The sequence below is a fragment of the Leptospira biflexa serovar Patoc strain 'Patoc 1 (Paris)' genome (genome assembly GCF_000017685.1).
Taxonomy (GTDB): domain Bacteria; phylum Spirochaetota; class Leptospiria; order Leptospirales; family Leptospiraceae; genus Leptospira_A; species Leptospira_A biflexa.
The window spans coordinates 286,648-344,318 of sequence record NC_010602.1; the positions used below are offsets into that span (position 1 = coordinate 286,648).

Consider the following 57,671-nt stretch of genomic DNA (forward strand, 5'->3'; position numbering starts at 1 on the left):
CTTGTTTGTATACACTTGTTGAGCGATGGACAAAATGTTTTGCATGGTCCAATACATCGTCACACCGGCAGGCATTGACCAGAAGAAGTATAACATGATGACAGGCATCATATACATCATCATCTTTTGGTTTGGATCTGTAGACACAGTCGTCATTTTCGATTGGACCACTTGTGTTGCGACCATGATGAGTGGCAGGATGTTGATCGCCAAAGTGCCAATGAAAGCTAACTTTGGAGTGGTGAAAACTGTATCTGGTTCACTCAAATCTTTGATCCAAAGGAAAGGTGAATTCCAAAGGTCTACTGTGTCAGAGAAGGCGGTATAAAGAGCGATAAAGATTGGAATTTGAATGAGCATCGGAAGACAACCCGCCATTGGGTTGGTGCCATTCTTTTTATAAAGTTCAATCGTCTTTTCTTGTTTGAGTTTTGGATCATCCGCATATTTTTCATTGATGAGTTTGATTTGCGGAGATAACTCTTGCATCTTCTTCATTGATTCCGCTTGTTTTTTGTTCAGCGGATAAAAAGCCAATTTGAAGAGAATTGCAAATATCACGATCGCCCAACCGTAGTTAGGTATGACCAAATAGATCTTTTTTAAGATCCAAACAATTCCATTGCGGAGTGGGGTGGTGATCCCTTGGTTGAAGGATTTGTCGAGTGATTCACTTAAGCCCGCAAAGACAGAGTCATTGTTGATTTTTGGATCAAGTTTGCTGTCACGAAATGCAGTGCCATCTAATTCTCTGACCCCTACATAGGCCGCATAATCTAATTTGATTTCTTCTCCAGGACCCAGTTTCCAATTGTCGTAAACAAGGAGAACTCCGGTTTCATTGCCCTTTCGGTTATCAAGTAAAACTCCAGCTGGTTTGTCATCCAGTGGATCGATCACTCCAATGAAATAACGACTTCCTGTTCCAACGAAGTCAACTTTGTCGTTCGAACCTTTTTTAATTTCATAACGAGTGTCTTTTCCTTCGTTTGATCCAAATAGGTTGTCAAAAAAACCTTGTGAGCTTGTTCCATCAACGTGGTCTTTAAAACTTCCATCCAAATAGTAATAACGGAAATAATGTGCATTGTCTCTATCGTTAAAGTCTTCTTTTTTCTTCAATATTGGACCAAGGGAACTAAAGGATCGAAAGTACACATCCGATTTTGTTGGGGATATATGAATGGTTTCGCCAGTTCTGTTTTTCAGTGTTAAGTGAAATTTAAAATAATTTTCAGATGGGAAAAACTGAAACCGTTTTTGGATGGTGAATTTCCCATCGAGCGATGGAGCTTCGAAGATAACAGTTTTGGTATCGGCATTGTAACTAGAGCTAAAGTTGACTAAGTTATACGCAGAAAAAGGAATCGTGTCTTTGTCTTCGATGATGTTGAAGTCAAACCCTTGGCCCCTTGTGAGTTCCACTGCCTTTTCGGTTTGTCCATCAAAATCAATTTGGAACTTGGGATCCTTTGCGATCACAAATTCAGAACCATCTGGTTCTTTATGGTCTTTGATATAATATTCTGTGATCCTTCCGCCTAAACTTGAAAATCGAACTAAGAATGAATCTGTTTTGAGTGAAAATGTTTTTACATCTTCAGTTTTGACTGGATTCAGTTTCGTAGATTCAGTAGTGGCTTTTTTAATTTCTGCCTTGGGATCAGCAGTTGTTGTTTTGTTTGTATCAGTATTTTCTGTTTTCGAAACCTCATCTACTGCTTTGGGTTTTGGCGGTTGCGGTGGAAAAAAAATATAATTGATCCCCATCCATACTGCTAAACTTAAAAATAAAGCGAGGAATAAGCGACCTTGTCTGTTTGTGGAATCGTTTTGCATAATTTAACTCTTGTTATAAGATTTCGGTAATGGGTCATGTCCACCTTCGTGATAAGGGTGGCATTTAGAAATTCGAACGACACTCAACACAAACGCTTTGTACCATGGATAAGTTTCAAACGCTTGTTTGGCGTATTCAGAACAGCTCGGAGTGAATCGACATGAGGGAGGTAAGAATGGAGAAAGCAGTTTTTTGTAGAGAAAAATGAGAACCAAAAACAGCCGATTCATGGGAATTGTTTTAGTGCCGAAAGGAACAAAACCTCTCGGTCTTCCTTAGATAATTTCGCAAAACCTATCTGTGCCAGCAGGGCACAATCGTATCCTACTGGGATCAGAGAAAGATGTTTCCGAACCAGTTCCCTTAGGATTCGTTTCGAACGGTTGCGAAGAACGGCAGTTTTGTGAGTTTTATCGGGGCAAAATAAAAAACTGGCAAAAGGAAGGCCGTTTTTCCGAACAAGCCAACGAAGTGGTGGCTTGCCCATTTTTCGATTCTGACGAAAGAGTTCCTGGATCCTGGTTTGGTCGCGAAGGGTCTCCGAAGGAAGCTCCTAAATTAGAACTTTCTCCCGATTTTTTCGTCGGAAACAGTCAACTTAGCGCGTCCTTTTCTTCTTCTGTTCGCTATCACATTTCTTCCGCCTGGGGTGGCCATTCTGGCTCGGAATCCGTGAGTTCTCACGCGTTTAATTTTACTCGGTTGGAATGTACGTTTCATGAAACACCTAATTTATCTATCTATGATCGCAAAAATATGAGGTCTTTTGAAAGGTTTTTGGTACCCCCATGGAAGTCAAGGGGAATTGGTAAAAATGATTGGACAGATGAGATCTTATGTGACATAAGACAGATTCTCCCCTCTCTCCAGGTGAATTCCTTTTGTCTCTACTGCTTTTCCTCTTCAAAAGGAATGGGAATGCACAAAGGAAGGTAAAACGTGGAATGGGAGTAACGTGATTCCCCTATGAAACGAGAACTTGCCAGATACCATTCCGATTCGATTCCTTGGAAAGAGTTAGGCTCGAGTTTCCAATGGCTTTTCCTTCTTTTTTTTCTCATTCCAACTCTTTCTATTTTCCACTTCGGCATCCATGCAAAGCCAATCCTTACCAAATCGAAAGCCCTTGATTCTAAGACAAAACACTCTGCTCTCCATCTTGCTCTGAATGAGTCCATCCAATACCTACAAAAACTCCCAGAAGAAACAAATTTTTTGGTGCTAGGGAAAACATATCATCGAAATGAAATTTTACACCCACTGCAAAAGATTCAAAAACAAATGTTGGTTGGAGACGCGAAGTATGATTTGCGTTTGGCGATGCGACCGTATTTCCATGAGGTAGAATTAAAAACAGGGAATGATCTCCCTCTGATCACTGGGTATTATGAAGTGCGGGTCCAAGGAAAAACCAAACCAGAGGGGCACTATGCTCACCCGGCACTTGTCCCACCCAAACGAGGAAAAGTAGACGCAAAAGTTGTCTCCTTTCCACGAGAGTATTGGAAAGAAGAATCCCATTGGAAATCCCATTCGCAAGCAATCGTTTTCCTTCGTTTGACGGATTTACACTTAGCGCAATTGGAAGGATCCGCGCTCGTACAAACCGAAACAAACGAAATCTTTCGTATAAATTATGCCGCCGATAATGGATTGGATTATATCAGCCCTTCGATTCATTTAACAGGAGTTTGTCCTAGCTTAAAGCCTTATCATCTTTCTAATTGTATCAAAACCAATCCAAAGGAAGTAAGCGATGCGATTTGGAAAAATCCAAGGTATATCTTTTTTGAAAAAGAAATGATTCCAAAAAAGCATGGTTTTGTTATGCGAGCAGGTCCATTGGGGAGTGGTGGTATACGACTCGTGGAAGGAAGATCAGTGGCGATGGACAAACAAATTCCCTTGGGATTTCCTGTCCTTTTGCATTTTAATTCCACTAAACAGACATATGACGACCATCTGGCATTTGTTCATGATCGGGGGAATGCCATCCAAGGTGAGGGACGCGTGGACTTTTATTTGGGAAATGGGGAAGGAGTGGAAGAGGTAGCAAACCAACTGTTCACCAAAGGAAAGGTGGTATTACTCGTTCCCAAAAAAAATAAACCTTCTATTTAAAATGGAGATGATCAAATTTCATCCGAACAATTATTTTTGATTCGAAATCCCTTGGTAAAAGATACTGATTATGGATTGAATTTCCAAATCAACATCGATTGGAAATTTGGGAGCTAATATAAATTTAGTAATTAAAAAACTTGCCCCCAAACTAAATGAGGCCCTCACGATTTGATTGGGATCTAAGTCGTTTCGAATCTCACCTTTTTTCTGAAAGTAACGAAATGCTTCCATCGAGGTATCATACAAATTAACTTTCCACATTTGCCCAAAAATCTCTGCAAATTCCTTTGAAAATAGAAGGGCGCCGAGTAGGAGTTTTAGTTTTTTTGGATCTTTTGCAACAGCTTCATAGCGTGCCTTCAATATCGAAGTATACCATTCTTTAAAATTTGGGTCCAAATTTTGGATTCTTTCTTTTAAGTCTGACATGTGACCAGGTAAAATGGTTTGCAGTAATAGACCTGATAACACTCGTTTGTATAGATCATGTTTGGTAGGAAAGTATTTAAAAAGAGTACGTTCCGTGACGCCAGCTTCTTTTGCCAGTTCTGCCGTTGTGGCCCCACTGAATCCAAATTCTGCAAAAACATCTTCTGCCGCCCGCACGATGTCCTTTTCCTTCTCAGTTTGAGGATTTAGGTAGGCTTCGAATTCATTTTGTAAGAGTTTTAAGGTAAGTTTCATCAGAATTTTTTTAGTCTATTTGGAATCATTTTTTCTCAGTGGGATATTTTTTCGATTGATTTTTTGTATAGTATTTACTTTACATAGGATAAAGCAAAGTATAGTATTTACTATACAGGAGAATTGGTATGAAATATGTCAAATTAGGTCTGTTACCCAAACTTGAAATTGAGTGGCTTCGTAAATCTGTGGATTCAGCCGAATCAGGAAGGGAAATTTTACCTGATGGGCGAGTGAAGTATTGGATCCGGCATGAGATTTTGGAAGGCGTTTCTCCCAAAATGTTGGTTTGGTGGTTTCAAAATTTAGAGGGTGAGATCGAATACAAAGGGAAAGTTTACAATCGATACCATGTTTGGCATCCTGAAGATCATGTACATGTGAGTTACGAAAAACGTAGAACAGACGGATCGGTTGGCCCAGGTGCAATATTACGGATCGTGGAATACTTAGGGAGACAAAAAAAATACATAGTCAATGTGACAAGTCCCATTGAGAAATTAGATGAAGAAGGATTCATCCATTGTCCTCGATTGTATGGATTATTCCCACTCGCAAGAATGGAATATCGTTTTAAAGAAATGCAAAATGGAACATTTTATGAAAATTCGCTCATCGTTGGTTGGAAAGGGATATCATTTCGAATCTTAAGACCAATTTTCGAATTTCTATTCTTTGACAAAAAACACGGATCTGCTTGGATCAAACATAATATTGAAGAAGTGGGTCAGTTTCAAAGTTTTTTACCTGATCTTTATAGGAAACTAAATGAAAATTTACGGTGATCACCAATCCGGTAATTGTTACAAACTACAGTTAGTTGCATCTTTCTTAGGAATCACATATGAATGGATTCAGTTGGATATTAAAAATGGAGATACCAAAACCGAATCATTTTTAAAATTAAATCCGAATGGGAAAATACCAATACTTGTTTTAGATGATGGAAAGGTATTATCGGAATCAAATGCAATCTTAAATTATTTGGCAGAGGGAAGTGAATTCCTACCGAAGGATCCTTACCTAAGAGCAAAAGTATTACAATGGCAGTTTTTTGAACAATATAGCCATGAACCGTATATAGCTGTGGCTAGGTTCATCCAACATTATTTAGGAATTCCTGAAGAGAGAAGAGTTGAATATGAATCAAAACAATCTGGAGGGCATAAAGCCCTCAAAGTGATGGAAATTCAATTGGAGAAAACTCCGTATTTAATCGGCGATTTTATGACGATAGCAGATATTAGTTTGTTTGCCTATACACATGTGGCAAACGAAGGTGGATTTGATTTGTCGCAATATCCAAAAATCAATCAATGGATTGAAAGAATTAAAAATCAAAAACAATTCATTCCAATGAAATCAATTGATATGTAGATTACATTTTTCTTCGTCAGTTTCTAATTCAATGGTTGTGTGAATGATCTCATATTGAAGCGCTATCTTTCGGATTTGTTCTTTGATTTTTTGAAATTGGTTTAATTTTATTTTTTGATCTAACAAGACATGAAGTGAAGCCACATGGTGATTTCCATCCAAACTCCAAATTTTGATATCGTGTATTGACTTCACACCTTTGATTTTATTCCAATCAGAAATTAAATCAGATCGATTGAGTGATACGGGAACGGCTTGTAAAAATACACGCATCACTTGTTTGGTGTTTCCATAAGCGTTGTACAAAATCCAAATCGCAATCGCTAGTGATAACATTGGATCAAACCATGGTACGTCCCAAAAGTACATAATCACACTTCCAACGAGGACGGCAATCCACCCGAGGATATCCTCCAAAAAATGTAAAAAGACTGCTTTTTCGGAAAAGCTTGATCCATGTTGCAATCGAAGCATGGCAATCCCATTTACTAGAACACCAACAATCGCTAATAGAAACATCACATCTGCTTTTGACTCAACGGGAGTGATGAACCGTTTGATGGATTCGATGATCATAAAGATGGATCCAACAGATAATAAAACTGAAATGATGAGGGCACCTAAGATAGAAAAACGTTTGTACCCATAATCAAAATGGCGATCAATGGGTCTTGCGGAAACTTTTTGTAGATACCAAACAAATGCAAGCGAGAGAGCATCTCCAAAATCATGAAAAGCATCAGAAATGATGGCGATACTATTGGAGTAAATCCCACCAACCAATTCAAAAATCGAAAAAAATAAATTTAAAACAAACGCCAAAGCTAAATTTTTGGAAGCAGAAGAATGATGGTGCGAATGGTCATGGTGTTTTGTTTTGTGATTCGTATGATCGTGGCCTTGTCCCATGTGGATAGAATTGAATTTATCTTGAAAGGTTGCAACTAGGAAAGAAAAGATTTGGTTCCAGAGTGAATTTGAAAATGATGCAACTCGATTTCAATCAAAACAAATTTGCGAAACAAGTTGTTATTCAATTTCATTCAAAAAGGATTATCGGTTTTGAATAAATATAACCTTGGACGATATGGCAGGATGTTTTTTTCAGTCGAATGATTTGTTCCTCTCTTTCGATTCCTTCGGCGATTGTTTTTAATCCAAGGGAGTCTGCTAAATGGCATATGGATTCCAATAGTAAAAAATTTCGATCAGAGATAGCGATATCATCTAAAAATGATTTATCGATTTTTAACTCATCAAATTGAATTTTTTGCATATAATGTAAGGAAGAATATCCTTTTCCAAAATCATCTAAGGATACGGATATTCCATTGGATCGAAGAGAAGATACAATCTTTTGAATGGTTTCGATCTCATCAATGAAGACATCCTCTGTGATTTCAAAAATAAGAATGTTTGGATCGACAGATTGTTTTTTTAAATATTCAATTACGTATTCATTAAAGTTTGGGTATAAAAAGAATATCGGAGAGATATTGATGGATATTTTAATTTGATGCCCATACGATTCCAATAGTTTTGGAATTTGACTGACAACTTTTTGGAAAATATTTTTACCGAATGGAACGATGAGATCCGATTTGGTGATGATTGGTATAAATTCTTCTGGAGATATATCACCAAACTCGAGTACATTCCATCGGGCCAGAGCTTCCAATCCAACAACTGTTTGTGTTTTGATATCAACCTTTTCTTGGTAAGCAATTCTGAATTCACTGTTTTCGATCGCCTTCTCCAATTGGTTTTTTAGTTTTTGTTCTCTTTCAATTTTTTTCTCCATTTCTGGTTCAAACCAAACTAAATGACGAATCGACTCTTCTCTAGCCACATTCATTGCAATTGATAATTTACGTATGACTTCATCCAAATCATTTGCTTCTGTTGGAAAGTGAATTCCAGAAACGCGGTATTGTAACCTGTGACCCAGTCTATCAGGTGTGAGGGTTTGGTTATTATTCAAATCAAATTTGACAATTGCATCTTCGATTCTTGTTCTGGATGAGTTTTGAATCCAGAGGATAAATTCATCTCCACCCAAACTGGCTACCATAATATCTGGTCTTTCCAATGTGTATTGTTTGAGGATATTTCCAATGAGAGTTAATATTTGATCACCGAAACCAATACCATGTAAGGCATTGATAACCTTAATCCCTTTGATGTTGATCAGTAAAACATAAGCTTCACTTTGACCTAATGAAATCCGATTCTGAATGGATCGTTCAAATAAATAACGATTGGGCAATTGTGTTAGAGAGTCAAAATACGCAAGTTTGTCGATCTGTTGGTTTGATTTTAAAATTTTGGCTCTTGATTCTTTCAGATAAACAATGTTTTTAATTAATTTGGCTCTGAGACGTTGGATCAAAAATCCAGAGAGAATGGAAAATATAAACAAACTGACTGATTTAAAAAACCATTCTGTTGGACTTTGGTTTCTCATCCCTAATTCTTCGGGAAAAAATAAAACAGAAAGGTAAACACAAATTCCAAATATAGCTGGAACTATTGAAATCAGGATTGCAGAAACTAAACTAGGGATAGGAGGTAAAAATACAAAAAAAGTTATGATGATGAAAGCAAGTGAGATCTCGCCGGTTCCGAGTAAACCACTTCTCAAAAAAGACAATACAGAAATAAAAATGGCAGTGCCGATCAAAGTGAGCACACGAATGATGAGGGGGACTTTGTTTTTTAAAATATACTCTAATAAAAATAGAACGGAGATTCCTAAATCAACGGTAAAGAATATAAAATCGATCTCACCTGACTTGGTTAAAAGTGGTGTTAGATGCAAACAAGCAGCCGCGAAAAAAAGTCCAGAGGCAGCGAACAAAAATCTCCGGAGAAGTGGTCCTGTATCCTTTCGGAATTTTAGCCAATAGACGTAGTTTCGTTTGTCAGTGATCATTTGCCCTTTACTTCCAAAATTTGTCTAATGTCGGCATGTTTAAAAAAGTCTTTTCGAAACAAAACGTCAAGACTAAGTTATCCTCATTGTGTCCTCTCCTAATGAATTATCACCCAAGTCACCGCAAGAATCAGCTGTAGAAACTAGACATATCGTTTTGCCTAACGATGCCAATCACTACGGAACCGCTTTTGGTGGTGCGATCATGAGTTGGATCGACTTAATAGCTGCCATGTCCGCTCAAAGGCATTCGGGAAGGGAAGCAGTTACGGTGAGTATCGATCGAATCAATTTTATCACTCCGATCCAGATTGGTGACCATGTGAATCTAAAGGCAATGGTCAATTATGTGGGAACAACTTCGATGGAGGTTGGCGTACAGGTGAACCGCGAAAATCCATATACGGGTGAGATGGTGAGGGCAACGACCGCTTATCTTTCGTTTGTTGCATTAGATGAAAATAAAAAACCAGCTCCAGTTCCACCTTTGAAGTTAGAGACGGATCTCGAAAAACGAAGGTTTGCCGAGGGAAAAATGCGAATCGAAATGGCAAAAGAATTTTCTGCAAAAATCAAAGCCAATCGGAAGATCCTTTAATCCACGAAACGTTCGTACTCTGCAATTTGTGTTGTACTTTCAACGGAAGGTACAAAGTATTTTTCTCGAACTTTTTTGTATTCGGGATCTGCAAAAAAGTTCAGTTTAGATTCTTTATTTTTGAAATAGATCAGGAACACTCGGTTGATTGGCTCTTTCGTTTCTGATTTTAACATTTCTTGGATTTTAAAATCATACCGAAACCCACCTTCGTATTGCTCTAAAATAGGTTTCATGGCCTTACGATACTCTGTATAAAGGACTTCATCTTTGACTTGTAACCCAACAATTGTTTCGAACGATAAAATTTCTTTTTCCATGTCTTTACTCACATAATATGGTTTAAATGTTTTTTTTGAATCTTCCGAAGACAAAATTTTGAACCGTTCCAAACGGTGTCTGGTGGTCTTCTCTTTGGAATTTAATAGGCAAAAATTCAGGAGAAAATGTTTCTGTTAGGGTCGCTTCTGTGTACTGTTTGATTTCGAGCCCACTACATTTTTTGGGACCATCGTTACTAAAAGTTCCGATGATGAGTTCTCCCTCTTGGTTCAAAGCATTCAATAAATTTCTTTTGTACGCGGAAATGGAGTCCTCGTCTGTTAAAAAATGGAAAACAGCACGGTCATGCCAAATGTCAAATTTGGTTCCGGTTTGGAATTTTGTGATATCAGACACAATCCATTGGACATCTTTTCCTTTTTCACCTAATCTTTGTTTGCATCTGCTAAGTGCGTTTTCGCTAATGTCTAATACGGATACATTTTGGTAACCAAGAGCAAGTAAATGGTCTACTAGATTTGATTCTCCACCACCCACATCAATGATTTGTGCTGATTTAGGTTTGTTTGTTCTCTGAATCAATTCTAAGGAGAGAGTTGGAATGTTTTGGGTCCAACTCACTTCATTGGGTTGTTTTTCTGTATAAATTGTTTCCCAGTGTTTTTTATTGTCCATGATTCAAAATCATTTTCCTTTTAGTCTGAATGAAGTACATCGTGATGATAGAAACAAAAACCAAAAAAGGTATACTCACCAAATTTAGGGACAACCATCCAATTTTATGTTCGAGATATCCTGCGCTATAGGTAGAAAGAATGGCTAACGAATACACGATGGTATCGTTGAGTGCTTGGATTGTGTTTTTTTCAGATGGATGGTATTGTTCGACAAGTAAGTTTGTCCCACCGACATACATAAAATTCCAACCGATTCCAAGTAGGATGAGTGCGACTGCAAATGGTAAAAACTCAGTTCCCTGTATAGCCGAAACACATTCGAGTCCCATCACAAATACACCTAACAAAATTAAGTAGGGTGCTGTCATCTTACGAACAAGGAATCCGGAGAAAAAGGAAGGGATGTACATTCCGAGTACGTGCCATTGTAAAACCATTGTTGAGGCATGCATTTGATGACCGTGTGACTTCATCGCTACAGGAACTGCTGTCATGAGCATTGCCATCAGACCGAAACTAAAGGCAGTGGCAAGTACCGAAACCCAAAGACCTAAATTTTTGAAATGAAAAGAAAGTGGCCGGGCGATTTCTCTTGGAGATAAGGAATTTGTGGATTCATCTTCTGTTATAAATCGTTTGTTAGGTGAAGGTAAAAAGGTTATGAACAAAAATTGTAGCGTGAGACTTGCAATGAGAATTAAATAACATCCCAAGTATAGTGTCGAAGGGAACAGTTCTTTTCCTTGTAATCCAGCAAGTGGACCAAGAAAGGCCGCAGGTATCCCCGCAAGTAGGATCCAAGACAATGCATTGGCACGGTCATGTGTGGGAACTGATTCCATGGCCACAAATCGAAGGTACTGGATAAAGGATTGGTGGAGACCAAATAACAAATGTGCGGCGGAAAAAAGGATAAAACTTTTTTCCGACATGGCATATGTCGCAAGAATGGCTCCAAAAATTCCTATGATGGTACCAAGGAGTAACCCATACTTACTCCCTTTCCATTTCATAAATTTTGAAGCAGGGACAAGTCCAAGCAGTGTCCCTAAAATCACAAAAGAAATGGGAAGGGACGCCGATTCAGGAGAAGGGGCGATGGACTGGCCCGCAAGAGCCGAGACAGCCATAATCATCACAGTCCCGATTTGGAAGACCGTTTGGGTGATGGAAAAAATTCCAAGGACTTTGACTTTATTTAAGAAATGATTCATAGTAGGAAATGTTGATTGGACCCGTTTATGGAAATTTGATTCTCATTTGTTTGGTTAGACAGATCGTATCATATCCACTGCATCTAAATTCCCAGTTTAAGCAAGATTTCTTTGGCTTGCGTGACAAAATGAACTTCTTCTTCTTTTTGAAACGGTAAAAATTGATTTTGTGCAAAACGTACGGATAGGTGAGCATACTCTATGCATCCAGCGACTGTGAGTTCTGGTTTGGCCTTCCTTTCGAAAATTTTGATATCAGAACCATCGGGAACCACAAGGGATCGTGGTGGGATTTTTTTTCCTCCGCGAATCATACAACCTGCTGCAATTTGAGAACCATCTCCGATTTCAGCATTGTCGAGAACAATAGAACCAATGCCAATCAGTACAGCCCTTCCAATTTTGCAACCGTGGATCATCACGTTATGACCAACTAATGTATACTCACCAATGGAAATTGGACTTGTAGAGTCTGTGTGTAGAGTGGAGTTATCTTGGATATTGACAAAATTTCCCAATTTAATTTGGTTCATATCTGCGCGGACGACAGCACCAGGCCAAATGGAAACGGAAGTTCCATATTCAATCATTCCGAATGCTGTAGCATTTGGATGGATGAATGGTTTAGTAAAATTAGGAATTTCAGTGTACGACATGGATCAAAGTCAACTGAGACTTTGAATTTCGCAACCGATAAATGTAATGTCGTCTTGTTTTGCTTGTCCATCAGTGAACAAAGAGAGTTCACTTAACACTTTTGCCATTGTATGGTCCAAACTCAGTTTTAAGTTTTCTTTTAAGATTTCATACAAACGATCTTCACCAAACAGTTCTTTTTCTTCGTTAAATTGTTCGAAGATACCATCTGTGAACAAAAAGATACGATCTCCTTCTTCAATTTGATGTTCAATGAGGCGATATTGAGTATGATCCATAAGACCAATGATTTTTCCTGTTCTTGGTAATAGTTTGATGTCATGAATTCTTTGGTGGATCTGGTCGGGGTGGCCCGCAGATGCGTAAAACAACTGTTTGTTTTTTAAATCAATATCGCAAACAGAACAAGTAAAAATGGTTTGGATGTTACTATATTTATTGATAAAAATTTGGTTCATATGAAAAACCAAATCATCTGGATGGTCATAAATCATTTTTAATGATTCATACTCTGCTTTGATTGCCATTGTGATCAGTGCAGCTTGGATTCCGTGACCCGTGGCATCAGCTACGAAAATTCGATAATAGTCTGCCTTGACTTGGGTGAGATCATAAAAGTCACCACCCACTTCCGACATGGATTGATAATAGGAATGAAAATGGATTCTTGGGTCGCTGGTTTTGATATCAGAGAATAATGTTTTTTGAATTTTTTTCGCAACATTCAGATCTTTTTTGATAAGGTTTAGCGATTCATCTAATGTTTTCGTGCGCTCTCTTACTTTTTCTTCTAAAGTGACGAGTGCTTCCGCTTGTGTGTTTGCTTTTTCTTCTTTCAGTTCATTGATTTTGTTGGCAAGTGCGAGAGATAAAATCCCTGCTTCTAAAGTAGATCCAATTTGGTTACCATAGATAGTGAATACGTTTACAGGTAAGATTCCATTTTGCATCAACGTATACATTAAAATTCCAAATAGAAGTGTTATCCAACCAAACAAAAACAAACGAGCTTGCTTATTTCCTGTGCTATAGTTGACAAGGGCAACAACAAGGACAGAGACAACAAACAACTGAGCAATAAAATTCCCGATCCGAACAGCGATGTCAATTGGTAAATAAGCATATGGAATCAATATATAAAACAATACGAGGTATTTTAAGGATTGGATGAGTCGATTGGACCAAGGATTAAACTCTCGTAAGTTCAATGTTTGTTGGGCAAACGTCCAACCTGTAATTGCCGAACAAGTTACAATGATACTTCCTATTCGATTGTGGATTTCTGGATGGTCTAATGTAAAAACTTGGTTTAGAATTCCATTCAGATACATCTGTAATAACAAATTGCAAAAAATGGAGATGGAATAGGTGATGTAGGCTTTTTCTTTTAAAATGAAATATATGAATAAATTGTAAATCACCATGATAAAGATGGTGCCATAAAAAAAACCAAGGATTGTGTTTTCTAAATTTTCTTTTAAATAAAAAGTTTCTTTGGAGTAAAATCGGATCAGATAACTAATATTTGATGATGATTTGGTTTCCAAAATCAATGTTTTGGTTTCACCACTAGGCCAATTCAACTCAAATGCAATAGACTTAGAAAATGCATCCCAGTGGGAATGGGCAATAAAATCACCACCTTCACTTATGGGTTCAGGATTTCCTTCTTCATACACACGGATAAAATCCAAATGAGGATTGCCCAAATCTAAAATCAGTTTGTTTACAGATGTTTGGTTTGTTGCTTTTATCTTAAGATAAACATGTTCCGTTTGAAATCCTAAACTCAAATTGTTTTTGAAGATAGGTGTCCATCTTAGTTTTTGAAAATTAACATCATCACCCGCATGGATCACATAATCAATTTTTTGTGGGACAAAACTTTCATCACTGATCGACTTTTGGATCTCCCAACGGGAACAGGAAAACAAACTTCCCGACAGAATGAAGAGATATAAAATCCGCATAAACTCGAATGATTTCCCAATAAAAAATGGGTTTTGTCAAAGCAAATTTATCGCAAAGAATATCCGTTTGATTTTGCCGTTTCCACCAAACGATCAGAAAGTTCTTTGAAACGATCCTGAGTAAAGGTTTTGTCATAAGACATAAGTATAAAACGATAGGTGACTGATTTTTTACCTTCACCAACCGATTCCCCTTGGAAGATCGTTTGCACAAAAACAGATTCCAGTTCCGGGATTCGTAATGTTTTTACCAAGTTAGCAAAGGATTCTGTTGGATCAGATTCGTTCATAATAAGGGATAAGTCAAGTTGGCCTTGTGGGAAATGGGAAGGTGGAACAAAATGAGAATTCCTACCATAGGTTTCCCAAATTTGAACTAAAACTTCCATATCGATTTTTGATAAGATGGCACGTCGTTTGAGATCATATAGATCTGCAAACCGAGTGTGGAGGATACCTAGTTCCACCACTTCTTTCCCATCGTATAAAAGAACCAAACTAGCGTTAGGATGGAAATGTGTTCGTGGTAGTTTTACCCATTCAAATTTTGGTAGGTTTAAAAACAAAAATAGCTCTGAGATAGTTTCCCGAACCGTTAGAAATTCATCCTCAATCGAAGAAAGGTCTGTTGGTTTGCACTTAGATAAAGAAAGGAGTGAGATCCAACGTTTTTCTTGTGCGAGAGTTGCATCATTTCCTTCTTTATGATAGGTTCTTCCCAATTCGAAGAGATTTACTTTTTCAAATCGATCTTGGTTTACCTTTGTTTGTTTGATAAGCCCAGGATACAAACTGTTGCGAAGTAGGGAATGTTCTTCTGGCATTTCGTTTGCGATCTTTAAAGAAGTGACTTCGAACTCTTTTTCTAGTTTTGCATCTGTTGGAGAAGCAAACGAATAATTGTAAACTTCATTGAAACCAACTTCTAAAGCCAAAAATTGTTTTACTCTTCGTTCTAACTCACGAAGTGGGTTACGGATAGGTGTCTCCACTGCCATGGAAAGTGCTTCGGTTCGGATCGAAGCATACCCAATGGTCCTTCCAATTTCTTCCACTAAATCTTCTGGAATGGTGACATCATAATTTTGACGGTATTTAGGAACTAAAACGGATAAAGATTCATCCTTGGTTGTAACTTCGAAACCTAATCGCTGTAAGATGTCTGTTACTTCATGTAAACTGATCTTTTTTCCCAATTTGTGACGTAAAAAACTTAAATTGGTTTCAATTGTCACTGTTTTGGATTCCGTATGGTTAAACCCCTGAGGTTCAAATACCTTTACGTTTGGGTTTCCATTTTCTTTTAATAATTGGACAGCCCGTTTCATCACCGGCAAACAAGTGTAAGAATCCAAACCTTTTTCGTATCGAACAGCTGATTCTGTTCGAATATTGGTTTTTCGAATGGTATAACGAACATCTTCTCGTTTGAAAACAGCAGATTCCATCACGATCTCTTTTGTGGATTCAGATACAGCCGAATCTTTTCCTCCCATCACACCTGCTAAGGCAACTGGTGTTTCTCCATTTTGGATGAGAAGGATATGATTGGGAAGTGTGGGAGAGGTATCATCGAGAAGCGATATACTTTCCCCTTCTTTCGATTTGGAAACGGTAAAGGAAGTGGATTGTAATTTGGAGCGATCAAAAAAATGGGTAGGTTGTCCAAGTTCTAACAATAAATAGTTGGATACATCCACCACATTATTGATGGATCGGATTCCACATTTTTCAAGACGTGATTTGATTTTGGGAATGGATTCGGTGATATTTACATTTTGAATCGAACAAACGTAATAGGCATGTGCATGTTCTGATTTTTCTACCGTTAAACCTTGGTTACCTGATTCCCATTTTGTATCTGCTTGGAGTGGAAAATGGTGGAGTGGGATTTGGAGTTGGCTTGCAAGCTCTCTGGCAAATCCAAAATGGTTCCAAAGGTCTGGTCTATGTGTGATGGATTTATTGTCGATGGTGAGAATTGTATCTTCCCATAAAAAGTACTTTCGCACGGAAATGCCAAGGGTTGTGTCTTTCGGCAAAATGAGAACCCCTGAAGATTCTAAAGCCATTCCCAATTCTTTTTCCGAACAATACATCCCTTGGGAACGAACCCCACGTAATTCAGAATCTAATATTTCTTTCCCATCTAACTTGGTACCAGGAAGTGCCAAGGGAACGATGTCACCAACCGCTACATTTGTGGCCGCTGTGACGATTTGGTATTCTTTGGAACCATCAGTCGCAATTGTAGTCTGTAATTTTTCCGCATTCGGGTGTTTTTCTAGGGATTTGATTTTGACTGTGATAACCGATGATAGGTGGGATTTAAATTCTTCCACATCATCAATTTCACAAATTGACGTATTAATTTTTTCCAGAACTTTTTCGAAGGGAATCTGGGAGAGCGGGGTAAATTCGTTTAACCAATCAACTGAAAGTTTCAAGTGAAATCCTTATTTGTTAAAAACGGCGGGAAAGCAAACGGGTCAATCGGAAATTCCAAGTTCTGTTTTCAGAAAATGCAGGCAGTCCTCGGATGTCATTGGTTTGGCAAAATAAAACCCCTGGATTTGGTCCACTCCACTTTCGGCAAGTAACCTGACTTGTTCCTCAGTTTCTGCTCCCTCCGCCACTACACTCAAACCAAGGTTATGTGCCAGGTTGGAGACGGCATGGATGATGGTTTTGGAATCTTTGTCGGTTGTGATCTCCGAAACAAAGGAACGGTCTATTTTTAAGGAGGAAATCGGGAGTTTTTTTAAGTATCCCAAACTACTATAACCCGTTCCAAAATCGTCGATGGCAATTTTGGCACCCAGTTTACGAATCTCTTGCATGGTGCGCACCGCCGCATCCGCGTTTTCCATCACAGAACTTTCTGTGAGTTCCACTTCCAAGTCATGTGGGTCCACTTTGTATAATTTTAGATTTTCGGCGATGGTTGAGATCAGCCTTTCGTGTTTGAATTGTTTGGTGGAGATATTTACGGCCATCGAGATATCTTTGACCCCATGATCTTTCCATTCACGCATGGTTTTGATAGCGGACTTAATCACCCATTCCCCAATCGCAAGGATCATCCCCGTTTCTTCCGAGATGGGGATGAAAACATTGGGAGAGATAAGCCCACGTTCCGGATGGCGCCAACGAATGAGAGCCTCTACCCCAACTGGTTTTCTTGTGTACAAATCAATTTTGGGTTGGTACATCAAAGTGAATTGGTTTTCGATGATGGCAATCCGCATCCGATTTTCAATTTCCAATCGTTCGGCAACTACGGTTTGTAATTCTTCTGTAAAGAACACATAACAGTTTTTCCCTTGTGACTTGGCAAGGTTCAGTGCACTGTCTGCATTTTTGAGAAGAGTATTGGAATCCTTTCCGTCTGTTGGATATAAGGCGATCCCTATCGAAATGTTCACAAATATTCTTTCACCATCGATGACAAAGGGGTGAGTCATCGCATCTAAAATGGATTCAGATATGACGGCGGCATCTCGTTCGTTTGATAAATCAGGTAAGACAACAGTGAACTCATCACCACCTTGTCTACTGATAAGATCATAGACTCGAATGCTTTCGCGAATGCGATAGGCAACCAGTTTGATGATTTTATCTCCAAAGTCGTGACCTCTTGAATCATTGATGATCTTAAAATTATCCAAATCAATGGCAAGGATCCCTACCAAGTTCCCATGCCGTCTCGCTTCTTCAAAAATTGGGAAGAGTTTGTCGATGAGTGAGTTTCTGTTCGGTAGGTTTGTGAGTTGGTCAAAAAAAGCCATGTAGGCAATTTTTTCTTCTGCATGCCTTCTTTGAGTGATGTCAAGGAAGGCTACTGCGAGTCCAAAGTTTTCAATGGGAATGGGTGTGGCGAGGATATCAAACCAAGTGATTTTGTTTTCCTTAATCATCCCAATTTCTAAATTCCGAATCACTTCTTTGTGCCGAAGCGCTCGCATCAAACTTGATTTACGTGGATAAATTTTGGTTCCATTGGGTTGGATGAGAGTGTACTTACGAATGTTTAATGTGCGATTGAGAAGTTCTCCATCTTGGATGTCAAAGTATGTCCTTGCGGTTTTGTTGGTTTCGACAATTTTTCCTTTTTCATCGGTGATGGCAATGCCCATGGGAAGGTTGTCAAAGATGGACTTATACTTTTGTTGTTGTAATAAAAATTCAAAGGAGATGTCTTTTTGGATGGTGACATCCCTGTCAAAACCCAAAATGATTTTGGAATCTGTTAATGGGATGAGTAACCAGATGATCCAAACCTCTTCTTTGGATTTGGTAACCAGTCGATTTTCGAAATTCACAATATTCGGATTTTCACCCAATCCCTCGAAAGTGTTTTGAGTGTTTTCTTTATCGTCTTCTTGTGTGAAGTTGAGGATGGATTTACCAACAATTTCTTTGGGTTCAAATTCTAAAAACCGGGCAAACCGATCTGTCACCGAAACAAAATTACCTTCCCAATCCAAAACTTGGAAGCTGTTTGGATATTCACTCAGGAGTGATTTAACTGTGAGTCCAGAGAGAATGTTTTTGCCTAAAGGCTCATTTCGCATGTATTTCTTTGCCTAAATAATAGACCGCTTCGATGGATCCTGGAAATTGGAACCCTTCGAATGGCGACCATCCGGACTTACTTTTAATCATGGATTTTTTAAATTCAACTGGTTTTTTTAAATTGAGGATAGAAAAATTTGCCGCATAACCTTCGTTAATAACACCTACACCTTTTCCAAACTGTTTTGGTAGATACGGTGCTACAAACTCACCAGGATTTTTAGAACAGATTTTGGCAATGAGAGTCATGGGAATGTTTAAATTCAGTATCATATATGTGACAAAAAGTCCATAGGTATCCAATTGGGAAATGCCACTTGTACCTTTTTGTTTTTCTTCGATGGAATGGGGGGCATGGTCGGTCGCTAAATAATCAATATGCCCATCCAGAATCCCTTTCACCATGGCTTCTCTATCCGCTCGTCCACGAAGGGGTGGGTTCATTTGGAACCATTTGTGATTGGTTTCTGTTAACATGTCCGTATCAAACATCAAATGAGTGGGAGTCACTTCGCATGTGACCTTCACACCTCGTTTTTTGGCCGCGATGATCTTAGAAAGACCGTCTTTTGTCGAATAATGGCAAAGTTTCCCTTTGAGGTTGTACTTCTCAATTAAATACAGCGCAAAATCGGTTGCCACTGTTTCGGCTTCTTTCGGTCGCCTGGTTTCATGCGTGGGTTGGTCTTTGTTTGCAATGAGAATTTCTGGGTCTTCACAATGGAAACTCACATCTTGGCCTTCGTAATGTTGGATCACTTCTTCGAGAGATGGATTGTCATGGAAAAACAATTCCCCAATGGAAGGACCCATAAACACTTTATAAGGAACTTTTTTGGAAAGAGGTTTTGTATGGGGACCGATTCCTGCATACAAAGTAATGTGGATAGGAGCTTTTTCGGTAAGCGCTTGTTTGGCGGCGTAAGTTGCATCATCAATCGGAGGGACTGGATTGTTTGGCATATCAGCCACATGGATCACACCACCGTTGATGGCTGCGGCACTTGCAGATAAAAAATCTTCCTTGTATGTATGTTTGCCTGTGACATCTTCTCTTGCATGGATATGGATGTCTCCAAAACCTGGAAAAATCACACAATCTTCTGAGAATTGGCGAGATTTAGGTTCGATCCCTTCTTTCACCTTTGTGATGAGTCCTGTCGTTGGATCAAATTCGATGCTACCCAAAAATTCTTTTTCGTGGGTGACGATCTTTCCTGCAATTGTTTCCATTTTATCCCTTTCCATCAGCAGATTCTGAGAGGGAAGGAAAGTTTCAAGGGAATTTACATTGATTTCTAATCTGATATCCGAATGGGACGCTAAAAATAAGGGAAGGAAATCTCAAATCGACATTTGTTGTTGGTCGAAGAAATCTTGTTTTGATCAGTCCCACTTCTCTAAAATTTGAATGATATCATTTCCAAATCGTTCCACTTTCGCAGGCCCCACACCTTTTGTGGCTTCGAGTTCTGATAGGGTTCTTGGTTTTCGTTCAGCGATGCGTTTTAGGACAGGATTTTGGAACACCATAAACTTTTTCCATTTGAGTTGCCTCGCCTTCCGATCTCGATAGTTCATGAGTTCTTTTAATATTTGAGAATGTAATGTTGGGATTTTTTTTGGTTTTGTGACTCCATCTTCCGAATCACCTTTGTTAGTTGACAAAGATAATTTGACTTTCGTTTTTGAAAAATTTGGTAAATATAATTTGGGATATTTGGCTCCAGCCACCAAAACCTTTTTTTCTTCTACCCAAGTTTCCAATTTAGCAACCACTGCTTCTTCTGGGATTCCTTCGAGCTTACCATGGAATGGATTTCGTTCCATTCGATACCGCAAAACATCTTTGGTTCGTTTGCCCACGAGGGTTTTGGCAATGATGTTTTTTCCAAAGACCGCTGGGTGTTCTTTTAGAAAATTTTGAATGGTTTCTTCTTCCCACTCCGAAAGTGGGTAATCCCTCTTCTCATTTTTTTTCTGGAGTTTAACTTTTTCCGATTCTAAAAACTTGGAACGATGGACACTCACACCAGTTTCAGAACAGATATCACATTTTCCGCAAGGAGGAATGGTTTCCCCAAAATAGGAACAGAGTTGAACTTGTCTGCAGACTTCATTATTGGCATACTCTTTGATGTATTTGAGTAATGTATCTCCTCCTTTGAAGTTTGTTTCCTTTGACAACATAAACACTTGCGTGGCAACATCGCCTGCTTTGTAAAACAAAACACATTCGGAAGGGAGGTTATCTCGCCCAGCTCGGCCTGCTTCTTGGTAATAGGCTTCGAGAGAGGCAGGAACCTGATAGTGAACCACCAAACGAACATCAGGTTGGTCCATACCCATTCCAAAGGCATTGGTTGCCACAAGGATGGGAACTTTTCCTGAAGTGTAGGCATTTTGAGTGCGTTCCCGAATTCCATCGGTTCGGCCAGCGTGGTATTTCCCCACAGAAAATCCGAAGTCTTTGAGTAAATCATACACTTCGTCTGTTTTTTTCCGAGTGGCGCAGTAAATGATGGCGCGACCTGGAAATTTCCTTCCATCTTTCCATGGTTCCAAAAGTTCCATCAATCGATCCGCTTTGTCTCGTTCTTGAGCAGGGTATTCTACGCTGAACTTAAGATTGGGTCGAAAAAAAGTAGATAAGACTACGTTCGGTGATCGCATGCCGAGGGCAGATTGGACATCGGTTTGCACTTTTTCTGTTGCCGTTGCTGTGAGTGCCAGTATAGGGAAAAAAGAATTGGGGTGTTTTTCTCGCAAAACGTGAATTTGGCGGTATTCAGGCCGAAAGTCATGCCCCCATTGGGAAACACAGTGTGCTTCATCTACCACAAGGGAAAATAAATCCATCTCACGAAAGATTCTTAAAAAACCATTGGACAATGCTCTCTCAGGAGAAACGAGTAAAACGCGAAGTTCTCCTCGGACCGCTTTGGAGAGGATGGTCATTTGTTCCACTTCGTCTTGAGTGGAATTACAAAAGGCAGCTGGGATCCCTTTTGCAAGTAAACTCTCCGTTTGGTCTTTCATGAGAGCAATCAGTGGCGATATAACCAGTGTTAGCTTGTCTTTCTGGATGGAGGCTGGCAGTTGGTAGATGAGGGATTTTCCAGCACCGGTTGGCAAAATGGCCAAGGTGTCTCTGCCATCTAAAACGGATTCAATGGCTTCCCTTTGTCCAAGGCGAAATTCTGAAAAACCGAATTTGGTTTTGAGTTCCGAGAGTAGATCCAAGGTAACTCTTAGATTTTTGGGAAATAGGAACGGGTCAACGATAAGATTCTCTCTTTTTTACGCATTTTTGAATTTTACAGAATCCCATGACCTTGAAATTGTAACGAAGACCGATGCTTTTTAACACTTTCGTCTTTTTATTATTCTTTCTCATCGTGTATTCGGTTTTTTTGGGTTTTGGATGGTTTGCCAAAAAACAGAAATGGGCCTACCGTGCTCAAAACCTTTGGTTACTCTTAGCCTCCTACTTTTTTTATGGGTGGTGGGAATGGTTTTTCCTTACCCTCATTTTAGTCAGTACCATCATTGATTACATCGCAGCAAGGCTCATTGAATCTTCTCAACATCAAATCCGTCGAAGGATCTATCTATCAGTTTCGATTATAGCCAATTTGGGCCTACTGTTCGTAATGAAGTATTATGATTTTTTTGCAGTGAATCTGATTGATTCTTGGAACCAAATGTCCATTTGGCTAGGTGGAACGGCTGCCACAGATTCGAGTACTTATCTTTTGAAAAACATCGTACTCCCTGTCGGGATTAGTTTTTATACCTTCCAAACTATGTCCTACACCATCGATGTGTACAGAAAACAAATCCAAGCAGAGCGTGATTTTTTTGACTTCGCTTTGTTTGTGAATTTTTTCCCTCAGCTCGTGGCGGGGCCCATAGAAAGGGCACAAGACCTACTCCCACAATTGAAACAACCTAAGTTCCCCACAATAGAAGGCGTACAAAAAGGTTTGTATGACATTTTACTTGGTTACTTTATGAAAGTGTATGTCGCTGATAATTTAGCTACGTATGTGGACCAAGTATTTTTTGCTGGGAAATCTTTTTATGTGCAAAATCCGGAAATCATACATTCGGTAGACGGCTCACAAGTGTTCGCTGGTGGTTTTTTATTTTTAACTCAGATATATTGTGACTTTGCTGGTTATTCTTTCATAGCGCTTGGAATCTCTCGTTTACTTGGTGTGACACTCACCGTGAATTTTGAAACACCAGAATTTTCCAAAACTCCAACGGAATTCTGGAATCGATGGCACGTAACATTGAATCGTTGGTTTCGCGATTATATTTATATCTCTCTTGGGGGAAGTAAATACGGTAAATTTGCGCAATACAGAAATTTATGTATCATCTTTTTCCTTTCAGGGCTTTGGCATGGTGCCAATTGGACCTTCATCACTTGGGGTTGTTTGCAAGGAGTGTATACCATTATCTATTTAGTGGGATTTTCCAAAAAGAAAGAAGACCTAGGTGAGAATCCAAACGAATCCACTCACTCCATTTCTTCCCAGTTTATCCGAATCCTTTCTGGGTCCTTCAGTCGCGTATTGGTGTATGCGTTGGTTGCCTTTAGTGCGGTTGCTTTTCGTTCCTATGATGCAAACATGATGTTAGTGTACTTCCAAAAATTCCTTTCGTTTTGGACTTGGGATTTGTCTCCAAATAATAACGTCAAAAATATGTTTGGACTTTGGGAAGAATATTTTAAAATCTTTCTACCACTCCTAATCATTGATGGGATCACCTATTTCAAAAAAGAAAGGTATTGGTTGTTTTTAACACATCCACTCATCCAAGCAGTTGTTTTATCTTTTATGGCATTTCTCATCCTCACCAGAGGAGTTTTTGGAAAAGAGGTAATTTACTTTGCGTTCTAAATTTTTAGGCATCGGACTCGCTCTTTTGTTTTTTTTGGTTTTGGAAATCACAGTCCGTGTGACAGGCATTCATTATTTGGAACAACCTGAAATCTTCTTTGTGAATCTCAAGAAAAACTATGTGGAATCGGGAACGGGAGATGCCGACATACTTGTATTAGGCGATTCACGTTCCATGGCTCTTTCTGGCTATTCTAAAGACGAGAACACAGAATACTCCGTTTACAATCATAGTTTGCCAGCGATGGGACCCAAATACTACCGTTTCTTTTTGGAGAAGTATCTAACAAAAGGAAACAAAAAACCAAAAATGGTTCTTTTTGCCGCATCACCCAAGTTATATGCAACGGGTTATGGTCCACCTTTGTATGATCCAGATGCCAAAGTTGTGAAAGAAAATGAATCCATTCCTACTTACATCAACCGTCGTTGGAACGAGGGATTCGAAAAAAATTTTTTTAGGACCCAAACGAAATCCAATGTGATTCGTTATAGTGGCAAACAAGAGGACGCCAACCAAATCCTTTGGGAATTTTTTGGCCATCGGTATCTCCACCAATTTACTTTCTCTGAATTATCCGAACAGTACACTGGTGTGGAACGATTGTTTATTTTATCTAAAGCAACTCCACTCTTGTATCATTCTTACCGATTCCACGGTGCCATACGGAATGCACTCAGCCAATCCAATTGGAAAGTGGACAAACAATACAAAGAAAAATCCATCTTCTGTGAATCTTGCGAAAACATTGAAGCAGGTTTGTGCAAACCATCCTCATCTCAACTCGAAGACAATCTCACGATCGAAGACCAAATCAATCGTCATTTTGGGAAATATAATATTTCCAATCGTTTGAAACCAGAGTTAGTCCTTTTTTCCAAACAGCTGATCCGAAAAGAATTGGATGAGGAATTAAAACATCCCAATTTGAATTTTGATCCAAATCCAGATTTTGTCGTATTAGAAGATTTGATCACCTACGCAAAAGAAAAAGGCATTCCCTTTGGGATGGTATACATGCCGTGGATGAAAGAACGCCAAGAATCCCCTGAGTCAAAGGCCTTACTTTCCAAGTTAATCATTTTTTTCCAAAACCACCCCGATACCAAACTCTTTTTCTTTCCCGATTCTTCCTACCCTGCAGAGCGTTTTGTAGATAATATCCATTACGATTGCCGAGGGGAAAAACGGGTAAACGAAGAATTCCGCCAATTTGTCCTTCCCCAGGTCTTTCGTTTTTTATCTTCTAAACAAAAATCCAATTGATTTCCGATTTCGAGTATTGGAGAATGAGGCACTCCATCCGGATAAGAGGAAACCCAATCATGTTTTCGTTACGAAACATATTTGTTTGTATTCTATCTGCCTATCTCATCGGATTACCGGTGTTTGCGCAGAACCGTTATGCGTTGTTCATAGGAACGAACTACAAAGGGAACACAGCGAAAATCCCTGAGTTGAATCTCTGTGAAGCAGATGCGAATTTTTTAAAAGAGAAAATCCAAAAAAAGGGAAACTTTAAGGATATCAAAGTCCTGTTAGGTTCCATGGTGACTCGAGAGAATGTCAAAAATGCAATCACCCAATTAGGAAAAGTAGTTGGGAAAGAGGATTCCGTATTTTTATACTTCTCTGGCCACGGGATGTACATGAAAGATGCGAAGGCCAAAAATGGCATGCGTAACTATTTGATTTGTTACGATCGCCCGCATATTTCCGACGAAGAACTCAATGAATTTTTAACCGAAATCAAATCTCCAAAAACAGTCCTTGTGATGGACTGTTGTTATTCGGGTGGGATTGCTAAAAAAGGGAAAAATACTCGCGGTGCCGCAGAAATCCCGATTGCCCAAGGTAATGATGGGGTTGTCCGACAAAACGCGGAAGATTATTTTTTCCAAGACAAAGCAGTGATCTCTTCCTCAGATGATGACCAAACTTCCATAGAAGTGGGGGGAACCATCAACCATGGAATCTTCACATATAATTTTGGAAATGCATTAGAGAAAGCGGACTTAAACAAAGACAGTGTGGTCACTGCCTTAGAAGCCTTCTTTGTCGCCAAAGAAGAAACAGTGAAAATGGCGCGCCAGTTCAACCACGAACAAACACCCCAAGTTTCAGGGAATGCCGCCGGGATTTTCCTCTCGGGAGCTCCGAAACCTCAAACGCCTCCACCAAAACCACCGAATGTGGTCGTGAACGTTCCCATCACTCCAGTGGAGACCACGACACCGACCAATACACAAACCACAACCCCTGTGGCCCCAGAGCCCGAGCCAACTCCTGCAAACGAAACAACGGTGGTCATCCCTCCGATCACAGAAGTGGAACCACCAGCACCACCTTCAGTGTCCACAGGGAATATCCTCATCCGAACTTCGATCATCAGAGACAAATCCTATGGGGGAGCGGCCACAAAATCTCCCTATGACCTTCTGAACAAACAGGGCAAACTCAAGTCTTCCAAACCAGAGGAAAAGATCCGTGCGATCAAAGTACTCGTGGATGACCAGGAATACAAGGCCCAAGTCACCACGGAAAAATCAAAAATTTGGGGATCGATTTCCAGAAATGGAACTTTGATCCCAGGTGATATCTACAATGTCAAAATAGACAATTTGCCAGCTGGGGTGCACCAAATTGAAATCCGAGCGGACAATTACCCGATCTACAAAACAGCCACTGCTGTGATCCCAAAACAAACAGTGACAGTGGATGCGATGAGTTCGATGGATGGATTTGGTGCCATTCGTGGTCGTGTGTTTTTCAAAACATTGGACAATCCGATCGAAAAACACCCCATTTACATGCCGACGGTTGTGTCCACAAACCAAATCTTTAAGGTCACAACGGATAAGGATGGATACTTTTGGTTTACCAACTTAAAACCTGGGAAGTACGAAATCCGAGCCAGTTTTATGGAAGAAATGAAACTGGAAAACTCAGAGATTGTGGTCAAACCCGGGGAAGTGACTACGGTAGAAATCATACTCAATAAAAAATTGAGTTATACCAAAACCAAATACCAACCCTAAACAAACAGAAAGGAAAGGATCGTTCGCTCCCAAGCGCCCGATTCAAGACCCAATAGAGACCCTCTTCGGAGGGTCTTTTTGTTTGTTTCCCAACCAATCCATCACATTTACCGCCGTTAGCCCATACAATGGTCCGAGTATTCCGGAACCAAACCTTGTGATTTGCCCATAGGGAAAGCCTGAGAAAGCTTGTAACTACGGATTGTTCCTAAATATTGATTAAAAATAATCCGGATATGATTAAAATTAATCTAAAATGGAAGAAATTTCCTCTTTTAGGCGGGAAATGAAGTTTTTTTCTAGTTTTTCCGATTGAATTTAATCCCAACTTTCAGAATTCTATAGTCATAAAAGAAAAAGGGAATCGGAAAAAGAGGTTCCCAGATCTAGAGAGGATCACATGAAAACAACAAAAATAATCGCAACAGGGATCTTGGTCATGGGACTTGCAACAGCAAATCTCCATGCTTTGGACACAAACGAAAGATTAGAGCTTTTGGAGTCTGCTATGATTGAACAAGCAACCACTCCAGCGCAAAAGTCTGCTGTTTCGGAATACCTTGCAAACGTTGCGAAAGAAAAAACAGAATTGGCCCAAGCCCTTCGTGAAAGAGCTGGATCAACTCGTGGTGGTAAAGCTCTTAGCCAAATGAACGAGAAGAAAGAACTCCTTCGTCGTGCAGAGGCTCTTGAAAAAGAAGCTAAAAAATACCAAACTGTCTCTATGGACATGAAAGCAGAGTCCAAGCAGGTAGCACAAAACTAAGCACTCAATTTTAAGTTGAGTCTCGCGAGAAAGGTCAGGTTCGCCTGGCCTTTTTTTATGCCCTTCTGATAAATGCTTTCCAAAGAACCTAACTATGTGACATAATCAATATATGGTTGACACCCCCCAAGAAATCAAAGAAAAACGATTTGGGCGTGTGATTCCGATCCTGCTCGTCCTATCAGGGCTTATCGCTCTGGGATTGGTATTTCGATGGGGAAGGCCTGTCAAACCAGTAGCTCGTTTAGAGTGGGAAGGATTACAGTATCTTTCCCCGCCCGATCTTTTGGTATATTTGGGAGCGGATTCAGAGTCACCAAACATGGGTGAGTGGAAGGATTGGGAGAAAAAACTCTCCAATCACCCTCGGATTCATAAAGTTCGAATCACAAGAGATCCTGATGGATATTTACTGATTCATATAGAGGAGAAAGTCGCAGAATTTGTCATACATGTAGGTAGTTCTCTTTATGAAGTGGATGAAAGTTTAGAAATTTTATCCCGAGACCAAGTCCTAAATACTCACTTAATTGTGGTGAGCGGACCATTTTCAGTAGGGGAACAAAAACTAGAAGGCCGACAGATTTTTGATATCACTAAAGAAATGCGATATGCCCTTTCTCTATACCCAGCACTTGCCACTCGAATCTCTGAACTTGTCGCTGAACGTGATGGTAATTATACCATGTACTTAAAATCACCCAAACCCATGAAGGTGTTTTTAGGCGATAAATTAGAACTCAATGTTTTTCGAAAATTATATGCATCCCTTGCTTATATGGAAGCTGAATCCATCAAAGCAGTCTCTATTGATTTAAGGGGAGAAGACGCAGTTTACCATTAATATGATAGAAGATGATTCCCCGATCATAACTGCATTGGACCTTGGTTCTTCTCTTGTGAAAGTTGTCATCGGGCGACTCGTGGGAGATCATGAAATTGAAATCATCGGTACCGGTGTTTATCCTTCCACAGGGATCAAAAATGGATCCATTGTTAATATAGAAACAACCACAAAGTCCATCATAGAGGCGTTTGGTGATGCAGAACTGATGGCAGGACAAGAGATCACTTCTGTCGTCGTGAATGTTTCTGGAAAATCAGTTCATGGATTTAATGAAAAAGGTATCATCGCTGTTACGAATCGAGAACGAATTGTCACGGAGATGGATATCATGCGAGTCGTGGAAGCCGCACAAGCAGTCCATGTTCCCAATGACCAACAAGTCATCCATGTACTCACAAAAGAATTTAAGGTTGATGACCAAGTGAACATCAAAGATCCCATCGGGATGACGGGTGTTCGGTTAGAAGCAGAGGTCCACATTGTATCTTGTGGGAACACTGCTCTCAATAACATTGATCGATGTGTGGAACAATCAGGTCTTTTACAAATGGATAAGGTATTGTCTAGCCTTGCTTCTTCCGAAGCCATATTAACTGCTGGTGAAAAAGACTTAGGGACAGCAGTGATTGATATTGGGGCTGGAATTTGTGACATCATCATCTATGTAGATGGCGGAATCGCTTATTCATCCGTTGTTCCATTTGGTGGATTCCACATCACAAGTGATATCTCCATCGGATTAAAAACAACAGTAGAAACAGCAGAAATCATCAAAAAACGGTATGGCCATACAAGAATTGATATGGTAGATCCAACGGAAAAATTTGAAATTCCATCCATATCCGGAAGGCCGGCCAGGTCAGTATTTCGACAAGAACTTGTTGAAATCTTGGAACCACGAGTTCGCGAAATCTTAGAGATGATCGACCATGAACTCATTCGATCAGGGTATAAGTCGAGTTTGGCGGGTGGAGTGATCCTCACGGGAGGGACATCTCTTTTGCAAGGAATTGAAGTTACGGCTGAGGAAGTATTCCGATTGTCAGTGGGTCGTGCCAAACCAGCGGGACTTGGTGGACTTGTGGAACGAATTGCAAGCCCTGAATATGCAACTGCTGTAGGATTAATTAAATATAGTTCCAAAATACAAAATTTAGAACAAAGAAACATGCATTCCGTTTCCGATGGAGAAGGATGGATGAAGAAGGTTCGTCGTTGGATGGAGAATAATCTCTAAGGAAAAGTGAATGTTATACCTAGAAGAAGAAAAAACTAGCCCAGCCATTATCAAAGTCATAGGAGTTGGTGGTGGTGGAATGAATGCCGTCACTCGTATGGTGAATTCCAAAATGACAGGTGTTGACTTCATTGTGATGAACACCGACGAACAAGTATTACTCAAATCCCCTGTAGAAGTCAAAATCCAATTGGGTAACAAAGTGACCCGCGGGATGGGCGCTGGTGGTGATCCAGAACTTGGTGAAAAAGCGGCCATTGAAGACAAGGAACGAATTGTTGCGGCACTAAAAGGGGCCGATATGGTCTTTGTCACTGCGGGAATGGGTGGGGGAACGGGAACTGGTGCCGCTCCCATCATTGCAGCGATTGCCAAAGAATTAAAATGTTTGGTGGTCGGTGTAGTAACAGTTCCATTTTCTTTTGAAGGCAAACGACGTGCGGAACTTGCCAAACAAGGGATTGAACAACTTCGAGCCAATGTGGACACTCTCATCACGATCCGTAATGATTCAATTTTCCAAGTAGTAGACAAAAATACTCCATTTGATAAGGCATTTCAAGTGATCGACGATATTTTGTTAAACGGTGTTCGTGGGATCAGTGACATCATCAATCATCCAGGTATCATCAATGTGGATTTTGCCGATGTCAAAACCATTATGAAGGATACAGGAGATGCAATTTTAGGAGTGGGTGAAGGAAGCGGCGAAACTCGTGTGAGTGAAGCAGTGGAACAAGCCATCAACAATACTTTGTTAGAAGATTCCAGCATCCAAGGTGCCAAGTCACTTCTCATCAATGTGACAGGTGGAAGTGACCTCACCATCCATGAATGGAACGAAGTCTCTCAAATCATCACAGCGCAAGCAGATCCAGATGCCAATATCATCATAGGACTCAATGAAGACAAAAGCCTATCGGATCAAATCCGGGTGACCGTCATTGCGACAGGTTTTAACAAAAGAGGGAAACAATACCAAAGGGAACAAAAGGTAGTGGGTTCAGAAGAAACCATTTCACCGATGGTTTATTTGAGAAAATCGGAAGAGAAAGAATCTGGATTTTCAAAAGAAACGGAAGCACCGAGAGGGATTCGGCAAACGAACCGAAGTTTTGGTGCCCAGAAACAATCCTCCCCATTTCAAAACTATGGAGAGGATTATGATATTCCTACTTTCTTACGAAAGAAAAACGATTAGAAGATTTAAATTGTGTTAGTTGGAGTAGGATCGAACCGATACGAATAAAGGTTTTCCTTCTTCAACGACCAACTTTTTAGGAGCACTTGTCACAACAGATCCTGGTGATTCGACTTTAAAATCGTATTCGCCTGGAGCTAAAAAGACTCGTTTCACTTGGAAATTGGATGGGATTGTCCTCCAACAACGGAGATCCGGTGCAATGGTTTGTGAAACCGCAAGACCAGCCGCCGCCCCTGCTGCCACTCGAATCAGACCCGAAACCAGATCATTGTTTTTGCCTTTTCCACCCGACTCAATGGCCCTTGCCATTGCTTCCGATGCAATCACAGCAGCGACAACCTTGAGAGATAAGGAAGTTAGGTTTTTGGTGATGAGGGCTTTGTAGTTTTCATTAAAATTATTCATCGCTGTTTCAGAATAATTATTCATGATATCAGAATGCCCAACATCCACTCCGTTGATAAAATACCGTTTGGGAAGTGATCCTTTTGGATCTCTTTCTTTATAAATAGGGATTGGGTTTTCCGCCACAGAAAGAGCGGCAATCGCACCCGCAAGGGAGGCACCTGCGCCTTTGGCTCGTAGTCCCACTTCCACGGCACCACGGAGAGCAGCAGAGAAGTATTCGTCTTCGATGAGACGGCCTCTCGACATTTTGATCGCCGATTTTCCTGCTTCATGGATGATGATGACTTCAGAAAGTTTTTCATTTTCTGGAGATGTTCTTTGCATCGAACGAGTGTAAGCTTGTAAGCTGGATCGTCCGGCAGCGTATTTGGATTTATCACCAGAATCACCTTCTTTTGCCGCTAAAAAATACCTGTCAGCGATCAAGTTTTGGCTTTTTCCAATGAGTTGTTCCATGTTTTTGTATTGGACTCGTGCATCATTGTATCGGCCAAGCGATTCTGATACATAGGCATCGATGAGACGAGCAGCATTGTTTTGGCGGTATTCCGCTGCCAAAAATCGCATCTCTTTTAATTCAAAATCCAATCTTCTAAAATAAATCTTCGCGTTATTCGTATCACCTTGTAATAGGTAATTATTCGCGATATAGAACTTAATCATGACTCTTTCAAAATCTTCACCAGTATAATTGGATTCGTTATCGGATAGGATGAACGAAAGTCCAGACCGCGTCATACTGACTTTGATATTGTCTGCAATGTCTTCAGCTTCTTTGAAAACCTTGTTGGATGTGACGTAGTCACCTTTGGTATGAAAGATCATACCAGCTTCCATTAAAAAAAGAAGTTTGTCCTTGTTAGATGAACCTTCATACAGTTCTCTAATTTTTGGAATGGCAGAATCATAATTCTGACCATAGTATGCCGATTCGGTTGCTTGGATGATTTTGTTGTAATCACTTGCACAACCGAGAATGAGAAGGAAAAGAAAGAGAAATGATTTTTTCATGCAATGATGGAAGGGATTACCAACTAACCCCTTTATTACCTCGAACTGCTAATTTTCGGTAAGATACTTTTTCTGACCAAACGGCAATGGTAGTTTCCACTTCTACAAGTTCGATGTTGATCGACTGTTCTACAATTTTTTCACCGTTGGAAGTGAACATGTTTTCATTGATGTCACATCGAACAAAAAAGTTAGGAGATTTGAGTTTCCCAATGGAAAGTCGATTGGATGTGAGACCAGACAAGCTGAACTGGATTTCGTTGAGTGATTGTTCTCTGTTTTTTGTACGGACTGTGTAAATTTTGTTTTTGATGAGTTTGGAAACAAACGCATTGTCAAAAAGTTCCGTTTGGATTTGTTCGGATGTATCGTTTCGCGTAGGGAAGTGTGCCACAAAAACACCTTCTTCATGTGGGTTTTCTTTGAAGTACTCCCCAATTTGACCGGCTAATTTTTCGGCCGCTTTCACCAATTCTTGGCTTGTGAGTCCACCTGAGTCGGAGATATAATCATCAGCATTGTCGAGTCTTTTGGGACTGCTACTGCATTGGAATAAGAATCCTACTAAGAGAAAGGAGAATAGAATTTGTTTCATAACCTCATTTATATGGGGGATCGAAACATGTCTTGTCAATTCCAAAAATCCGATTTCAATTCCTCGATTTTAGAACTGCGATAAAAAGTTTTTTCCTCTTCGGTCATTTCCTTCATTTCCCTTTCGTAGATCATCTCAACCACCTCTCGGTAAAACGAAGGGCTTTCCCAACTTTGGATGTCCCATTTTTCCTTTTGGTAAAGTTCCTCTTTTTTACGAAGGAAAATTGATTTCCGTTCTCGGGCATAGCTATAGGGATTTCTCTGAATGTAATCTTCCAAATAAGAGGATAAAATGACTGGTGGCGAAGTGGGGTGTTTGGGAAAAATGAGACCTCTTAAATCACTTGGAAAAATCTCTCCCTTGAGGCGATTTACGGCCGTTAGTTTTTCGTAGGAGGAAAGTGCCGGAGAAGTTTCCATTTCCAAACTTTTTTCTTTCCAGTTCATATAAGCGACATAGACAGCATAAAGCACATGGCCTCGTTCATCCGGATATTCTGTCAGTAGATGAAGGTAGGTTTGGTCCCTGTCACCTTTCCAGAGATAAGTTTCCTTTCCTCGTAAAGTTTCCAAAAAATCGCGCAGATCCTCCGGGTAACCTGGTCCTTTGAGAACCTCTGGGCGATTTTGTAACCTCTGCCAATAGATTTCCGATCGGGAATCGTAGGATGATTCTTTGGTGTCTTCCTTGTTTTTTTTCAGAAAAAGGATATAGACAAGACCACCAAGTAAGAAGGAGAGTAGAATCGAGATGAGTAAGATTGTGGTGGTTTTCTTTTTGTTCATTGGCATTGTATTTATGGATTTTGCCTGTACGAAAAAATCCAAAGAAGAATCCAATTCAGAACTTTTAAGTACGTTACTCTCTCAAGGGAGCCCCATCCAATCTGCTTGTCAAAGATTTATTCTCACAGAATCAAATTGTGTGGCAGTCGCTGATGTGAGTGCGAATGTTTGTCCAGGTCTCATCTCAAGATTAAAAGCGCAAATCCTTCCACAAGAATTGAGTACAGACGCCGTTGCCGTTTTGTATTTTGATTGTTTTTCCAAAATCAACTTAACCTATAATCTAACAAAAGCATGTAACCAAAATTCATTTGCTTCCAATTCAGAATATAGAAGAGTCCAACGTACAGGCACTTCGAGTGCTGAAACTTCCTGGCAAGAAGCCATGAACCAATGTGGTTCATTAGAGAATTCCGTTCCACCCGTTGATTCGGGACTTCAGGACACTGATACCATTCTTGGATCAGATCCTTTCCAATGAATGTTATAAGGAGATAAAAATGTCACTCGTATCCAAAGACCAATTGGTCCAAAAATTAAAACCGATTTACCTTCCTCATGAAATTGAAGAACGAATCCTTCCCCTCGCAGAAGAAATAGGTCGTCTCAAAAAAGAAAAAAATGCTGTGATCCTTGGTCACAATTATATGACTCCGGATGTGTTTTGGGGAGTATCCGATATCATCGGAGATTCATTGTATCTTTCCAAAATGGCCAAAGAAACAACTGCGAATATGATTTTGTTCAACGGGGTTCATTTTATGGCGGAAACTGCCAAAATCCTTTCCCCGGAGAAAAAGGTTCTCATCGCAGATCCAAAAGCTGGGTGTTCCTTAGCAGAATCCATCACTCGAGAGGATGTGAAGGTCTTGAAAGCGAAATACCCGGGTGTACCCGTTGTGACGTATGTCAACTGTTCGGCGGAAGTCAAAGCGGAAACAGATGTTTGTTGTACCTCTGCCAATGCCGTACAAATTGTGAATGCGGTCGAAGGGGATACGGTTATCTTTTTGCCTGATGAATATTTGGCTGGGAATGTTCGTAACCAAACCTCAAAAACCATCATCTCTCATCCTGGTCGGTGTATGGTGCACGAAATATACACTCCAGAAGACATCCGTTCCACAAAACGCCTGTTCCCTGGTGGTGTCACTGTCATCACTCACCCAGAATGCCATGAAGATGTAGTGAAAGAAGCTGATTTTTCTGGTTCAACCTCTCAAATGGTGGATTTCATTCGGAACAGTAAAACGGACAAAATTATGCTTGTGACAGAGTGTTCGATGGGAGATAATTTACGGTCTGAATTCCCTGAAAAAGAATTTGTCTCCACCTGCCAAACCTGTCCTCATATGAAAAAAATTACTTTGGAAAAAGTAAGAGATGCCCTTTTGAAGGAACAGTTTGAAATCTTTTTGGACGAGGAAGTGATTCGCCTTGCCCAAAAATCTGTGAATCGTATGTTAGAGTTGAGTTATAAAAAATAATATGTTTAGAGTCGGAAACGGAATCGATTTTCATAAATTAATCCATGAACCCTTTCGCCCCCTTGTGCTTGCGGGAGTTGAGATTAAATCAGAGTTTGCCTTTCTCGGTCATAGTGATGCTGATGTGATTTTACATGCAGTGGCGGATGCGATTTTGGGTGCATTGTCACTCGGAGATATTGGCGTCCATTTCCCGGACACTGACCCGCAATACAAAAATATGAAATCCACTCGCATCATCGAAAAATGTTTGGAACTTGTGGCTGAGAAAAAATTCAAACTGATCAATGTGGACTGCACCTATGTGGGAGACCATCCAAAGATAAGTCCGATCCGAGCAGAACTCAATGCTTCCCTTGCAAATATCACCAAACTTCCGTTAGATTGTGTTTCAATCAAAGCAACCACCTCGGAAGGAATGGGAGCTTTGGGGAGAAGTGAGGGTGTGATGGTGATGGCAACTGTGCTCATCGAGAGTTTAAAAAAGTAAGTTTAGAATCGTTTTTCTTTCGAAGTGGCGATGTGATGTAGATCCGCCTTGCCAAAGAATAAAAATAAAAGTTTAGAAAGGAAATTGGGAGCCGGTTGGATTTCCAAAACTCCTTTCACGCGAACACCGTTCTCCGTCGGATCCAGTTGGTATGTCTCTTTGAGTACTTGGTAATGTTTGAATCCTGTTGTCTCAATTTGGAAAGAAATTGTCGGTGTATTTGTGACAGCGGTTGTTTTGCATTGCACTGTTTCCCCTAGGGATTTTGACTCCCATTCCTCGCCAAGGGTCGGCGGGCGAAAGGATTTCGGTTGGAAGGATTCGTATAAGATCTTTTGTGTTTGTTCGGGTTTTAATTTTACCTCCCAACTGTGTTCCAAACGACTTTCCTTTTGAGAAAGGACTGCGAAAAAAAACACAAAAACAAAGATTCCAAATACTCTTAGATACCAAATCATATCTCCATAGAAAAATCTATTGCCTAGGGATCGATTGAAATTTATTTTTCTCCTACCGAAGGGGAATCTTCGGGAGGGTTTAGCCACTGCATTCTGCAAGAGAAATATCATCAAAACGAGTATCGGGACTCATCCAAGTGTATGAGCGGGAAAACAATCTATCGATCCACACCAATCCTTTTCCTGAGATTTTAGATGATACCACCTACAATCGGATTCTAAAAGATCCCAATTATTGGATTTCGCAATCCCTTGAAGATAAAATCATCCAACAAATTTCCTTATCATTAGACATATCAGGAATTTTATACCATGTGGGGACAGAAGCACTCATCACCAATGCATACGATCTGTTACCACTTGATGATTCTAGAATTGATTTAGTAGAAATGATCCATAGGTTGCCGATTTTAATTGGTCGCCTAACGAGAGCAGTTTACTTAAATGTAAAACCTATATCGGATCAACATTTTAAGTTTGTATTTGTTTATTTACCTGAATACCAAGAGAAGTGGTATGATGCCGTTTTTTTTCAAGGGATGTTGAATGGTTTAGCTCTACTCTTTGAACTCAAAGAGTTTCAGATCAGAATGACCAAAACAAAACTTTTTGGGATTCACGTTTCACACAAAGAGCTGGGAGAAGGTATCCAATTTGGATCTGATGCCAATGAATATGAATTAGAATGGTCGGACGATAATTTGTATTTGTCTAGGTCTCACCTAACAAAGGAAAATGTTTCTTCGCGCCATCGAGTGATGGTCACTTCACGTTCCGAAACTGAATTGGAAGAAATGTCCATCGTGGATGTGAGAGATGTTGTTGGTAAATCCAGGGAACTTGCCATTGAAAATCGTGATTTAGAAGCCGCTGTCGAAGTGCTCAAATCATTCAAACAAGAGTTAGAAAAAAAACAACACTCCATGGCCAAAGACCTTCGTCTGGCAAAGAACATCCAAAAAGGTTTGATCCCCGAGATCATTCCTGATTGGAATGGAATACAGTTTTGGACAGGTTTTAGTCCCATGCAAGAAGTGAGTGGAGATTATTATGATTATTTTCCCTACCAAACAGATAAGTTAGGTGTTGCTGTTTGTGATGTGTCTGGGCATGGAGTGCCAGCCGCGTTTATCACTGCTTTATCCAAAATGTTATTTTCGAATTTTAAAAAACCAAAACCTTCGGAAACATTTAAACTCATCAATAGAGAACTTTTAGACTTAGTCAAACAACAAGGGTATACAACTTGTGTTTACCTTCTCATCCATTCCGATTATAAAGTATCGTACTCGATTGCTGGGCATCCAAGGCCTATCTTATTCAGACATCAGACAGGTAAGGCGGAAGTCTGTGAAGGCGACGGGACCTTCCTTGGAATGTTTCCTGATGCAGGGGACACTTACCGAGACTTTTACCTTCAATTGGAACCTGGCGATAAACTGTTTTTGTACACAGATGGTCTAACAGAAGCTGAGAATGACCATGGACATGCATTTGGTGAAACAAAACTCATACAGCTCATAGAAGAAAATGCCAATGCCTCGATCCAGGAAACAGTTGAGCTCATCATGAACCACCACCGTGAATTTACGATGGGAACTGATGCGATGGATGATATTACCTTACTTGGTCTACAGTTATCTCCTAAATTAGAAGAATTTAATGTGATTAAGTCAGAAGGGGATAAAGCATACCATTCAAAAGACTATCCATCGGCGGTTGTTTCCTACGAAAAAGCCCATCAGATTTTACCAAGAGAACTGAATACACAACTCAATTATGGTAAGGCATTGGCATACAGTGGCGATTTCGAAAAGGCCATTAGTATGCTTGAATCGTATAATAAGTTCAAAACCAATCATTTTAAATCACATGCAATTTTGGGTTATTGTTATTACCAAATGGAACAATATGAAAAAGCGGAGTTAGAATGGAAAAAAGCCTATTCAATCAATGATTCCAACCTCTCTAACTTGTATAACTTAGCGCAATTGTATCGTAAATTGAATCAAAAACAAAAAATGAAAGATGTGATCGATAAGATGAAACACATCGAATTTACCTATCTACATATCCTTCCACTGGAAAAAAAGTGGGAGTCTTTGCCCAATGAAATCAATTAAAATTATCCTGCTTTCACTATGTTTTTTCCATTTTAGTTTTCCAAAAGACCACAACTTCCATTCGGACTTTGGATTGGAGTGGTGTTACTTTGTTGGTCATATCAAAGCTGAATCAGGAAATTTATATGGATATGAACTATCTTTTTTTCGATTGAAATTTTCTGATGGAGATAGTTGGAATCCAGAACTCTACCCAGTTCATTTTGCCATATCCGATCTTTCAAAAAAACGCCATTACACTTCTCAAACCATCAAACGGAATTTAGGTGATCTTGCGGGAAATAAAGAGAATCGAATCTTTAGTGGAGAATATGAATTCCAAATTCTTTCCAAAGATCAATTTTTTATCAAAGCAAAACCAAAATCAGGTGAAATTGCATTAGAGTTAAGTTTAGAGGGTAATGGAAACATTTTATCCCATGGAAAAGATGGAATTTCTATCAAATCAAAACGGAATCCAAAAATATTTTCATATTACTATAGTTATCCGAGACTTAAAACGAAAGGGTCTTTGTGGATCGAAGGGAAAAAAGAATCTATACTTTCTGGGGATTCTTGGATGGATCACGAATGGAGTGAAAAAGCTTCTAAAAACATTCCAACTTTAGCAAAGGGTCAATCTGGTTGGGATTGGATTAGTTTGATGGATGACAAAGGTGGTGACTACGTTTTCTTTCGCTTTAGAGAATCATCCAAGGTAAGTCCTGAAATATTTGGAACCTATCGTGATGTAAGGGGGAAAGTCACTTACTGGAGTGATGTATCAGAGATTCAAATGGAACCAATGGGAATACCTTGGAAAAGTGAAAACACAAAAATTGAGTATCCTCTTCAATGGAAAATCAAATACCCTGGTGGAGAATGGATTGTATCTCCAATATTCAATGAACAAGAGTTTGATGGAAGTGATTCAACAAAAACCATCTATTGGGAAGGGGCTGTGAAGGCAGACGATCCAATTCAAAAAAAGTCAGCCAAAGGATATTTAGAATTGAAAGGTTATCAAAAGTCGAAAGACTGGTGGGAGTTCTAAACCATGTGGAAATATTTTTTAAAGCGTTTTCTTCTAATTTTTCCAACCTTACTTGGAATCACGTTTTTAGTCTTTTTGATCTCTCATTTTGCACCAGGTGGCCCACTCAATAGCGAAATTGCAAAACTGAAAGGATCGGCTAATTTAGCGGGTGCTTCCACCAAACAAATCTCCCAAGAGGAAATTGAACTCATCAAAAAGAGACTCCATTTAGACAAACCTGCACCCATTGCCTATTTGTATTGGCTGAAACAAATTGTACAGTTTGATCTGGGTGAATCCCGACTCCATTCGCGAAAGGTTTCCGAACTCATCATTGAAAAACTACCTGTCTCACTTTTTTTCGGATTGTCAGGTTTTTTTCTGACTTACCTTATCTGTATTCCTTTGGGAATCCAAAAGGCTTTAAAAGAAGGAAGTCGTTTTGATTTTATCACAAGTTTTATCATCTTTTTTACGTATTCCCTTCCAGTGTTTGCCTTTGCGATGTTACTTTTATACTTATTTGCTTCTGGCGAGGTGTTTTCATTTTTTCCACTTGGGCATGAAGTTTCCGATTTTTATGAGGACTTAAGTTTTATTGGGAAAGTTAAAGACCGATTGGCACATATGTTTTTGCCTGTGATCTGTTATGTGGTCGGTAGTTTTGCTGTTTTGACATTACTGATGAAAAATAGTTTGCTTGATCAAATTGCAAAAGAATATGTACGAACGGCACTCTCAAAAGGATTAAGTTTTTCGGATGCTATCTTTCAACATGCTTTCCGAAATTCTCTCATACCGATCGCGACAGGATTTGGAAGTAATTTAACTTTAATATTTTCTGGTTCACTTTTCATTGAGTTGGTATTCAATATTGATGGAATGGGACTTCTCAGTTTTGAAGCTGTGCGCGAGAGGGATACTGACTTAATGATGGGCTTATTACTTGCACAAAGTTTTTTAGGACTCATTGGTAAAATTGTCTCCGATTTTTGTTATATCATCATCGATCCGAGGATTGATTTCGAATGAAGTTTATATCAAATCCAGCAAACGTTCGTAAGTGGGAAAAATTCAAAAAGAATAAACGTGCCTATTATTCTATGTTGGTACTATTTTATACATACCTACTTTCTTTATTTTCCCCCATTCTCATCAATAATAAACCACTTTTGGTCCTGTTCGAAGGATCAGTCTCTTTTCCAATTGTTCAATTTTATCCAGAAACCAAATTTGGTGGCGTCAATTTAACGGAACCAAATTATAAAAAACTAAATCGTGAACCAAGATTTCAAAATTCAAACAATCAAATGATTTTTCCTCCGATTCCTTTTGGTGTGAACGAAGACAATTTGGATAGTTTAGAGGAAGGCACCAATCCACCATCCAAACCCTCTCTTCGCCATTGGATGGGAACCGACGATCGTGGCCGCGATGTTTTTACACGGATTGTGTATGGGTATCGATTAGCCATGACCTTTAGTTTGATTCTCATTGTTGTCGAGATTCTTCTCGCATCATTTATCGGGGGAGTGCAGGGTTATTTTGTAGGTAGACTTGATTTGTTTTTACAAAGGATAATTGAAATTCTATCAGCGATTCCTTTTCTCTATCTAATTTTGATCATGGGTTCTTTTTTTGGAAGAGGGTTTATGGTTCTCATTGTTACCTATGGTTCCTTAAGTTGGATTGGTCTCAGTTATTATATGAGGGGAGAGTTTCTGAAACTCCGCAAACAGCAGTTTGTTGATGCGGCAAAGACATTGGGTGCATCCTCTTATTCGATTATTATGAGGCATTTATTACCAAACTCTCTCACACCACTGGTTACTTTTTTACCATTTATTTTGATTTCAGCTATATCTGTTTTATCTGCATTGGACTTTTTGGGATATGGAATCCCTGCTCCCAATCCATCTTGGGGAGAACTCATTGGACAAGGGAGAGAAAGATTGACCGCTTGGTGGTTAATTACCTTTCCATCTGTTGCATTGTTTTTAACAATTTTGTTTTCAGCTTTTGTTGGGGAAGGATTACGAGATGCCTTTGATCCAAAAGATAAGGTAGTTTACGAATGAATTCCAAAGAGAAAGCCATCGAAGTAAAAGACTTAAGTATCCATATCAAAACTGACGATGGTGTTTTACCCATTGTGAGTGGAATCAGCTTTCATTTAGAAAAAGGCGAAACCTTGGCACTTGTGGGAGAGTCTGGATGTGGAAAATCCATTACAAGTTTGGCATTAACCAAATTATTGCCTTCCAATACCACTTTGTATCCAACGGGTTCGATTACATTTGAAGGTTCCGATTTGATGAAAGCTTCCAGCGAACACCTAAGATCTGTTCGAGGAAAAGAAATTGCTTACGTATTCCAAGAACCTTTTACGTCTCTCAATCCATTACATAAGATTGGAATTCAATTGATTGAGAGTTTTTTATTACATGGACTTGGTTCTAAGGAAGAGGCAGAAACAAAAGCAATTTATTTGTTGGAACGAGTTGGAATTACCGACGCCAAACAGAGACTCGATCAATACCCGAACCAATTTTCAGGTGGTATGTTACAAAGAGTTTGTATTGCAATGGCTCTTATGTGTGATCCTAAAATTTTAATCGCGGATGAACCTACTAGTGCCATTGATGTCACCATCCAACTTCAATTAATAGAGTTGCTCAAAGAATTGAGAAAAGAACATGGAATGTCCGTTTTATTTATTTCTCATGATATTGGTTTAGTGAGTAATATTGCGGATCGAATTGCTGTGATGTATGCAGGAAAAATTGTTGAACAAGGAAGTGTGGATTTGGTGATCGATACTCCTAAACATCCTTACACACAAGCACTGATTTCCGCCTATCCAACGCATGAGAACATTGGTAAAAAACTCATAACCATTGACGGAATTGTTCCTTCACCTAAATCCTACCCTTCTGGTTGTCGATTTCATACTCGTTGCAAAGACAAATTAGAGATTTGTGATGTTAAAATACCAAATCCAAGTTTGGTGAGAGAATCTCAAATTGTAGAATGTTTTTTATTTGGAGGAAAGGAAAGTGCTTAATGTAAAAGACTTGGTTGTTTCTTATAAACAATCCCAATCCCTTTCTTTTTCGACAAAACGACTCGTCGCAGTCGATGGAGTTCAATTTACCATTCCCAAAGGAAAGATTTTAGGACTAGTAGGTGAATCAGGTTGTGGAAAGTCAACCATTGGTCGTGCCATATTATCTTTGTTGCCGATTGACCATGGTACAATCAGTTTTGATGATCAGGATATCACTAAAATTTCCAAGGATGAACAAAAACGTTTAAAAAGAAAAATCCAAGTGGTTTTCCAGGACCCTTATTCATCGCTAAACCCTCGTTTTACGATTGAAGAAATCATTACGGAGGGTTTACAAATCCATTTTCCGAAGCTGAGTGCTGTAGAAAAAAAAGAAAAAGCTATCAAAGCTTTATCGGAAGTGAATCTACCTTCGGACATATTGCACAGATACCCACATGAATTTAGTGGTGGCCAAAGGCAAAGGATTGCGATTGCGCGAGCCTTAATTTTAGAACCAAGTTTAGTAGTTTGTGATGAAGCGGTTTCGGCCTTGGACATTTCAACGCAAGCACAAGTGATTAATAATTTACTAATGTTACGAGAAAAATATGGTCTATCGTATTTGTTTATCTCCCATGATCTCAATATCGTAAAACATGTTTCGGATCGAATTGCTGTTATGTACTTGGGGCAAATTGTAGAAGAAGGAAGTCGCGATGAGATAAGTCAAAAACCACTCCATCCTTATACAAAAGCTCTTTTTTCAGCCAGTTTTGATTTGAAACAACGAGAGAAAATTTCCCAACCTCTCGTTGGGGAAATCCCAAGTATTCTCAACCAACCAAAAGGTTGTAAGTTTCATACTCGTTGTCCCATTGCAAAAGAGATTTGCAAAACAGAAGAACCAAAAGAAACTTATCCTTCAGAACTGCATCGAGTCAAATGCCATTTCCCATTGTTGTAAAATTTTTGTGAAACTAACGTTACGTGATACGATCAAAGGTGTAATTGGAAAAACACTTTTAACTTTTATCTTTGTCATTTCGATGACAATGTTTTTTATATTATACCCTCTACTTGCTGATCCCGATTATTACAAAAATTTAATTCTCGAATCAACTTATAAACTAACAGAACTGAACGTGAATTATAAAAGTTCGGAACCAGTTTTTTTCCCATTCCCAGGTATTGAATTGAATGAAGTCACCGTATCTAAAGCGGATGATGAAATCATTCATGTGAACAAACTTAGAATCGAAATATATTATGGAGTTTTTATTGGAAAATCATTGGAGTTAAGGAAAATATATTTAAATACTGGAACAGTTGAAATCACAAGAGAAAAAGACGAATCGTTTCCACTATTTGAAAGGCTTTCCTCCCAACCAAATCCTGATCCCAAAAAGAAAACAAAGAATGAAATAGAATCATTAGATTCAAACACCGAAGAAACTCCAACCGAACTTTATTTCTCCAAAACTTTTGTAAATTTCGTAAATCAAATTGAAATCAAAAATATCACCATTTTATTCGAAGACAAACTTTACTCACGAAATATTAATTTATATCTTTGGGAAACAACACTTCATTTGGACCAAGATCTTCGTAATCTTGATTTTTATTTATATGGAAAATTGAATCACGAACCAATCACCTTAAGTTCAAATTTTTTCTTTGTAGAAGATAAGATGACTTATGAATCTTTAAGATTGGAAGGTGAACTCCAATTTCAAAATTTAAAAGGTATCGATTTACACGATATTTTAATCATTTTTACAAGAGGTGATTTACGATTTGTAAAAACAACAGGTACGATCCCATTTTATAAGCGTGATGAGTCAAAGATTTATGCCGTGATAGACCAATTGCATATTAAAGATTTGGCACTAAAAGATGGAAAAACGTTTGCAGATGGCCATGTATCGACTCTCATGCATTACGATATCAATGAGAGCAAATTTAATTTTGCCAATATCGTGATCGAATGGAAGGGTAAATCGAAACTTTATGCTTCCGGATATGTAAACTTCCTGAAACCTCCATTATCACCGACTGTATCCTTTGAAGCAACATCCGATTATTTAGATGTTCCAAGCATCTTGAAAGTGGCCAAAATTTGGATCGATCCAGATTTTGAAAAATCAATTCTCACTCGTGGATTGCCAAACACTGGTTATGTGAATCGAATGAATGTGTATTTAAATTTTAATTTTCGAAATTTGAACATTGCCGATTTCAAAGCCGATTCCTTAAAGCTCAATGTACATTATGCAAAACGAAAACTCAACATCAATCGCTATGAATTAAAGGTATATGATGGCGTTGTGATTGGTTCCGGCGATTATCGTTGGTCAAATCCAGTTGGTCTTACTTTAAAAGGTGAAATCAAACATGTTTCGATTGCTCCCGTATTGTCTGATATATTTAAAATTTCTCCAATCACTGGGAATATAGATTCTGATTTTATGATTTTTTCTCCTTCTGATTCAGAGGATGGTTTACTTCCGAATTTACAAATCATTGGAAATATCAATGCAAAAAATGGAGAGTTACTCAGTTACACAAACATATTAAAACCAATTAGTTCCATTGGAAGTGTAATCAATTTGAAAAAAATTGATTTTAGTAGAGCGACTCCGTATAACGAATTGAAGTTTGATTTTCAATATGCAAATGAGAATATTGAGATTAAAAATTTTGCTCTAAAAGCAGATGGAATTGCAGGCTCTGGTGGTGGGAAAATTGGTTTCAACAAATCAATCGATATGAAGTTTACGATTGCTTTTCCTGGGGTTGCTGGCAAAGCCTTAAAATTACCAATCATCTATCGAGGAACGTACGGAGTGTCCTCTCCTTTTATTGATCCGATTTGGTTGGGTTCGGTCTATGCTGGAACCATTTTTTTAGCAAGTCCTGCGGGTGCAGCTGTGGGTGGAATTGCAGGCTCTGCAATGTCTGATTATGTGAATCGAGCAGTGGACAATGTCACCACAGGTGTTCAAAAAAGTTGGAAGGGGTTTCGGACAATTTTTGGTGGCAAAGAAGAGGAAGAAAAAACAGAAGAAAAAACCAAAAACTGATTCTTTGGTTTTTTCATTCGTAATCAATAAACCATTTTTACATGATATGTTGGATGGCTTGGCAGACTCCAGAATTTTCAAATTTAAATTCTACGTAAGGTTTATCGGATCTGAGTTCCGATGGTGAAAATTCAAATTGATAGAACATCGAACCACCCTCATAAAAACACATAGATTCCGTTGGAGATATTTCTTCATCACTATCTGAGTAACAACTCGTTTCAATTCCTGTGATGTACAATTCACCCTTTGGTTGTCTCCATTTGCTTGTGGAAATACAAGTGTGTTCATCAACAGAAAATGAAGTCTCTAATGTACCGTCATAATCATGAGATCGTTTTACATTTGGATTGAAGCGAAACAAATCCAACATAATCCAATACCGTTTGGAAGCAGAAAGGATATAAACCATTTTACCTAATTTTTCATCAAATCCACCTTCACCAAATTTAAGAGCAATTAACAACTTTGCTTTATTGTAATCATTGTTTTTGATGATGTCTTTGTAATCATTTGGAATGGCTTTTACAAATTCTTTGAAACCTTCCCCTGCAATTAGTAGATTAGGTGTTGTTTCTAAAGGGGATAAAATCATATCTTGTTTGTCAGCTTTGATTTTAAAACCTAAAGAATTTCCTGATTCTTCAGCAGAAATCGAAACAATAGGATAACTTTCCTCTTTTGTTACATTTCCCATTCCATCCAAAATTTGAATTTTGATTTGGTAATTGGTTTCTGAGTCATGTAAGATCTGATACATTCCAAGTGTTTTCGTTGGATCTAAATTAGGTTCCAATTTTTTTAGTTTGTTCAGAGCCGTAGAACCTGATTCTGCATTGATTAAATACTGAGTTTCAAATCCAGAAACAGAATAAACTCCTTCCTTTGAGAGATATTCGAATACTTTCTCAGACAAATAAGGAAAGTTTTTTAATTTATTGAATTGTCCAACTAATCCTTTAAAGGTGGAAGCTCGTAGTGGGAATCCAGCGATGAATGAGTTCATCAATTCGTTTCTTGCTTCAGTTAATTTTTGTTCGAAATCATTATTCGTTGTGACAGAAGAAATGGCACCTGAATCATTCACTTCATTTAGAAAGGGGTATTTTTTCTTAAGCGAGGTAACATATTGATCTTCTCTCGAAGGATTTTCTGCTAGTTTTAGGATTTGGTACACCTCTTCCATTTTTTGAAATTGATCCTCTGGTTTTGTCATCAAGGAACGAATTAAGAAATGAAAAATACTGAAGTGATTGATCGTAATCGAACTTAGAGTTGATTTAGGTTCAAGGATCAATTGTTTTAATTGATTACTTTCAGTGTATTCCTCATTTGATACAATTAATTTCTTTTTGAGAAGAACAGAGAAATCGGAGGAAGAAGAAGTATAACCACCACCTTCCACATCAAACGCTCGAATGTAACCAAATTCGGTTTTACACTTATGTTTGATTGAAGTAGGGCATTTGATTTGGTATGTTTTGTATACCATATCTTTTTTTTCAAATGATACTAGAGCAAGAACTTGCACGGAATCTGAGTCACTAATGGTCCCAATTTTTTCAGCTAATGGTTCTTCTGTTTGTAAAACATCAATTGTATCTTTTGTATCGATAAAAAATATTTTTTTGGGAACAGTGAAGTTTTCTACTTTTTTTTTGCTGCAGTTCACGAGAACTACAGCTGACAATAAGATCAAGATCCCGAAGGAATTTTGAATTAATTTCATATGGGTGAACCTTTTAATAACTATCCACTACATGGATGTATTCACCGAATAAATATCCTTTTTTACCATCACTTGTTTTGATTTGGTACCAGAAGTCTTCCATCTCTTCCCCTTTACTATTGGTGATAATGTATTTTCTTGGTTCTCTAGAGATAATTTCTACCACAGCATTTCCAGGAAGACCAGTGATCACTTCCGATCTTTCATTCGCTTTGGAACGTAAGTTCAATCGATCCGAAACATTGATGATCGCATATTGTTTTGCTGCTTTCAGTTTTTTTAAATTGGCACTTAAATCAGCTAAATTTGGATGATTTGGATTTGTTTTTTTAAATCGAATGAGAGTAGGAATGACTTGTGCTGGTTTAAAATTGGCAATGGCATCAAAAGCTTCTTTGCTAATTTCTGTGTCAGGGCTTGCTAATAAACTTTCAATCGCTAACAATGATTCGTCGGTTTTAAATTTCCCAGCGCTGTACAAACATGCCATCACAAAATCTTTGTCAGAGTTTGAACAAAATGGTTTTACATACTTCCACTCATCCCATGCATTGATGTTCCCAAGCCCACGAATGGCAGCGAGTTGGGTCGGTTTGTCTTTCCATTCGATTGCATTTCTGAAGATAGGAGCATTTCCACTTCTTCCAACCTTTGACAATCCTTGAACGCTATAAAAACGAATCTTTTCATTTTTATCTTTTGTTCCTTTTTCAAAATAAGATTGTGATTTAGAATTTCCAATTTTTGCTAGTGCTTCTATGGAGGCCTCTCTCACATAAACATCATCGTTGTCGAATGCTTTGTGTAATTCATTGAACCCTGCTTTTAGATCACCTAGGGAGGTGGCAGCTTGGGCGCGAATTTTACTGGATTCCCCTTTTTCCAATTGTTCGGTAACAGGTTTTACATATTTTGTTTCTCCCGATTTACCCATCTCAGCGAGGATGGATATTTTTTCGCTATCACCTGTTGCACTCTTTAGGTCGTCTTTTAAGTCACCGGCATATAATTGGAAACTCAAAGCAAAAATTAGAATTGTTAATAACTTTTTCACGAAACACTCCAGTCGTTGGCATTAGCCAGAATTCAACAACTGTTAAGTAAATTTTTAACTTTGTCAAGGATTCATTCCATGAAAAATGAAACTCAAGTATCTGAGAAAGTTTAATCAGGTATCCGCTTCGTTGCGAATCGGAATCCCTTCTTTTTTTAAGATTTTTAATGCATTTGTCGAACTAGACACTCCTTCTCTGATTTTGTAGTCAAAATCCATTTGCCCGTCTCTTTCTAGTTCGGTGAAGTGGTATCGTTTTGCCCAAGGAATCTCGGTCAGTTTCAAATCATGAGTCGTTAAAAAGACGATACAGTTTTTTTCGCGTAACACAGATAAAATTTCTCGAGTGGCAATGAATCTTTCTTTTGAATTGGTTCCCTTTAAGATTTCATCTAAAAACAAAATTGGAGTTTTATTGGATCCATTTGCATTTTGGATGATTGAAGAAAGTCTCCTAACTTCGGAATAAAAAAAGGAAACTCCATCTTCCATAGAATCTTGGGACCGTATCAAAGTGTGGATTTGAAATTTTGGGGTCTCAAAATTTTTCCCCAAGACAGGCGCACCTGATCCAACAAGTAACAATGACATGGCGATCGAACGTAAATACGTTGTTTTTCCACTCATATTCGAACCAGTGACAATCATTAAATCTCCTGGTTTCATGACAGGTAAGGGATTGAATACTCGATGGGACTGGGAAAGGAGTGGGTGAACCAAAGACTCGGCGTTTAACTTTGTATCGTCCGAGATTTTGGCAAAGTTTGCGTCAGGATTCAAATAGCCAAAATTAATCAAAGGAAGAATAGAATCAATGGTTGTGATTTTGTTTTGTAATTCATTCCAATGGACTAAAAAGTTTTGTTTCCATTTCTGTAAAGATTGGATTTTCCATAGATCCCATAAAAATAATAAATTCAAAATCAAATGGGGAAGGGGAGAGACGAGTAATTCCGAAGAATCTCCTAAATTGGAAATCCTCTTTAGCATTTGTTTGGTGATTTTTCTTTCTTTCGAAAGGAATATAAAAGTTTTTTTGAACAAATTCGATGCGAAACTTAAACTTTTAATTTCCTTCCATATCAAAATGGATTCTTTGCGATAACTCACAAATAAAATTCCATTGAGAAGGATTAATAAGGGAATGAGAGGTAGATCAAATAATAATCCAACTAGAATATAAAGAGGAGAAAACATTCCCCAAATCGGAAAAAACCACCGGAGCCATTTTCGTTTTTTCCAAAAATCAGAGTTTTGACTGACTTGGGGGAGAACAAATTTTTCATTTGGTTCGCCATCCAATACCAAAAACTTACGCATCAGTTGGAAGGGATAATTTCTTTGATTTAATATCTGTTCTACAGAAATTGGATTTGGTTTGAATTCTCCAAAAGGACTCTTTTCTTGCAAAAATTGATGCAAATAAATTTGGAATCCATTGTCTGTAACAGTTGTATCAAACACCCCCAAAAACCCTTGTTTGGTGCAAAGATCCAAATCAATAGAAAGTGGATGGTTTCTTACAAAAACTGGATATTCCCAATGTTCCCTTGTTTTTAGTTTTTTCAAATCTCCAGTGAGTCTAAAGATTTCTCCTTCAATGAATTGGAGTGTTTGCTTAAGAAACTGAAGTTGTTCCTTTCGTAAGGAATACAACCGAACAAGGTATACAAAAGGGAGTAACAGAAATAGAGAGAGACTATATTCGATCCAGGAAAGTTTGGAAAGATAACAATAAACGATAGCAAAGAAAAAAACAAAAAAATGGATGAACCTAAATATTGAAACTCTGCGAAGTCGTTTGGTGAAAAACTGAATTTTGGTTTTGTATTTGTTTTTCCTATGAATTAGGAAAGTATACGTTGGATTAATGGAAAAGAGGTCGTTCGTAATTTTCTTCTTCCCTTCGAGAAATCTCTGTATCGAGCACACGAATGAGACTTCCTAAGTCATTTAATCTCCATTTGTCGATGAGCCGACCTTTCTCGCGACCAGAAAACTTATTCAAATACAGAGTGCCAAAAAGGTCTTCTCCGTACTCATAAGCAACAAAGCGCCCGCTTCGTCTTCCTGTAGAATTTTCCAATCGAATTGTCATGAACGAATACCAAAAATCAGAGAAAAAAAAATAGTACAAGCAAAATTTTTTGCTTCAGGATATTCATTTTTCGGCGATACATATATTGGGGGAAGGCTACCTACCACGGATGGTGGGAACCTTCAAAAACAAATACCCCGGAAACCGGAAAGCACGGAGGCTTGTATGGATTTCTATCCCGAGATGAATTTGGAGTTTAAAAGCTCCTTTGTGAAGACCAACCAGTTTTTAGCCAACACACAAGACGAATCCCTTCTCCCACAAATGGGACTTGCGGCACGTAACCTACTCAACCTCTCCCAAATGACCAAACTCCGCGAAATTCGCGAACGCCATTTGAAAAAAGGACACCAACGCGAAGGGTTCCACTGGGACTAATTGCCTAAATTTCTCTTGACCATCTGAAAGTAGGGTCTATCATAAAGACCGCTTTTAGATGGAGAGATATGGCAAATAACCTAGCAGAAGTTTATAAGGAATCCGCAGAAAAATTTGGTCCAAGACCAGCATTTTGGTATAAAAATGCAGAAAAGGATTACCAGGCCCTAACCTATAAACAACTTTACGAAGATGGTATCGCACTTGCAGAAGCCCTAATTGATTTAGGTGTGAAAGCGAGAGAACATGTTGGCGTTCTTGCTGACAACCGTGTCGAGTGGATCATTGCCGATTGTGCCGTGTTAACTGCTGGAGCGGCCAATGTCCCTCGTGGTTCTGACATCACAGATTCGGAAATCGTTTACATTTTAAACCACTCGGAAGCCAAAATTGTTTTTTTAGAAAACGATAAGGTTTACGAAAAATTCAAAAATAACAAATCCCAGGTGAAATCGGTAAAAACCGTCATCATCATGGACAAGGACACCAAACTCAAGTCAGGTGCTGGAATTTTACACTTTTACGATCTTTTGGAAAAAGGAAGGGAACTTCGCTCCAAAGGAAAACGAGAAGCGGAAAAACGTATGTCTGGAATCAAACCGGACGATTTGTACACTCTCATTTACACTTCCGGAACGACTGGTATGCCAAAAGGTGTGATGCTCATGCATTCTAACATGATCCACCAGATGCACTATGTGGTTCCACGAGTTGCCAAAGTCACACCTGACGATCGTATGTTATCCATCCTTCCTGTATGGCATATCTTTGAACGAGTTGTCGAATACTTTGCCATCATCAACGGTGGTTCCACGTATTACACAAAGGTCACAGAACTTCGTAACGACATCCAAAAAGCAAGGCCTACCTTTATGGCTTCGGCACCTAGGGTTTGGGAAAGCATTTATAACGGAATTTACACTCGTATCAATGATCCAAAACAAACTCCACCTGTACGACGATTTTTGTTCAAAGTCGCTTACTTTTTCTCAAAACATTACCATGCGGCGATTCGGTTTCTCAAGGGTTGGGAAGTGGATTACGAAGGAAGGAATATTTTACAATCATTGGTTTTGTCGATTGTTTCCATCGTGAAATTGTTGTTCACTGGTCCTTTCACACTGACCATTCTTTCTCTTGTAGCATCGCAGTTTTTGGTTCCAGAAGAAAGTCCTCTCAAAACTCCGCTCTATGTGTTAGCGGGACTTGGAGTTTTGTTTAATAGCTTTACATTGGATCGTATTGTTCTCTCCAAAATTAGACAAGCTACTGGTGGTCATTTGCGTGCCACTCTTTCGGGTGGTGGTGCCTTACAAAAACACGTGGATGCCTTCTTTATGGACATTGGAATCACGGTTCTCGAAGGGTATGGAATGACTGAAACCGGACCTGTAATTTCCGCTCGAACTTTCGATCGTCCGATTATGGGTTCTGTGGGTGATATTGTTCCTCTGAGCCAAGTGCAAATCCGTGATGATGCAGGAAATGTCCTTTGCCACATCGATGACAAAAGAAACATCATCTTTGGTAAGTTAGGTGTAAAGGGTGTGGTTCATTTAAAAGGACCTCAAGTGATGAAAGGGTATTATAAAAATCCGGAAACCACCAAAAAAACCATCGTAGACAATTGGATGAACACTGGTGATATCGGGATGATCAACTTCAAAAAGACCCTGACTCTCACGGGTCGCGCGAAGGATACCATCGTACTACTCGGCGGTGAAAACGTAGAACCAGTACCAATCGAAAACAAAATTGATGAATCACCTTACATCAAACAATCGATGGTAGTGGGACAAGACCAAAAGGTTCTTGGATCCATCATCGTTCCTGACTTTGATGCCCTCATTCCATGGGCAGAAGAAAACGGAATCACTGAAAAAAATCCTGAAAAACTCATCACCCATCCAAAGGTCATTGAGTTTTATAAAAAGGAAGTTCGTAATTTTAACAGTGTTAAAACTGGTTTTAAAAACTTCGAACAAGTGCAATATGTGACTCTCATCACAAAACCATTTGAAGTAGGTGATGAACTCACAAATCTCATGAAAATGAAACGCCATGTGATCACAGAAAAATACAAAGACAGAATTTTGGAGCTCTACAAAAACAGTTAATATGACTCCTTTTGCAGAGATATTTCATGGAGACCGCATCTTGGAAATCAAGATGCAGTCCAATGAAAAAAACACATTTGATTTTGAAGCCTTTGTTTTATTCCAACAAATTTTAAACAAACACGCAAATAATCCTAATTTGCGTGTTTTGCTTTTTACCTCCGCACAAACTCAGTTTTTTTCCAATGGGATTGAACCCACTCTCATGTATGGAAAAACCGAATCGGATGTGAGACGTTCCGTGGAACAGTTGTTACGTACGGCGCAAACCTATTTCCACTTTCCCGTACCTACGATTGCTGTGATCAATGGCCATTGTATGGCCGCAGGGGCAGTGTTTGCTCTCTTTTCGGATTACCGTTATATGGTGGACAAAGGAGGCAGGATTGGTTTTTCAGAAGCCATTGTGGGTCTCAACTTTCCTTCCATTCCTACAATCGTATTGCAAGACTTAGTTGGTGTAAAAGCCGCGCGAGATCTCTTGTATACGGGGAAACAAATCAAAGGCCCTGAAGCAAAAGAAATTGGCCTTGTGGATGAACTCTATACAGCAGAAGATTTGTATCCGGAAGCGATGAAATTTGCAGAAACATTATCTAAACTTACTTACAATTCAAGCCGTGGGATGAAGACCGCCTTACGTGAACCATACCGCGCCCAAATGGAATCCTTATTCGCATTGGATGCAGACCTCTTTACTAAGGTGATTTTATCACCTGATGGCCAAGAAGGGTTTTTGTCCCTGATCGAAAAACGTAGGCCAAAGTTTTCGACATGATGCGAATCCTGATTGTATTTGTGGTCATGATTTTTTTAAATTGTGCCACAAACGCAGTCAGACAGAGGTCAAAACTTGTTTCTACTAAAATCCATCATTTGGATTCCATCAAACTCATCCATCCCAACAATGATTTGCTCTTTGAATCCCCTGAATTAAAAACAAAAGATGGGACAACATACAAACGTTCCATCAATGCATTGGATCGACGTATAAATAAATGGTATGCGCCACACCCAGAAAGCCAAATAGAGACTTTGGAGATGAGAGAGATAACAAACCAAGGGGAAAGCTCCCGTAATGGAGGCATCTATTTCCGACCAAAGTCATACAACTATTCTTGGTCTCTGTATCTATCCAAGGAGTTCTCTGCTGTATACAAATTATCGGTAGATGATTACACAGGGATACCCAAGGAAATTGAATATGTGGAATATGAAAATTCCTTTGGCATTTGTCTCGAATTAAAGTCGGGTAAAACATGTTATGAATCAATTCCTATCGAAACAAGTCAGGATCCACATACCTTCCAATTGAATCGTTGTGATGTTTGCCAAACAAAAATTCGAAAGACAATTCGCATTCCCAAACAACCCACAGATGATTCTCTTGTCGTGGCCATTGTGGATGATCAAGGAATCGTAGGAAAGATATACCAAATAAATTCAAAAAAATATGGATACCTTCTCCATTGGTATATAGAAATTAATTCCATAGAAAAGTTTGAAACGAATATTAAATGGTATCCCGTTCTTCCGTTTGCCTTCCTTTGGGATGCCATCACCATTCCATTCCAAATCCTTTTGAAAATTCTGACAATCATTGCCTATAGTCGTTCATTTAGTTAAAAAAAGAGAATCGTACCAATCCTTAAGAATTAGAAACTTTGTCTAAGATATTGACCGAACCTAAAACCTTTTTGAATTCCCAAGACAGTGCTTGCCCTTGACGAAAAGAGAAAGGTCAAAAAAAATCATCATAGAGGGAATGTATGGCAGAAAATCATTATTACAATGCAAAAGACTTAGGAAAATTTGGAGAGATTGGTCGAACCAATCCAGCTCTTGCGGATAAATTTTTTGGATACTACAATGCGGTGATGGCAGAAGGGGCCCTATCAGAACGAGAAAAAGCACTCATCGCACTTGCTGTTGCCCATGCTCTCAAATGTCCATACTGCATTGATGCATATACTACCACCTCACTTCAAAAAGGTGCTGATGAAGCACAAATGAATGAAGCTGTACATGTTGCGGCAGCCATGGCGGCAGGTATCAATTTAGTTCACAGTGTACAAATGCAAAATAAAATAGACGAACTTTCGTTTTAGAGTATGGAATTACAAGAACAACATTCCACCTTACACCAATATAGTGGAAAACCGTTTTTAACAACGGTGGGAAAACCAATTCATGCTCGTTCTCTCAAGGTGTTCCAAATCAATGTTGGCAGGTGGTGTAACCAGGCTTGTCGGCATTGCCATGTGGATGCATCTCCCATTCGAACGGAAATGATGGAAAAAAAAACAGCAAAACTTTGTATTGAACTCATTTCCAAAATTCCAGAAATTGAAACGGTAGACATCACAGGTGGTGCACCGGAAGGGAATTCCCATTTCAAATATCTTGTAACGGAAGCAAGGCGACTTGGCAAACGTGTGATCGATCGCTGTAATCTGACCATTTTAGAAGAACCGGGTTTTGATTGGTTGTATGAGTTTCTAAAAGAAAACCAAGTAGAAATTGTCTCTTCTCTCCCTTCTGTATTGGAAAATGTAACCGACAACCAACGCGGAAAAGGTGTATTTCAAAAATCTATCACCGCCTTAGAGAAGTTAAATGCGATTGGATATGGGACAACACTACCGATTCATTTGGTTTATAACCCCAATGGACTTTTTTTAAGTTCTGGGCAGTCCCAATTAGAAAAAGAATTCAAAGAGAATTTGTTTAAAAAATATGGAATTGTTTTCAACCAATTGTATTGTATCAACAACCTTCCCATCAATCGATTTTTAGGATCCCTTGTGAGAGCAGGAAAATTTGAAATGTATATGGAAACATTGGTGAACGCTTTCAATCTAAGTACAGTGAATGGCCTCATGTGTTTGGACCAAATTTCTGTGGGATATGATGGGTCTGTGTATGATTGTGATTTTAACCAAATGTTAGAGCTGAAATCAAAAGAAGTCAAACACATACAAGATTTCGATTTGCTTTCTTATCTAAGTCGAGAAATCGTAGTAGCAAACCATTGTTATGGATGTACGGCTGGAGCAGGGTCTAGTTGTGGAGGGGAGATTGTATAAATGTCGATTCAAAATGAAAAAGACCTTCAAGGGATTTTAAAAGCAGGAAAGTTTGTCGCAAAAGTCAGAGAGTTATTAAAACTTTTGGCAAAACCTGGTGTGTCTACTTTGGAACTTGATTTGGCCGCCAAACATGAGTTTGAAGCCGCAGGCGCATTTTCCGCTCCCAAATTTGATTACAAATTCCCTGGTTTCACTTGTATCAGTACCAATTTTGAAATCGCTCATGGCATTCCCAAAAAAGAAACCATTCTAAAAGAAGGGGATTTGGTGAATGTGGATGTTTCTGCGAAACTGGACGGTTATTATGCCGACACTGGGATTTCGTTTGTTGTGGGAAACTCCAACCAAACACTTCAAAAACTTTGTGAAACTGCCATCGAAGGCACCATGCGCGCCACAAAACAAGCGTTTACTGGAAATTATCTTCGACATATTGGAAAAGAAATCCATTCGGCAGCCAAAGAAAATGGATTCACTGTGATTAAAAACTTAGCGGGCCATGGAACCGGTAAAAAACTCCATGAAGAACCGCAAGTTCTCGTTTATGAAGACAAACGTGACCATAGGAAACTAAACCAAGGCCTAGTCCTTGCCATTGAATCTTTTATTTCCACGGGAAGCCAAACGGCATATGAGGAAGCAGATGGATGGACACTCGTGGCAGGGAATAGACAAGGAACCCTTAGTTATGTGGCACAGTGTGAACACACAGTCATCGTTCAAAATGGCAAACCCATCATCGCGACTTTGTAAACAGAGCTTGAAATAATCCCTTTCTTTGATTCGGATTTTGATTTTGATTCAGGTTCACATTTACATCAATTGGCCCAACTAAGTTTTTTCAGTGTTTGGTCTCAGACTTTGAAGATTCTCGAATCAAACCGGAATTCATTGAATGCACTTGAGTAATTTATGTTTCCATTAGAAATCATTGAATCTGGTGTTTCTGCCGAAAAAGCAAATAGAATTCTCATCCTTTGGCCAAGCACTGGTGGGAATGCTCGTTCCTTTCGGATCCGAGATTCGGAATTGGTAAATCTTGGGCTTCGACTGATTCGGTTCAATCCACCTTCGCATGGGAATTCCCATGGGACCTATGATCCAAATACAGCAATACGATTGTTAGATGAATATCTAAAAGAGAAAAACTATATTGGAAAACCTTTGTATGGGATTGGGCATAGTGGAGGAGGGGCTGCTCTTCTTTTGTATGCCAATCGAGTGCCCTTCCAAAAATTATTTTTATTATCACCAATCTTAGATAGTGTTTTGAGTTTACAGTATTTGTATGAATCCAATTCGATTGAAGAATTCAGTCGTTTGCTTCTTGTACCAAATCTTTCTGATGAACACTCTCCCAACAAACGGATATTAGAGACCTTAGCGACTCCCCAGTGGTTGGAATCCGGTGAAGTGGACCACTTATCCTTTCCTGTCAAAAATCCAAGGATCCAAGTTGAATCTCTTGCCAAGTTTTTACAAAATTTATTTTTACCAGGTTTCCAAGTGGAAGACAAAGATATTGTCAAAGGAACCGATGTGACAATTTTCCTACCAACAAAGGACAAATGGTTTCCAAAAGAGTTCACGGCACAATTTGCCAAAAGAAACCAAATTCGATTGGTTACAATTCCAGAAGCCCCCGACCATTTTTTTTCACAAAGTTGGCTACATGTTTGGAAGGAAATCAAAACCATCGGCTGGGATTAGAAAATCACTTCAGGCAAAAAAAAATCATTTAATTGGTTTACAAATGAACGGGAGTC

Annotated in this window: 52 protein-coding genes and 1 pseudogene (1 of these 53 running past the window's edge); 29 read left to right on the forward strand and 24 right to left on the reverse strand. The window is 39.0% G+C overall.

Going from position 1 to position 57,671, the window contains the following annotated elements:
* The 4 genes and pseudogenes from yidC to rpmH form a co-directional block, all read right to left on the reverse strand.
* Positions 1–1,839, reverse strand: the 5' portion of a protein-coding gene (gene yidC, locus LEPBI_RS01425; protein ID WP_012387324.1) for a membrane protein insertase YidC. The gene continues 111 nt to the left of window position 1, outside the view; only the first 1,839 of its 1,950 coding nucleotides appear in the window; the start codon lies at positions 1,837–1,839; its stop codon lies off the left edge, out of view.
* A gap of 3 nt (positions 1,840–1,842) precedes the next feature.
* Positions 1,843–2,070: a membrane protein insertion efficiency factor YidD gene (gene yidD, locus LEPBI_RS18805; RefSeq protein ID WP_012387325.1), complete on the reverse strand. Its 228-nt coding sequence runs from the start codon at positions 2,068–2,070 to the stop codon at positions 1,843–1,845.
* Positions 2,067–2,372: pseudogene (gene rnpA, locus LEPBI_RS18810) on the reverse strand (ribonuclease P protein component); the annotation flags it as partial. The pseudogene rnpA and the gene yidD, both read right to left, overlap by 4 nt.
* 26 nt (positions 2,373–2,398) lie before the next feature.
* Positions 2,399–2,560 carry a 50S ribosomal protein L34 gene (gene rpmH / locus LEPBI_RS18815; RefSeq protein WP_081431642.1) on the reverse strand — a complete coding sequence of 54 codons (162 nt, stop codon included), beginning with the start codon at positions 2,558–2,560 and terminating at the stop codon, positions 2,399–2,401.
* Positions 2,561–2,806: 246 nt separating this feature from the next.
* Here rpmH and LEPBI_RS01435 point away from each other — a divergent pair, with 246 nt between their 5' ends.
* Entirely contained in the window at positions 2,807–3,961 is a 1,155-nt protein-coding gene (locus LEPBI_RS01435; protein WP_012387326.1) for an MltA domain-containing protein, read from the forward strand.
* A 30-nt stretch (positions 3,962–3,991) separates the two neighbouring features.
* On the opposite strand, the gene LEPBI_RS01440 is transcribed toward LEPBI_RS01435, so the two are convergent.
* Positions 3,992–4,648, reverse strand: coding sequence for a TetR/AcrR family transcriptional regulator (locus tag LEPBI_RS01440; protein WP_041769570.1), 657 nt, complete (start codon positions 4,646–4,648; stop codon positions 3,992–3,994).
* A gap of 128 nt (positions 4,649–4,776) precedes the next feature.
* Here LEPBI_RS01440 and LEPBI_RS01445 point away from each other — a divergent pair, with 128 nt between their 5' ends.
* Both LEPBI_RS01445 and LEPBI_RS01450 read left to right on the forward strand, forming a co-directional pair.
* A complete protein-coding gene (locus LEPBI_RS01445) occupies positions 4,777–5,433 on the forward strand; it encodes a DAPG hydrolase family protein (RefSeq protein WP_012387328.1) in 657 nt (218 codons plus the stop codon).
* Entirely contained in the window at positions 5,417–6,025 is a 609-nt protein-coding gene (locus tag LEPBI_RS01450; protein WP_012387329.1) for a glutathione S-transferase family protein, read from the forward strand. Before LEPBI_RS01445 ends, LEPBI_RS01450 begins: the two co-directional genes overlap by 17 nt.
* On the opposite strand, the gene LEPBI_RS01455 is transcribed toward LEPBI_RS01450, so the two are convergent.
* Positions 6,011–6,934, reverse strand: coding sequence for a cation diffusion facilitator family transporter (locus tag LEPBI_RS01455; RefSeq protein ID WP_012387330.1), 924 nt, complete (start codon positions 6,932–6,934; stop codon positions 6,011–6,013). The two genes, LEPBI_RS01450 and LEPBI_RS01455, sit on opposite strands and share 15 nt — an antisense overlap.
* Before the next feature lie 130 nt (positions 6,935–7,064).
* Positions 7,065–8,957 carry a putative bifunctional diguanylate cyclase/phosphodiesterase gene (locus LEPBI_RS01460; RefSeq protein ID WP_012387331.1) on the reverse strand — a complete coding sequence of 631 codons (1,893 nt, stop codon included), beginning with the start codon at positions 8,955–8,957 and terminating at the stop codon, positions 7,065–7,067.
* Between the two features lie 88 nt (positions 8,958–9,045).
* Here LEPBI_RS01460 and LEPBI_RS01465 point away from each other — a divergent pair, with 88 nt between their 5' ends.
* Positions 9,046–9,555, forward strand: coding sequence for an acyl-CoA thioesterase (locus LEPBI_RS01465; protein ID WP_012387332.1), 510 nt, complete (start codon positions 9,046–9,048; stop codon positions 9,553–9,555).
* Here LEPBI_RS01465 and LEPBI_RS01470 read toward each other — a convergent pair.
* The 9 genes from LEPBI_RS01470 to LEPBI_RS01510 all read right to left on the reverse strand — a co-directional run bounded on the left by LEPBI_RS01470 (position 9,552) and on the right by LEPBI_RS01510 (position 22,173).
* A complete protein-coding gene (locus LEPBI_RS01470; RefSeq protein ID WP_012387333.1) occupies positions 9,552–9,875 on the reverse strand; it encodes a DUF1330 domain-containing protein in 324 nt (107 codons plus the stop codon). The two genes, LEPBI_RS01465 and LEPBI_RS01470, sit on opposite strands and share 4 nt — an antisense overlap.
* A 22-nt stretch (positions 9,876–9,897) precedes the next feature.
* The gene (locus LEPBI_RS01475; RefSeq protein ID WP_012387334.1) at positions 9,898–10,512 is read right to left on the reverse strand and encodes a class I SAM-dependent methyltransferase; all 615 of its coding nucleotides are present in this window, start codon (positions 10,510–10,512) and stop codon (positions 9,898–9,900) included.
* On the reverse strand, positions 10,502–11,728 hold the full coding sequence (locus LEPBI_RS01480; RefSeq protein ID WP_012387335.1) for an MFS transporter: 1,227 nt from the start codon (positions 11,726–11,728) through the stop codon (positions 10,502–10,504). The genes LEPBI_RS01475 and LEPBI_RS01480 overlap by 11 nt, the downstream gene beginning before the upstream one ends.
* An 83-nt stretch (positions 11,729–11,811) precedes the next feature.
* On the reverse strand, positions 11,812–12,384 hold the full coding sequence (locus tag LEPBI_RS01485; RefSeq protein ID WP_012387336.1) for a gamma carbonic anhydrase family protein: 573 nt from the start codon (positions 12,382–12,384) through the stop codon (positions 11,812–11,814).
* 9 nt (positions 12,385–12,393) lie between these two features.
* Positions 12,394–14,355: a 7TM diverse intracellular signaling domain-containing protein gene (locus tag LEPBI_RS01490; protein WP_012387337.1), complete on the reverse strand. Its 1,962-nt coding sequence runs from the start codon at positions 14,353–14,355 to the stop codon at positions 12,394–12,396.
* Positions 14,356–14,402: 47 nt separating this feature from the next.
* Entirely contained in the window at positions 14,403–16,802 is a 2,400-nt protein-coding gene (pheT, locus tag LEPBI_RS01495) for a phenylalanine--tRNA ligase subunit beta (RefSeq protein ID WP_012387338.1), read from the reverse strand.
* A 42-nt stretch (positions 16,803–16,844) separates the two neighbouring features.
* On the reverse strand, positions 16,845–18,929 hold the full coding sequence (locus tag LEPBI_RS01500) for a bifunctional diguanylate cyclase/phosphodiesterase (RefSeq protein WP_012387339.1): 2,085 nt from the start codon (positions 18,927–18,929) through the stop codon (positions 16,845–16,847).
* Positions 18,919–20,163 (reverse strand): amidohydrolase family protein, encoded by a 1,245-nt coding sequence (locus LEPBI_RS01505; RefSeq protein WP_012387340.1) that lies wholly within the window; start codon positions 20,161–20,163, stop codon positions 18,919–18,921. Before LEPBI_RS01505 ends, LEPBI_RS01500 begins: the two co-directional genes overlap by 11 nt.
* Positions 20,164–20,316: 153 nt before the next feature.
* Positions 20,317–22,173 carry a RecQ family ATP-dependent DNA helicase gene (locus LEPBI_RS01510; protein WP_012387341.1) on the reverse strand — a complete coding sequence of 619 codons (1,857 nt, stop codon included), beginning with the start codon at positions 22,171–22,173 and terminating at the stop codon, positions 20,317–20,319.
* 113 nt (positions 22,174–22,286) lie between these two features.
* Between LEPBI_RS01510 and LEPBI_RS01515 the strand changes: the two genes are divergently transcribed.
* The 7 genes from LEPBI_RS01515 to ftsZ all read left to right on the forward strand — a co-directional run bounded on the left by LEPBI_RS01515 (position 22,287) and on the right by ftsZ (position 30,933).
* Positions 22,287–23,843 (forward strand): MBOAT family O-acyltransferase, encoded by a 1,557-nt coding sequence (locus LEPBI_RS01515; protein WP_012387342.1) that lies wholly within the window; start codon positions 22,287–22,289, stop codon positions 23,841–23,843.
* Positions 23,833–25,110, forward strand: coding sequence for a DUF1574 family protein (locus LEPBI_RS01520; protein ID WP_012387343.1), 1,278 nt, complete (start codon positions 23,833–23,835; stop codon positions 25,108–25,110). The genes LEPBI_RS01515 and LEPBI_RS01520 overlap by 11 nt, the downstream gene beginning before the upstream one ends.
* Positions 25,111–25,166: 56 nt before the next feature.
* Entirely contained in the window at positions 25,167–26,882 is a 1,716-nt protein-coding gene (locus LEPBI_RS01525; protein WP_420804592.1) for a caspase family protein, read from the forward strand.
* A 400-nt stretch (positions 26,883–27,282) separates the two neighbouring features.
* Positions 27,283–27,648 carry an LIC_10421 family protein gene (locus tag LEPBI_RS01530; protein ID WP_012387345.1) on the forward strand — a complete coding sequence of 122 codons (366 nt, stop codon included), beginning with the start codon at positions 27,283–27,285 and terminating at the stop codon, positions 27,646–27,648.
* Positions 27,649–27,760: 112 nt separating this feature from the next.
* Positions 27,761–28,492 carry a cell division protein FtsQ/DivIB gene (locus LEPBI_RS01535; RefSeq protein ID WP_012387346.1) on the forward strand — a complete coding sequence of 244 codons (732 nt, stop codon included), beginning with the start codon at positions 27,761–27,763 and terminating at the stop codon, positions 28,490–28,492.
* A 1-nt stretch (position 28,493) separates the two neighbouring features.
* Positions 28,494–29,732 carry a cell division protein FtsA gene (gene ftsA / locus LEPBI_RS01540; protein ID WP_012387347.1) on the forward strand — a complete coding sequence of 413 codons (1,239 nt, stop codon included), beginning with the start codon at positions 28,494–28,496 and terminating at the stop codon, positions 29,730–29,732.
* 10 nt (positions 29,733–29,742) lie between these two features.
* Positions 29,743–30,933, forward strand: a complete 1,191-nt coding sequence (gene ftsZ / locus LEPBI_RS01545) for a cell division protein FtsZ (protein WP_012387348.1) — start codon at positions 29,743–29,745, stop codon at positions 30,931–30,933.
* 15 nt (positions 30,934–30,948) lie between these two features.
* Here ftsZ and LEPBI_RS01550 read toward each other — a convergent pair whose 3' ends face one another.
* Genes LEPBI_RS01550 through LEPBI_RS01560 form a run of 3 tightly spaced genes read right to left on the reverse strand, consistent with a single transcriptional unit; the run spans position 30,949 to position 33,738 of the window.
* On the reverse strand, positions 30,949–32,355 hold the full coding sequence (locus LEPBI_RS01550; protein WP_012387349.1) for a COG3014 family protein: 1,407 nt from the start codon (positions 32,353–32,355) through the stop codon (positions 30,949–30,951).
* 16 nt (positions 32,356–32,371) lie between these two features.
* Positions 32,372–32,950 (reverse strand): penicillin-binding protein activator LpoB, encoded by a 579-nt coding sequence (locus tag LEPBI_RS01555; RefSeq protein WP_012387350.1) that lies wholly within the window; start codon positions 32,948–32,950, stop codon positions 32,372–32,374.
* Positions 32,951–32,985: 35 nt separating this feature from the next.
* A complete protein-coding gene (locus LEPBI_RS01560) occupies positions 32,986–33,738 on the reverse strand; it encodes a hypothetical protein (RefSeq protein WP_226992849.1) in 753 nt (250 codons plus the stop codon).
* On the opposite strand from LEPBI_RS01560, the gene LEPBI_RS01565 reads away from it, so the two are divergent.
* From LEPBI_RS01565 to ispF, 3 genes are read left to right on the forward strand one after another with little or no spacing between them, the layout of a single operon-like run.
* Positions 33,704–34,219 (forward strand): hypothetical protein, encoded by a 516-nt coding sequence (locus LEPBI_RS01565; protein WP_012387352.1) that lies wholly within the window; start codon positions 33,704–33,706, stop codon positions 34,217–34,219. The two genes, LEPBI_RS01560 and LEPBI_RS01565, sit on opposite strands and share 35 nt — an antisense overlap.
* A gap of 19 nt (positions 34,220–34,238) precedes the next feature.
* On the forward strand, positions 34,239–35,225 hold the full coding sequence (gene nadA / locus LEPBI_RS01570; RefSeq protein ID WP_012387353.1) for a quinolinate synthase NadA: 987 nt from the start codon (positions 34,239–34,241) through the stop codon (positions 35,223–35,225).
* A 1-nt stretch (position 35,226) separates the two neighbouring features.
* On the forward strand, positions 35,227–35,715 hold the full coding sequence (gene ispF / locus LEPBI_RS01575; protein WP_012387354.1) for a 2-C-methyl-D-erythritol 2,4-cyclodiphosphate synthase: 489 nt from the start codon (positions 35,227–35,229) through the stop codon (positions 35,713–35,715).
* Positions 35,716–35,717: 2 nt separating this feature from the next.
* On the opposite strand, the gene LEPBI_RS01580 is transcribed toward ispF, so the two are convergent.
* The gene (locus LEPBI_RS01580) at positions 35,718–36,173 is read right to left on the reverse strand and encodes a hypothetical protein (RefSeq protein ID WP_012476094.1); all 456 of its coding nucleotides are present in this window, start codon (positions 36,171–36,173) and stop codon (positions 35,718–35,720) included.
* Between the two features lie 137 nt (positions 36,174–36,310).
* Between LEPBI_RS01580 and LEPBI_RS01585 the strand changes: the two genes are divergently transcribed.
* Genes LEPBI_RS01585 through LEPBI_RS01615 form a run of 7 tightly spaced genes read left to right on the forward strand, consistent with a single transcriptional unit; the run spans position 36,311 to position 45,440 of the window.
* The gene (locus tag LEPBI_RS01585) at positions 36,311–38,296 is read left to right on the forward strand and encodes a PP2C family protein-serine/threonine phosphatase (protein WP_012387356.1); all 1,986 of its coding nucleotides are present in this window, start codon (positions 36,311–36,313) and stop codon (positions 38,294–38,296) included.
* Entirely contained in the window at positions 38,283–39,329 is a 1,047-nt protein-coding gene (locus LEPBI_RS01590) for a carotenoid 1,2-hydratase (RefSeq protein ID WP_012476095.1), read from the forward strand. The genes LEPBI_RS01585 and LEPBI_RS01590 overlap by 14 nt, the downstream gene beginning before the upstream one ends.
* A gap of 3 nt (positions 39,330–39,332) precedes the next feature.
* Positions 39,333–40,343 (forward strand): ABC transporter permease subunit, encoded by a 1,011-nt coding sequence (locus LEPBI_RS01595; RefSeq protein ID WP_012387358.1) that lies wholly within the window; start codon positions 39,333–39,335, stop codon positions 40,341–40,343.
* Entirely contained in the window at positions 40,340–41,389 is a 1,050-nt protein-coding gene (locus LEPBI_RS01600) for an ABC transporter permease (RefSeq protein WP_012387359.1), read from the forward strand. The genes LEPBI_RS01595 and LEPBI_RS01600 overlap by 4 nt, the downstream gene beginning before the upstream one ends.
* Positions 41,386–42,375: an ABC transporter ATP-binding protein gene (locus LEPBI_RS01605; protein WP_012387360.1), complete on the forward strand. Its 990-nt coding sequence runs from the start codon at positions 41,386–41,388 to the stop codon at positions 42,373–42,375. The genes LEPBI_RS01600 and LEPBI_RS01605 overlap by 4 nt, the downstream gene beginning before the upstream one ends.
* Positions 42,368–43,324, forward strand: a complete 957-nt coding sequence (locus LEPBI_RS01610) for an ABC transporter ATP-binding protein (protein WP_012387361.1) — start codon at positions 42,368–42,370, stop codon at positions 43,322–43,324. Before LEPBI_RS01605 ends, LEPBI_RS01610 begins: the two co-directional genes overlap by 8 nt.
* 7 nt (positions 43,325–43,331) lie before the next feature.
* Positions 43,332–45,440: an AsmA family protein gene (locus tag LEPBI_RS01615; RefSeq protein WP_012387362.1), complete on the forward strand. Its 2,109-nt coding sequence runs from the start codon at positions 43,332–43,334 to the stop codon at positions 45,438–45,440.
* Between the two features lie 37 nt (positions 45,441–45,477).
* On the opposite strand, the gene LEPBI_RS01620 is transcribed toward LEPBI_RS01615, so the two are convergent.
* From LEPBI_RS01620 to LEPBI_RS01635, 4 genes are all read right to left on the reverse strand, one after another.
* Positions 45,478–47,169, reverse strand: a complete 1,692-nt coding sequence (locus LEPBI_RS01620; protein ID WP_012387363.1) for a hypothetical protein — start codon at positions 47,167–47,169, stop codon at positions 45,478–45,480.
* Positions 47,170–47,182: 13 nt separating this feature from the next.
* Entirely contained in the window at positions 47,183–48,223 is a 1,041-nt protein-coding gene (locus tag LEPBI_RS01625) for a HEAT repeat domain-containing protein (protein ID WP_012387364.1), read from the reverse strand.
* 114 nt (positions 48,224–48,337) lie between these two features.
* Entirely contained in the window at positions 48,338–49,879 is a 1,542-nt protein-coding gene (locus LEPBI_RS01630; RefSeq protein ID WP_012387365.1) for a MutS-related protein, read from the reverse strand.
* 211 nt (positions 49,880–50,090) lie between these two features.
* A complete protein-coding gene (locus LEPBI_RS01635) occupies positions 50,091–50,321 on the reverse strand; it encodes a hypothetical protein (RefSeq protein ID WP_012476097.1) in 231 nt (76 codons plus the stop codon).
* Positions 50,322–50,486: 165 nt separating this feature from the next.
* Here LEPBI_RS01635 and LEPBI_RS01640 point away from each other — a divergent pair, with 165 nt between their 5' ends.
* From LEPBI_RS01640 to LEPBI_RS01675, 8 genes are all read left to right on the forward strand, one after another.
* Positions 50,487–50,699 carry a hypothetical protein gene (locus LEPBI_RS01640; protein ID WP_012387367.1) on the forward strand — a complete coding sequence of 71 codons (213 nt, stop codon included), beginning with the start codon at positions 50,487–50,489 and terminating at the stop codon, positions 50,697–50,699.
* A 68-nt stretch (positions 50,700–50,767) separates the two neighbouring features.
* The gene (locus LEPBI_RS01645) at positions 50,768–52,816 is read left to right on the forward strand and encodes an AMP-dependent synthetase/ligase (RefSeq protein ID WP_012387368.1); all 2,049 of its coding nucleotides are present in this window, start codon (positions 50,768–50,770) and stop codon (positions 52,814–52,816) included.
* A 1-nt stretch (position 52,817) separates the two neighbouring features.
* A complete protein-coding gene (locus tag LEPBI_RS01650) occupies positions 52,818–53,594 on the forward strand; it encodes an enoyl-CoA hydratase/isomerase family protein (RefSeq protein ID WP_012476098.1) in 777 nt (258 codons plus the stop codon).
* Positions 53,591–54,442 (forward strand): hypothetical protein, encoded by an 852-nt coding sequence (locus LEPBI_RS01655; protein WP_012387370.1) that lies wholly within the window; start codon positions 53,591–53,593, stop codon positions 54,440–54,442. Before LEPBI_RS01650 ends, LEPBI_RS01655 begins: the two co-directional genes overlap by 4 nt.
* A gap of 143 nt (positions 54,443–54,585) precedes the next feature.
* The gene (locus tag LEPBI_RS01660) at positions 54,586–54,924 is read left to right on the forward strand and encodes an arsenosugar biosynthesis-associated peroxidase-like protein (protein WP_012387371.1); all 339 of its coding nucleotides are present in this window, start codon (positions 54,586–54,588) and stop codon (positions 54,922–54,924) included.
* Between the two features lie 3 nt (positions 54,925–54,927).
* On the forward strand, positions 54,928–55,902 hold the full coding sequence (gene arsS, locus LEPBI_RS01665) for an arsenosugar biosynthesis radical SAM (seleno)protein ArsS (protein WP_012387372.1): 975 nt from the start codon (positions 54,928–54,930) through the stop codon (positions 55,900–55,902).
* A complete protein-coding gene (gene map, locus LEPBI_RS01670; protein ID WP_012387373.1) occupies positions 55,903–56,658 on the forward strand; it encodes a type I methionyl aminopeptidase in 756 nt (251 codons plus the stop codon).
* A gap of 159 nt (positions 56,659–56,817) precedes the next feature.
* Positions 56,818–57,615 (forward strand): alpha/beta hydrolase, encoded by a 798-nt coding sequence (locus LEPBI_RS01675; RefSeq protein WP_012387374.1) that lies wholly within the window; start codon positions 56,818–56,820, stop codon positions 57,613–57,615.
* Positions 57,616–57,671 lie beyond the last annotated feature (56 nt).

What these genes read in the sequence shown, in the direction of transcription:
- LEPBI_RS01550 (WP_012387349.1), bottom strand. Translation starts at nt 32,355, where the DNA reads ATGAAAAAATCATTTCTCTTTCTTTTCCTTCTCATTCTCGGTTGTGCA.
- LEPBI_RS01500 (WP_012387339.1), bottom strand. Translation starts at nt 18,929, where the DNA reads ATGCGAAATGAGCCTTTAGGCAAAAACATTCTCTCTGGACTCACAGTT.
- LEPBI_RS01445 (WP_012387328.1), top strand. Translation starts at nt 4,777, where the DNA reads ATGAAATATGTCAAATTAGGTCTGTTACCCAAACTTGAAATTGAGTGG.
- LEPBI_RS01475 (WP_012387334.1), bottom strand. Translation starts at nt 10,512, where the DNA reads ATGGACAATAAAAAACACTGGGAAACAATTTATACAGAAAAACAACCC.
- LEPBI_RS01450 (WP_012387329.1), top strand. Translation starts at nt 5,417, where the DNA reads ATGAAAATTTACGGTGATCACCAATCCGGTAATTGTTACAAACTACAG.
- arsS (WP_012387372.1), top strand. Translation starts at nt 54,928, where the DNA reads ATGGAATTACAAGAACAACATTCCACCTTACACCAATATAGTGGAAAA.
- LEPBI_RS01605 (WP_012387360.1), top strand. Translation starts at nt 41,386, where the DNA reads ATGAATTCCAAAGAGAAAGCCATCGAAGTAAAAGACTTAAGTATCCAT.
- LEPBI_RS01675 (WP_012387374.1), top strand. Translation starts at nt 56,818, where the DNA reads ATGTTTCCATTAGAAATCATTGAATCTGGTGTTTCTGCCGAAAAAGCA.
- LEPBI_RS01480 (WP_012387335.1), bottom strand. Translation starts at nt 11,728, where the DNA reads ATGAATCATTTCTTAAATAAAGTCAAAGTCCTTGGAATTTTTTCCATC.
- LEPBI_RS01555 (WP_012387350.1), bottom strand. Translation starts at nt 32,950, where the DNA reads ATGAAACAAATTCTATTCTCCTTTCTCTTAGTAGGATTCTTATTCCAA.
- LEPBI_RS01505 (WP_012387340.1), bottom strand. Translation starts at nt 20,163, where the DNA reads ATGGAAACAATTGCAGGAAAGATCGTCACCCACGAAAAAGAATTTTTG.
- ftsA (WP_012387347.1), top strand. Translation starts at nt 28,494, where the DNA reads ATGATAGAAGATGATTCCCCGATCATAACTGCATTGGACCTTGGTTCT.
- nadA (WP_012387353.1), top strand. Translation starts at nt 34,239, where the DNA reads ATGTCACTCGTATCCAAAGACCAATTGGTCCAAAAATTAAAACCGATT.
- LEPBI_RS01490 (WP_012387337.1), bottom strand. Translation starts at nt 14,355, where the DNA reads ATGCGGATTTTATATCTCTTCATTCTGTCGGGAAGTTTGTTTTCCTGT.
- LEPBI_RS01590 (WP_012476095.1), top strand. Translation starts at nt 38,283, where the DNA reads ATGAAATCAATTAAAATTATCCTGCTTTCACTATGTTTTTTCCATTTT.
- LEPBI_RS01560 (WP_226992849.1), bottom strand. Translation starts at nt 33,738, where the DNA reads ATGAACAAAAAGAAAACCACCACAATCTTACTCATCTCGATTCTACTC.
- ispF (WP_012387354.1), top strand. Translation starts at nt 35,227, where the DNA reads ATGTTTAGAGTCGGAAACGGAATCGATTTTCATAAATTAATCCATGAA.
- LEPBI_RS01530 (WP_012387345.1), top strand. Translation starts at nt 27,283, where the DNA reads ATGAAAACAACAAAAATAATCGCAACAGGGATCTTGGTCATGGGACTT.
- LEPBI_RS01655 (WP_012387370.1), top strand. Translation starts at nt 53,591, where the DNA reads ATGATGCGAATCCTGATTGTATTTGTGGTCATGATTTTTTTAAATTGT.
- rpmH (WP_081431642.1), bottom strand. Translation starts at nt 2,560, where the DNA reads ATGAAACGTACATTCCAACCGAGTAAAATTAAACGCGTGAGAACTCAC.
- LEPBI_RS01645 (WP_012387368.1), top strand. Translation starts at nt 50,768, where the DNA reads ATGGCAAATAACCTAGCAGAAGTTTATAAGGAATCCGCAGAAAAATTT.
- LEPBI_RS01460 (WP_012387331.1), bottom strand. Translation starts at nt 8,957, where the DNA reads ATGATCACTGACAAACGAAACTACGTCTATTGGCTAAAATTCCGAAAG.
- map (WP_012387373.1), top strand. Translation starts at nt 55,903, where the DNA reads ATGTCGATTCAAAATGAAAAAGACCTTCAAGGGATTTTAAAAGCAGGA.
- LEPBI_RS01435 (WP_012387326.1), top strand. Translation starts at nt 2,807, where the DNA reads ATGAAACGAGAACTTGCCAGATACCATTCCGATTCGATTCCTTGGAAA.
- LEPBI_RS01515 (WP_012387342.1), top strand. Translation starts at nt 22,287, where the DNA reads ATGCTTTTTAACACTTTCGTCTTTTTATTATTCTTTCTCATCGTGTAT.
- LEPBI_RS01660 (WP_012387371.1), top strand. Translation starts at nt 54,586, where the DNA reads ATGGCAGAAAATCATTATTACAATGCAAAAGACTTAGGAAAATTTGGA.
- LEPBI_RS01635 (WP_012476097.1), bottom strand. Translation starts at nt 50,321, where the DNA reads ATGACAATTCGATTGGAAAATTCTACAGGAAGACGAAGCGGGCGCTTT.
- ftsZ (WP_012387348.1), top strand. Translation starts at nt 29,743, where the DNA reads ATGTTATACCTAGAAGAAGAAAAAACTAGCCCAGCCATTATCAAAGTC.
- LEPBI_RS01580 (WP_012476094.1), bottom strand. Translation starts at nt 36,173, where the DNA reads ATGATTTGGTATCTAAGAGTATTTGGAATCTTTGTTTTTGTGTTTTTT.
- LEPBI_RS01640 (WP_012387367.1), top strand. Translation starts at nt 50,487, where the DNA reads ATGGATTTCTATCCCGAGATGAATTTGGAGTTTAAAAGCTCCTTTGTG.
- LEPBI_RS01535 (WP_012387346.1), top strand. Translation starts at nt 27,761, where the DNA reads ATGGTTGACACCCCCCAAGAAATCAAAGAAAAACGATTTGGGCGTGTG.
- LEPBI_RS01485 (WP_012387336.1), bottom strand. Translation starts at nt 12,384, where the DNA reads ATGTCGTACACTGAAATTCCTAATTTTACTAAACCATTCATCCATCCA.
- LEPBI_RS01565 (WP_012387352.1), top strand. Translation starts at nt 33,704, where the DNA reads ATGAGTAAGATTGTGGTGGTTTTCTTTTTGTTCATTGGCATTGTATTT.
- LEPBI_RS01455 (WP_012387330.1), bottom strand. Translation starts at nt 6,934, where the DNA reads ATGGGACAAGGCCACGATCATACGAATCACAAAACAAAACACCATGAC.
- yidD (WP_012387325.1), bottom strand. Translation starts at nt 2,070, where the DNA reads ATGAATCGGCTGTTTTTGGTTCTCATTTTTCTCTACAAAAAACTGCTT.
- LEPBI_RS01595 (WP_012387358.1), top strand. Translation starts at nt 39,333, where the DNA reads ATGTGGAAATATTTTTTAAAGCGTTTTCTTCTAATTTTTCCAACCTTA.
- LEPBI_RS01440 (WP_041769570.1), bottom strand. Translation starts at nt 4,648, where the DNA reads ATGAAACTTACCTTAAAACTCTTACAAAATGAATTCGAAGCCTACCTA.
- LEPBI_RS01600 (WP_012387359.1), top strand. Translation starts at nt 40,340, where the DNA reads ATGAAGTTTATATCAAATCCAGCAAACGTTCGTAAGTGGGAAAAATTC.
- LEPBI_RS01470 (WP_012387333.1), bottom strand. Translation starts at nt 9,875, where the DNA reads ATGGAAAAAGAAATTTTATCGTTCGAAACAATTGTTGGGTTACAAGTC.
- LEPBI_RS01650 (WP_012476098.1), top strand. Translation starts at nt 52,818, where the DNA reads ATGACTCCTTTTGCAGAGATATTTCATGGAGACCGCATCTTGGAAATC.
- LEPBI_RS01620 (WP_012387363.1), bottom strand. Translation starts at nt 47,169, where the DNA reads ATGAAATTAATTCAAAATTCCTTCGGGATCTTGATCTTATTGTCAGCT.